Annotated in this window: 54 protein-coding genes (1 of these 54 running past the window's edge); 19 read left to right on the forward strand and 35 right to left on the reverse strand. The window is 67.9% G+C overall.

What is annotated here, in order from left to right; translation table 11 throughout:
- Positions 1-351: 351 nt before the first annotated feature.
- The 3 genes from ACIBW9_RS29995 to thyX form a co-directional block, all read right to left on the reverse strand.
- Positions 352-2037 carry a ribonuclease J gene (locus ACIBW9_RS29995; protein WP_398960169.1) on the reverse strand — a complete coding sequence of 562 codons (1686 nt, stop codon included), beginning with the start codon at positions 2035-2037 and terminating at the stop codon, positions 352-354.
- Between the two features lie 143 nt (positions 2038-2180).
- Positions 2181-3080, reverse strand: coding sequence for a 4-hydroxy-tetrahydrodipicolinate synthase (gene dapA, locus ACIBW9_RS30000; protein WP_398960170.1), 900 nt, complete (start codon positions 3078-3080; stop codon positions 2181-2183).
- A 210-nt stretch (positions 3081-3290) separates the two neighbouring features.
- Positions 3291-4031 carry an FAD-dependent thymidylate synthase gene (gene thyX, locus ACIBW9_RS30005; protein ID WP_398960171.1) on the reverse strand — a complete coding sequence of 247 codons (741 nt, stop codon included), beginning with the start codon at positions 4029-4031 and terminating at the stop codon, positions 3291-3293.
- A 175-nt stretch (positions 4032-4206) separates the two neighbouring features.
- Here thyX and ACIBW9_RS30010 point away from each other — a divergent pair, with 175 nt between their 5' ends.
- On the forward strand, positions 4207-4443 hold the full coding sequence (locus ACIBW9_RS30010; RefSeq protein WP_398960172.1) for a hypothetical protein: 237 nt from the start codon (positions 4207-4209) through the stop codon (positions 4441-4443).
- A 90-nt stretch (positions 4444-4533) separates the two neighbouring features.
- Positions 4534-5085: a PH domain-containing protein gene (locus tag ACIBW9_RS30015; protein ID WP_398960173.1), complete on the forward strand. Its 552-nt coding sequence runs from the start codon at positions 4534-4536 to the stop codon at positions 5083-5085.
- A gap of 107 nt (positions 5086-5192) precedes the next feature.
- On the opposite strand, the gene ACIBW9_RS30020 is transcribed toward ACIBW9_RS30015, so the two are convergent.
- The 7 genes from ACIBW9_RS30020 to eccD all read right to left on the reverse strand — a co-directional run bounded on the left by ACIBW9_RS30020 (position 5193) and on the right by eccD (position 13930).
- Positions 5193-5645, reverse strand: coding sequence for a hypothetical protein (locus ACIBW9_RS30020; protein WP_398960174.1), 453 nt, complete (start codon positions 5643-5645; stop codon positions 5193-5195).
- Positions 5646-5652: 7 nt separating this feature from the next.
- Positions 5653-6405 (reverse strand): 4-hydroxy-tetrahydrodipicolinate reductase, encoded by a 753-nt coding sequence (gene dapB / locus ACIBW9_RS30025; RefSeq protein WP_398960175.1) that lies wholly within the window; start codon positions 6403-6405, stop codon positions 5653-5655.
- A 25-nt stretch (positions 6406-6430) separates the two neighbouring features.
- Complete coding sequence (locus ACIBW9_RS30030) at positions 6431-7810, reverse strand: M16 family metallopeptidase (protein WP_398960176.1); 1380 nt, start codon at positions 7808-7810, stop codon at positions 6431-6433.
- Complete coding sequence (locus ACIBW9_RS30035; protein WP_398960177.1) at positions 7807-10026, reverse strand: polyribonucleotide nucleotidyltransferase; 2220 nt, start codon at positions 10024-10026, stop codon at positions 7807-7809. Before ACIBW9_RS30035 ends, ACIBW9_RS30030 begins: the two co-directional genes overlap by 4 nt.
- Before the next feature lie 313 nt (positions 10027-10339).
- Entirely contained in the window at positions 10340-10627 is a 288-nt protein-coding gene (gene rpsO, locus ACIBW9_RS30040; protein ID WP_351323622.1) for a 30S ribosomal protein S15, read from the reverse strand.
- A gap of 190 nt (positions 10628-10817) precedes the next feature.
- Complete coding sequence (locus tag ACIBW9_RS30045) at positions 10818-12341, reverse strand: PQQ-binding-like beta-propeller repeat protein (RefSeq protein ID WP_398960178.1); 1524 nt, start codon at positions 12339-12341, stop codon at positions 10818-10820.
- 125 nt (positions 12342-12466) lie between these two features.
- Positions 12467-13930 carry a type VII secretion integral membrane protein EccD gene (gene eccD, locus ACIBW9_RS30050; protein ID WP_398960179.1) on the reverse strand — a complete coding sequence of 488 codons (1464 nt, stop codon included), beginning with the start codon at positions 13928-13930 and terminating at the stop codon, positions 12467-12469.
- 269 nt (positions 13931-14199) lie between these two features.
- Between eccD and eccCa the strand changes: the two genes are divergently transcribed.
- The 3 genes from eccCa to ACIBW9_RS30065 all read left to right on the forward strand — a co-directional run bounded on the left by eccCa (position 14200) and on the right by ACIBW9_RS30065 (position 19093).
- A complete protein-coding gene (gene eccCa, locus ACIBW9_RS30055) occupies positions 14200-18144 on the forward strand; it encodes a type VII secretion protein EccCa (RefSeq protein ID WP_398960180.1) in 3945 nt (1314 codons plus the stop codon).
- A 141-nt stretch (positions 18145-18285) separates the two neighbouring features.
- Positions 18286-18672: a hypothetical protein gene (locus ACIBW9_RS30060; protein WP_398960181.1), complete on the forward strand. Its 387-nt coding sequence runs from the start codon at positions 18286-18288 to the stop codon at positions 18670-18672.
- Positions 18673-18769: 97 nt separating this feature from the next.
- Complete coding sequence (locus ACIBW9_RS30065; protein WP_398960182.1) at positions 18770-19093, forward strand: DUF397 domain-containing protein; 324 nt, start codon at positions 18770-18772, stop codon at positions 19091-19093.
- 88 nt (positions 19094-19181) lie between these two features.
- Here ACIBW9_RS30065 and ACIBW9_RS30070 read toward each other — a convergent pair whose 3' ends face one another.
- Entirely contained in the window at positions 19182-19616 is a 435-nt protein-coding gene (locus ACIBW9_RS30070; protein ID WP_398960183.1) for a hypothetical protein, read from the reverse strand.
- A 239-nt stretch (positions 19617-19855) separates the two neighbouring features.
- On the opposite strand from ACIBW9_RS30070, the gene ACIBW9_RS30075 reads away from it, so the two are divergent.
- From ACIBW9_RS30075 to ACIBW9_RS30100, 6 genes are all read left to right on the forward strand, one after another.
- Positions 19856-25195, forward strand: coding sequence for a toxin glutamine deamidase domain-containing protein (locus ACIBW9_RS30075; protein WP_398960184.1), 5340 nt, complete (start codon positions 19856-19858; stop codon positions 25193-25195).
- Positions 25196-25293: 98 nt separating this feature from the next.
- Entirely contained in the window at positions 25294-26049 is a 756-nt protein-coding gene (locus tag ACIBW9_RS30080) for an immunity 49 family protein (protein WP_398960185.1), read from the forward strand.
- Between the two features lie 41 nt (positions 26050-26090).
- Positions 26091-26417: a hypothetical protein gene (locus ACIBW9_RS30085; RefSeq protein WP_398960186.1), complete on the forward strand. Its 327-nt coding sequence runs from the start codon at positions 26091-26093 to the stop codon at positions 26415-26417.
- Positions 26418-26457: 40 nt separating this feature from the next.
- Positions 26458-28344, forward strand: coding sequence for an ATP-binding protein (locus ACIBW9_RS30090; RefSeq protein WP_398960187.1), 1887 nt, complete (start codon positions 26458-26460; stop codon positions 28342-28344).
- 130 nt (positions 28345-28474) lie between these two features.
- Entirely contained in the window at positions 28475-29179 is a 705-nt protein-coding gene (locus ACIBW9_RS30095) for a hypothetical protein (RefSeq protein WP_398960188.1), read from the forward strand.
- The gene (locus ACIBW9_RS30100) at positions 29176-29823 is read left to right on the forward strand and encodes a hypothetical protein (protein WP_398960189.1); all 648 of its coding nucleotides are present in this window, start codon (positions 29176-29178) and stop codon (positions 29821-29823) included. The genes ACIBW9_RS30095 and ACIBW9_RS30100 overlap by 4 nt, the downstream gene beginning before the upstream one ends.
- An 87-nt stretch (positions 29824-29910) precedes the next feature.
- Here the strand turns inward: ACIBW9_RS30100 and ACIBW9_RS30105 are convergent, their stop codons facing one another.
- The 3 genes from ACIBW9_RS30105 to ACIBW9_RS30115 all read right to left on the reverse strand — a co-directional run bounded on the left by ACIBW9_RS30105 (position 29911) and on the right by ACIBW9_RS30115 (position 31866).
- On the reverse strand, positions 29911-30303 hold the full coding sequence (locus tag ACIBW9_RS30105; protein WP_398960190.1) for a hypothetical protein: 393 nt from the start codon (positions 30301-30303) through the stop codon (positions 29911-29913).
- An 85-nt stretch (positions 30304-30388) separates the two neighbouring features.
- Positions 30389-31519 carry a PE-PGRS family protein gene (locus ACIBW9_RS30110; RefSeq protein WP_398960191.1) on the reverse strand — a complete coding sequence of 377 codons (1131 nt, stop codon included), beginning with the start codon at positions 31517-31519 and terminating at the stop codon, positions 30389-30391.
- A 20-nt stretch (positions 31520-31539) separates the two neighbouring features.
- Entirely contained in the window at positions 31540-31866 is a 327-nt protein-coding gene (locus ACIBW9_RS30115) for a hypothetical protein (protein WP_398960192.1), read from the reverse strand.
- 168 nt (positions 31867-32034) lie between these two features.
- Here ACIBW9_RS30115 and ACIBW9_RS30120 point away from each other — a divergent pair, with 168 nt between their 5' ends.
- From ACIBW9_RS30120 to ACIBW9_RS30140, 5 genes are all read left to right on the forward strand, one after another.
- A complete protein-coding gene (locus ACIBW9_RS30120) occupies positions 32035-32571 on the forward strand; it encodes a hypothetical protein (protein ID WP_398960193.1) in 537 nt (178 codons plus the stop codon).
- A 31-nt stretch (positions 32572-32602) separates the two neighbouring features.
- Entirely contained in the window at positions 32603-33190 is a 588-nt protein-coding gene (locus ACIBW9_RS30125) for a hypothetical protein (protein ID WP_398960194.1), read from the forward strand.
- A 130-nt stretch (positions 33191-33320) separates the two neighbouring features.
- Positions 33321-33803 (forward strand): hypothetical protein, encoded by a 483-nt coding sequence (locus ACIBW9_RS30130; protein ID WP_398960195.1) that lies wholly within the window; start codon positions 33321-33323, stop codon positions 33801-33803.
- Positions 33804-33821: 18 nt separating this feature from the next.
- Positions 33822-34940 carry a hypothetical protein gene (locus ACIBW9_RS30135; RefSeq protein ID WP_398960196.1) on the forward strand — a complete coding sequence of 373 codons (1119 nt, stop codon included), beginning with the start codon at positions 33822-33824 and terminating at the stop codon, positions 34938-34940.
- Positions 34937-35206, forward strand: a complete 270-nt coding sequence (locus ACIBW9_RS30140; protein ID WP_398960197.1) for a hypothetical protein — start codon at positions 34937-34939, stop codon at positions 35204-35206. The genes ACIBW9_RS30135 and ACIBW9_RS30140 overlap by 4 nt, the downstream gene beginning before the upstream one ends.
- Positions 35207-35332: 126 nt before the next feature.
- On the opposite strand, the gene ACIBW9_RS30145 is transcribed toward ACIBW9_RS30140, so the two are convergent.
- From ACIBW9_RS30145 to ACIBW9_RS30175, 7 genes are all read right to left on the reverse strand, one after another.
- Positions 35333-35824, reverse strand: coding sequence for a protease inhibitor I42 family protein (locus ACIBW9_RS30145; RefSeq protein WP_398960198.1), 492 nt, complete (start codon positions 35822-35824; stop codon positions 35333-35335).
- Positions 35825-35844: 20 nt separating this feature from the next.
- Positions 35845-36489, reverse strand: coding sequence for a hypothetical protein (locus ACIBW9_RS30150; protein ID WP_398960199.1), 645 nt, complete (start codon positions 36487-36489; stop codon positions 35845-35847).
- 23 nt (positions 36490-36512) lie between these two features.
- On the reverse strand, positions 36513-37217 hold the full coding sequence (locus ACIBW9_RS30155; RefSeq protein WP_398960200.1) for a hypothetical protein: 705 nt from the start codon (positions 37215-37217) through the stop codon (positions 36513-36515).
- 570 nt (positions 37218-37787) lie between these two features.
- A complete protein-coding gene (locus ACIBW9_RS30160; RefSeq protein WP_398960201.1) occupies positions 37788-38813 on the reverse strand; it encodes a WXG100 family type VII secretion target in 1026 nt (341 codons plus the stop codon).
- Complete coding sequence (locus tag ACIBW9_RS30165; protein ID WP_398960202.1) at positions 38810-39280, reverse strand: hypothetical protein; 471 nt, start codon at positions 39278-39280, stop codon at positions 38810-38812. Before ACIBW9_RS30165 ends, ACIBW9_RS30160 begins: the two co-directional genes overlap by 4 nt.
- 445 nt (positions 39281-39725) lie before the next feature.
- A complete protein-coding gene (locus tag ACIBW9_RS30170; protein WP_398960203.1) occupies positions 39726-39935 on the reverse strand; it encodes a DUF397 domain-containing protein in 210 nt (69 codons plus the stop codon).
- 8 nt (positions 39936-39943) lie between these two features.
- Complete coding sequence (locus ACIBW9_RS30175; protein WP_398960204.1) at positions 39944-40795, reverse strand: helix-turn-helix domain-containing protein; 852 nt, start codon at positions 40793-40795, stop codon at positions 39944-39946.
- Positions 40796-41026: 231 nt separating this feature from the next.
- On the opposite strand from ACIBW9_RS30175, the gene ACIBW9_RS30180 reads away from it, so the two are divergent.
- On the forward strand, positions 41027-41434 hold the full coding sequence (locus ACIBW9_RS30180; protein WP_398960205.1) for an ATP-binding protein: 408 nt from the start codon (positions 41027-41029) through the stop codon (positions 41432-41434).
- A 68-nt stretch (positions 41435-41502) separates the two neighbouring features.
- Here the strand turns inward: ACIBW9_RS30180 and ACIBW9_RS30185 are convergent, their stop codons facing one another.
- The 14 genes from ACIBW9_RS30185 to eccB form a co-directional block, all read right to left on the reverse strand.
- Positions 41503-42054: a hypothetical protein gene (locus tag ACIBW9_RS30185; RefSeq protein WP_398960206.1), complete on the reverse strand. Its 552-nt coding sequence runs from the start codon at positions 42052-42054 to the stop codon at positions 41503-41505.
- Positions 42051-42677 (reverse strand): hypothetical protein, encoded by a 627-nt coding sequence (locus ACIBW9_RS30190; RefSeq protein WP_398960207.1) that lies wholly within the window; start codon positions 42675-42677, stop codon positions 42051-42053. Before ACIBW9_RS30190 ends, ACIBW9_RS30185 begins: the two co-directional genes overlap by 4 nt.
- A 253-nt stretch (positions 42678-42930) precedes the next feature.
- Positions 42931-43545, reverse strand: coding sequence for a hypothetical protein (locus tag ACIBW9_RS30195; RefSeq protein ID WP_398960208.1), 615 nt, complete (start codon positions 43543-43545; stop codon positions 42931-42933).
- 11 nt (positions 43546-43556) lie between these two features.
- On the reverse strand, positions 43557-44057 hold the full coding sequence (locus ACIBW9_RS30200) for a hypothetical protein (RefSeq protein WP_398960209.1): 501 nt from the start codon (positions 44055-44057) through the stop codon (positions 43557-43559).
- A gap of 221 nt (positions 44058-44278) precedes the next feature.
- Positions 44279-45478, reverse strand: a complete 1200-nt coding sequence (locus ACIBW9_RS30205) for a putative T7SS-secreted protein (RefSeq protein ID WP_398960210.1) — start codon at positions 45476-45478, stop codon at positions 44279-44281.
- Between the two features lie 80 nt (positions 45479-45558).
- Positions 45559-45885 (reverse strand): hypothetical protein, encoded by a 327-nt coding sequence (locus tag ACIBW9_RS30210; RefSeq protein WP_398960211.1) that lies wholly within the window; start codon positions 45883-45885, stop codon positions 45559-45561.
- A gap of 150 nt (positions 45886-46035) precedes the next feature.
- Entirely contained in the window at positions 46036-47397 is a 1362-nt protein-coding gene (gene mycP, locus ACIBW9_RS30215; RefSeq protein ID WP_398960212.1) for a type VII secretion-associated serine protease mycosin, read from the reverse strand.
- Between the two features lie 452 nt (positions 47398-47849).
- Positions 47850-49199 carry a type VII secretion-associated serine protease mycosin gene (gene mycP, locus ACIBW9_RS30220; RefSeq protein WP_398960213.1) on the reverse strand — a complete coding sequence of 450 codons (1350 nt, stop codon included), beginning with the start codon at positions 49197-49199 and terminating at the stop codon, positions 47850-47852.
- 86 nt (positions 49200-49285) lie between these two features.
- Positions 49286-50830: a hypothetical protein gene (locus tag ACIBW9_RS30225; protein WP_398960214.1), complete on the reverse strand. Its 1545-nt coding sequence runs from the start codon at positions 50828-50830 to the stop codon at positions 49286-49288.
- A gap of 37 nt (positions 50831-50867) precedes the next feature.
- The gene (locus tag ACIBW9_RS30230) at positions 50868-51221 is read right to left on the reverse strand and encodes a hypothetical protein (RefSeq protein WP_398960215.1); all 354 of its coding nucleotides are present in this window, start codon (positions 51219-51221) and stop codon (positions 50868-50870) included.
- 93 nt (positions 51222-51314) lie between these two features.
- Positions 51315-52616, reverse strand: a complete 1302-nt coding sequence (mycP, locus tag ACIBW9_RS30235) for a type VII secretion-associated serine protease mycosin (RefSeq protein WP_398960216.1) — start codon at positions 52614-52616, stop codon at positions 51315-51317.
- 241 nt (positions 52617-52857) lie between these two features.
- Positions 52858-53148: a WXG100 family type VII secretion target gene (locus tag ACIBW9_RS30240; protein ID WP_398960217.1), complete on the reverse strand. Its 291-nt coding sequence runs from the start codon at positions 53146-53148 to the stop codon at positions 52858-52860.
- A gap of 94 nt (positions 53149-53242) precedes the next feature.
- Positions 53243-53554, reverse strand: coding sequence for a WXG100 family type VII secretion target (locus tag ACIBW9_RS30245; protein ID WP_115905532.1), 312 nt, complete (start codon positions 53552-53554; stop codon positions 53243-53245).
- A gap of 264 nt (positions 53555-53818) precedes the next feature.
- The gene (gene eccB, locus ACIBW9_RS30250) at positions 53819-55396 is read right to left on the reverse strand and encodes a type VII secretion protein EccB (RefSeq protein ID WP_398960218.1); all 1578 of its coding nucleotides are present in this window, start codon (positions 55394-55396) and stop codon (positions 53819-53821) included.
- Positions 55397-55804: 408 nt separating this feature from the next.
- Here eccB and eccE point away from each other — a divergent pair, with 408 nt between their 5' ends.
- Both eccE and ACIBW9_RS30260 read left to right on the forward strand, forming a co-directional pair.
- Positions 55805-57130 (forward strand): type VII secretion protein EccE, encoded by a 1326-nt coding sequence (gene eccE, locus ACIBW9_RS30255; RefSeq protein ID WP_398960219.1) that lies wholly within the window; start codon positions 55805-55807, stop codon positions 57128-57130.
- Positions 57130-57671 carry the 5' portion of a hypothetical protein gene (locus ACIBW9_RS30260; RefSeq protein ID WP_398960220.1) on the forward strand. 304 nt of this gene lie beyond the right edge of the window, so only the first 542 of its 846 coding nucleotides appear in the window; it begins with the start codon at positions 57130-57132; its stop codon lies off the right edge, out of view. The genes eccE and ACIBW9_RS30260 overlap by 1 nt, the downstream gene beginning before the upstream one ends.

Genomic DNA, 57671 nt, shown 5'->3' on the forward strand with positions numbered 1-57671 from the left:
TTGGCACGCTGTTGAGTTCTCAAGGAACGGACGCTTCCTTTGTACTCACCCTCTCGGGCTTTCCTCCGGGCGCTTCCCTTCGGTCTTGCGTTTCCAACTCTATCAGACCGTTTCCCGATCCGATTTCCTCGGCGCTTTCCAGGTTCCCGCTCTCGCGTTTCCCTTTCCGGCGGTTCCGACTTTATCAGAGATTCTGAGTCGGATTTCCCGCCCCGATCGGGGACTGGTTCCGGCGCACGAGGCGGCCGGGTTCCCGTTCTGGCGGAGCCGTAAACGTACTGGAGCGGGGCGCCCCGATGCAAATCGAGGTGCCCCGCTCCGGGTTCACACGTACGAGGGGTCGTACGCCCGTCAGACCTCCACCACGACCGGGAGGATCATTGGCCTGCGCCGATACGTGTCGGAGACCCACTTGCCGAGGGTGCGGCGGATGAGTTGCTGCAGCTGGTGCGGCTCCACCACCCCGTCCTGGGCCGAGCGTTCGAGCACCTCGGTGATCTTCGGGATCACGTCGCCGAAGGCCGTGTCCTCGATACCCGAGCCGCGGGCCTGGATGTGCGGGCCGCCCGTGATCTTGCCGGTGGACGAGTCCACCACGAGGAAGACCGAGATGATGCCCTCGTCACCGAGGATCTTGCGGTCCTTGAGCGCCGGCTCGCCCACGTCGCCGACCGATAGCCCGTCGACGTAGACGTAACCCGCCTGGACCTTGCCCGCGATCTTGGCCTTGCCCTCGACGAGGTCGACGACCACGCCGTCCTCGGCGATGACGATGCGGTCGTGCGGGACGCCGGTCATGGCGCCCAGTTCGGCGTTGGCGCGCAGGTGGCGCCATTCGCCGTGGACCGGCATCAGGTTCTTCGGGCGGCAGATGTTGTAGAAGTACAGGAGCTCACCCGCGGACGCGTGGCCCGAGACGTGGACCTTCGCGTTGCCCTTGTGGACCACGTTCGCGCCCCAGCGGGTCAGGCCGTTGATCACGCGGTAGACCGCGTTCTCGTTGCCGGGGATCAGCGACGACGCCAGGATCACCGTGTCGCCGTCGACGATGCGGATCTGGTGGTCACGGTTGGCCATGCGGGACAGGGCTGCCATGGGCTCACCCTGCGAGCCCGTGCAGACCAGCACGACCTCGCTGTCGGGGAGGTCGTCGAGTGTCTTCACATCGACGACCAGACCCGGTGGGACCTTCAGGTAGCCGAGATCCCGGGCGATGCCCATGTTGCGGACCATCGAGCGGCCGACGAAGGCGACCCGGCGGCCGTACTCGTGGGCCGCGTCCAGGATCTGCTGGATGCGGTGGACGTGGCTGGCGAAGCTCGCCACGATGATCCGCTTGCGTGCGCTCGCGAAGACCTGGCGCAGGACGTTCGAGATGTCGCGCTCGGGCGGGACGAACCCGGGGACCTCCGCGTTCGTCGAGTCGGCGAGGAGGAGATCGATGCCCTCCTCGCTCAGTCGTGCGAAAGCGTGGAGGTCCGTCAGGCGGCCGTCCAGCGGGAGCTGGTCCATCTTGAAGTCGCCGGTGTGGACCACCATGCCCGCGGGCGTGCGGACGGCCACGGCGAGGGCGTCCGGGATGGAGTGGTTGACCGCGACGAACTCGCAGTCGAAGGGGCCGACACGTTCGCGGTTCCCCTCCGCCACCTCGAGGGTGTACGGGCGGATGCGGTGCTCCTGGAGCTTCGCCTCGATGAGGGCGAGGGTCAGCTTGGAGCCGATCAGCGGGATGTCCGGCTTCTCGCGCAGGAGGTAGGGGACGCCGCCGATGTGGTCCTCGTGGCCGTGCGTGAGCACGATGCCCTCGATGTCGTCGAGGCGGTCCCGTACGGACGAGAAGTCCGGCAGGATCAGGTCGATCCCGGGCTGCTCCTCCTCGGGGAAGAGCACGCCGCAGTCGACGATCAGAAGACGGCCGCCGTACTCGAAGACCGTCATGTTTCGGCCGATCTCGCCGAGACCGCCGAGCGGGGTGACCCGCAGACCGCCTTCGGGAAGCGGCGGGGGCGGGCCGAGTTCAGGATGCGGATGACTCAAAAGACTCTCCTCACCACACGCGCCACGTACCGGTGGGCACGTGGCGCGCATGACGTTCGTGCATGAGCAGTTGTCGTTGTGGGGTGCGGGCACCGGTGGCCCGCTATTCAGTTGTGAAGCCTGTGGTGGTGCCAAGTCTGGTGTTAGAGCTGTACCCCGCCCGCAGCAAGATCGATCTTGAGCTGGGCGATCTCTTCGGGCGTGCACCCCACCATGGGTGCGCGCAGGGGACCCGCGGGCAGGCCCTGGAGGGCGAGGGCGGCCTTCGTCGTCATGACGCCCTGAGTGCGGAACATGCCCGTGTAGACCGGGAGCAGCTTCTGGTGGATCTCGGTGGCCTTCTGGACGTCGCCGGAGACGAACGCCTCGACCAGGGCGCGCAGGTCCGGAGTGACCACGTGACCCACGACCGAGACGAAGCCGACCGCGCCCACGGAGAGCAGCGGCAGGTTCAGCATGTCGTCGCCGGAGTACCAGGCGAGCCCGGAACGGGCGATGGCCCAGCTCGCGCGGCCGAGGTCGCCCTTGGCGTCCTTGTTGGCGACGATGCGCGGGTGCTCCGCGAGCCGGACCAGCGTCTCGGTGTTGATCGGGACGCCGCTGCGGCCGGGGATGTCGTAGAGCATGACCGGCAGCTCGGCGGCGTCGGCGACGGCCGTGAAGTGCCGGTACAGGCCTTCCTGCGGGGGCTTGTTGTAGTACGGCGTCACGACCAGGAGGCCGTGCGCGCCCACCTTCTCGGCGGCCCGGGCCAGCTCGATGCTGTGGTGGGTGTCGTTGGTGCCGACGCCGGCCACGACGTGGGCGCGGTCACCGACCGCCTCCAGTACGGCTCGTACGAGCTCCGATTTCTCCGCGTCACTCGTGGTGGGGGACTCGCCGGTGGTGCCGTTGACGATCAGGCCGTCGTTGCCTGCGTCCACCAGGTGGGCGGCGAGCCGCTGCGCGCCGTCGAGGTCGAGTGCGCCGTCCGCCGTGAAGGGCGTGACCATGGCGGTGAGGACCCGCCCGAAGGGGGTCTGCGGAGTCGAGGTCGGAGCCATGGGTAACACGCTACTCGGTGCTCAATGCCTGGTCTGCCCTTGGGGTGCGGGATAAGTCCGGACAAATGCGGAGCCCGGTACTGCCTGCTCGGGGGTTCAAGCAGTACCGGGTCCGTTTGATCAGGCTAGATGAACTTCTCCAAATGCCGCAATACGGACACCTCACGAGGCTGACCGTCCAGCGCTGCCCGACCGGGGAACGGCGGTGCGCTACGGCGCCACACGGCCGTTCGCGTTGAAGGCTGCGTAGGTGAGCGGCATGAGCCTGGCCCACTCGGCCTCCATCTTCTCGCCGACCATCTCGATCTCCCGCTGCGGGAAGGACGGGACCTTCGCCAGCTCGTGCTGGGTGCGCAGGCCGAGGAAGTGCATCAGCGAGCGGGCGTTGCAGGTGGCGTACATGGAGGAGAACAGGCCGACCGGGAGGACCGCCCGGGCGACCTCGCGGGCGACGCCCTGCGCGAGCATCTGCTGGTAGGTCCGGTACGCCTGCCGGTAGGACTCCTCCATGGCCTGCCCCACGAGCTGGTGCTGCTCGGGGGTTCCCTCGACGAACACGTACTTGCCGGGGCGGCCCTGCTGGACCAGCTTCCGAGAGCTGTCCGGGACATAGAAGACGGGCTGCAGCTCCCGGTAGCGGCCGGACTCCTCGTTGTACGACCAGCCGACGCGGTGCCGCATGAACTCGCGGAAGACGAAGATCGGGGCGCTGATGAAGAAGGTCATCGAGTTGTGCTCGAACGGACTGCCGTGCCGGTCCCGCATGAGGTAGTTGATCAAGCCCTTGGAGCGCTCCGGGTCCTTGTTCAACTCGTCCAGGGACTGTTCCCCGACGGTCGACACCCGGGCCGCGAACAGCACATCGGAGTCAGCCGCGCTGTGTTTGACCAGTTCGACGGTGACATCACTGCGCAAGTCGATCTTGAAATCGTCGTCTGGGGTGGAGGTCACGGTTCGGGGGGTCCTTCCCATCTTGTCTCTTGGCGACGCCACTCTACGGCCCACCAAACAGGACGTTCACTGCCGTGACCGAAGGAAGTTGGCGAAACCGGGCACCTTTTGGGGCACTCGACCGTCTGTGTAGATGACAGTCACTCGTTCGATCCCGAGAGGAGAAGCTCACCTCATGTTCCGTCGGCGTGAACCCGTCCCGTTCGCCTTCGTCGCCGAAGCCGACAGGTTCCGCAGCAATGTCGCTCCCCCGCCCCGTGAGCGGGCGTCCGCCGGTCAGATAGCCGGACGCTGGCTGCTCGGGCTCACCATCGTCGCCGGACTGGTCGGCTCGCTGGTTCTCGGTATGCCCGCGCTGTCCAGTCCCGCTGCCACACCGGCGCAGCAGTCACAGGCCTCCCAGGGGCACTGACTCCATCCGGACCCCACAAGTGGTGGGCAGGAACACAGGCGGATAACCTCACCGGGCACAGCCCATGCATGGATTGAGTGAGGACCAGCCGTGCCCCTGCCCTTCCTGACGGCCGACCGTGCCTATGAGCCAGCGGACGACGCGCTGCCCTTCGACGACCGCGACCGCTGGCGGCGGCCCTACCGCCCCGGGCCGTGGCGTGTGGGGGTGGCGGCCCTTTGGCTGCTGCTCGCCTCCTTCGTGCTGTTCGCCGCGGTCATCATCGCGTTCACCGCTTCGGCCTCCGAGGCCGGTGTGGTCTTCGGTGTCGCGCTGGCCGTCATCGCGGGTTCCCTCAGGCTGCTGCGCGCGGGCGTGTGGGTGAGTGCGCGCGGGCTGCGCCAGGTGGGCTTCTTCGGTACGCGTACGACGCCGTGGGAGCGGGTCGCCGCCCTGCGGACGGTGCAGCAGCCGGTGCGCTGGCTCGGGCTGCCGCGGACGGTGCAGGGGCAGGCGCTGGTCCTCGTACGCCGTGACCGCCCGGAGCAGGACGGGCCGGTGCTGCTGACCACGCACGGCGTCGACTTCCTCGCCCGGGCCGGGTCCTTCGACCGGGCCGCGGACACGATCGAGGCGTGGGCGGCGGAGAACAGGCGGAGCTGACCGAACGGCGCTGGGTGCCGGTGCGGCCGGGAGTTGGGTCGGGTGCTGCTCGCTGAAAGGTGCCGCTGCGCCCACCCGTGTCGCCCCAGCGGCACGACTGCCCGCAGCTACGCCTCGATGGGCCTTCCATCGTGCAGGGCGATGGCGCGTTGCATCGCCTTGCGGGCGCGTGGGGTGTCGCGGGCGTCGTGGTAGGCGACGGCGAGGCGGAACCAGCTGCGCCAGTCGTCGGGGGCCGCTTCCGTCTCGGCCTTGCGCTTGGCGAAGACCTCGTCGGCCGAGTCGCGGTCGATACGGCCGCCGGGGGTGCGCTTGAGCTCGTCGACGGGCAGGCCGCCCTCGGCGTCGAGTTCGGCGGCGAGGGCGTTGGCCTTGCGGACGAACTGGGTGTTCTTCCACAGGAACCACAGGCCGATCACCGGCAGGATCAGCACCGCCACGCCGAAGGTGACGGTGAGGACCGTGCCGGACTGGATGAGCATGACGCCGCGGCTGCCGACCAGGACGAAGTAGAAGACCAGGACGGCGGCCGTTATGGCGTAGGACAGCTTGGCGCGCATGACGGTGTCAGCCCAGGTCCAGGAAGTGTTCCAGGCCGAAGGTCAGGCCCGGGGTGGTCACCACGCGGCGGGCGCCGAGCAGGATGCCCGGCATGAAGCTGATGTGGTGGAGCGAGTCGTGCCGGACGGTCAGCGTCTCGCCCTCGCCGCCGAGCAGGACTTCCTGGTGGGCGAGCAGACCGCGCAGGCGGACGGCGTGGACGGGGATTCCGTCGACGGTGGCGCCGCGGGCGCCGTCCAGGGCCGTCTCCGTGGCGTCCGGCGCCGGGGCCGTACCGGCGGCGCGGCGCGCCTCGGCGATGAGCTGGGCCGTGCGCGTGGCGGTCCCGGAGGGGGCGTCGACCTTCTTCGGGTGGTGCAGCTCGATGACCTCGACGGACTCGAAGTAGGGCGCCGCGATCTGCGCGAACTTCATCGTCAGTACGGCGCCGATGGAGAAGTTCGGCGCGATCAGCACGCCCGTCTCCGGGGAGGCGGCCAGCCAGCCGCCCAGCTGCGCGAGGCGCTCCTCGGTCCAGCCCGTCGTACCGACGACCGCGTGGATGCCGTGGCTCACGCAGTACTCGAGGTTGTCCATCACCGAGGCCGGCGTGGTCAGTTCGACGGCGACCTGGGCGCCGGTCTCCGCCAGTGTCTCCAGCTTGTCGCCGCGGCCGAGGGCGGCCACCAGCTCCATGTCCTCGGCCGCCTCGACGGCCCGTACCGCCTCCGAGCCGATGCGGCCCTTGGCACCGAGGACCGCCACGCGCAGCTTGCTCATCTTCTTGCTTCCTTCGGGAGAGGACTTACGCGACCGCTTCGTTCAGGCGGGACGCCTGCTTGTCCTTCAGCGGGCCGATGACCGACAGCGAGGGCCGCTGTCCCAGGATGTCGCGCGCCACCGAGCGGACGTCGTCCGGGGTGACCGAGGCTATCCGGGCCAGCATGTCGTCCACGGACATCTGCTCGCCCCAGCACAGCTCGCTCTTGCCGATACGGTTCATCAGCGCGCCCGTGTCCTCCAGGCCCAGGACCGTCGAACCCCGGAGCTGGCCGATGGCGCGGCCGATCTCGTCGTCGGACAGGCCGTGCTCGGCGACGTGGTCGAGTTCGTCGCGGCAGATCTTCAGCACGTCGTGGACCTGCGAGGGTCGGCAGCCGGCGTACACGCCGAACAGGCCGCAGTCGGCGAAGCCCGAGGTGTACGAGTACACGCTGTAGGCCAGACCGCGCTTCTCGCGGACTTCCTGGAACAGGCGGGACGACATGCCGCCGCCGAGGGCCGTGTTGAGCACGCCGAGGGCCCAGCGGCGCTCGTCGGTGCGGGCGAGGCCCGGCATGCCGAGGACGACATGTGCCTGTTCGGTCTTGCGGCCGAGCAGTTCCACGCGGCCGGCGGTGCGGATCGTGCGGCTGCCGTCGCGCGGGGCGATGGGGGCCGCCGCGTCGTTCTTGAAGGCGCCCGCCTTCTCGAAGGCCGCGCGGACCTGTCGTACGACCTTGTTGTGGTCGATGTTGCCGGCGGCCGCCACGACCAGGTGGGTCGGGTCGTAGTGCTTCTTGTAGAAGCGGCGGATGCGGTCCGCGGTGAGGGCGTTGACGGTGTCGACCGTGCCGAGGACGGGGCGGCCGAGGGGGTTGTCGCCGAACATCGTGTGCGCGAACAGGTCGTGCACGCAGTCGCCCGGGTCGTCCTCGGTCATGGCGATCTCTTCGAGGATCGCGCCGCGCTCGACGTTGACGTCCTCCTCGAGTATCAGGGAGCCCGTGAGCATGTCGCAGACGACGTCGATGGCGAGCGGCAGGTCGGTGTCGAGCACGCGTGCGTAGTAGCACGTGTACTCCTTCGCCGTGAACGCGTTCATCTCGCCGCCGACCGCGTCGATGGCTGAGGAGATGTCCAGCGCACTGCGGCGGGAGGTGCCCTTGAAGAGCAGGTGCTCCAGGTAGTGCGTGGCGCCGTTCAGGGCCGGGGTCTCGTCGCGGGAGCCGACGTGCGCCCAGATGCCGAAGGTCGCGGAGCGGACCGAGGGCAGGGTCTCGGTGACGATGCGCAGGCCGCCCGGGAGGGTGGTCTTGCGGACCGTGCCGATGCCGTTCTCGCCCTTGATCAGGGTTTGGGTACGGGCGACGGCCCGCGCCTCCGAGGAGGTGCGGGCCGTCGCCTCGAAGCCACGGGGCGTCACTTGTCGCCGTCGTCCTTCTTGTCGTCGTCGCCTTCTTCGCCCTCGATGACCGGGATCAGGGAGAGCTTGCCGCGGGAGTCGATCTCGGCGATCTCGACCTGGACCTTCTGGCCCACGCCGACGACGTCCTCGACGTTCTCCACGCGCTTGCCGCCCGCGAGCTTGCGGATCTGCGAGATGTGCAGCAGACCGTCCTTGCCCGGGAGCAGCGACACGAACGCACCGAAGGTCGTCGTCTTCACGACGGTGCCCAGGTAGCGCTCGCCGACCTCCGGCATGGTCGGGTTCGCGATGCCGTTGATCGTGGCGCGGGCGGCCTCGGCGGCCGGGCCGTCGGAGGCACCGATGTAGATGGTGCCGTCGTCCTCGATCGTGATCTCGGCGCCGGTGTCCTCCTGGATCTGGTTGATCATCTTGCCCTTGGGGCCGATGACCTCACCGATCTTGTCCACGGGGATCTTGACGGTGATGATCCGCGGGGCGTTCGGGGACATCTCGTCCGGCGTGTCGATCGCTTCCATCATCACGTCGAGGATGTGGAGGCGGGCGTCACGGGCCTGCTTGAGGGCCGCGGCCAGGACGGAGGCCGGGATGCCGTCCAGCTTGGTGTCCAGCTGGAGCGCGGTCACGAACTCCTTGGTTCCGGCGACCTTGAAGTCCATGTCGCCGAAGGCGTCCTCCGCACCGAGGATGTCGGTGAGGGTGACGTAGTGCGTCTCGCCCTCGATCTCCTGGGAGATGAGACCCATGGCGATACCGGCGACGGGGGCCTTCAGCGGCACACCGGCGTTCAGCAGCGACATGGTGGAGGCGCAGACCGAGCCCATGGACGTCGAGCCGTTGGAGCCGAGGGCCTCGGAGACCTGACGGATCGCGTACGGGAACTCCTCGCGCGTCGGCAGGACCGGCACGAGGGCGCGTTCGGCGAGGGCGCCGTGGCCGATCTCGCGGCGCTTCGGGGAGCCGACGCGGCCGGTCTCACCGGTGGAGTACGGCGGGAAGTTGTAGTTGTGCATGTAGCGCTTGCGGGTCACCGGGGAGAGGGTGTCCAGCTGCTGCTCCATGCGGAGCATGTTGAGGGTGGTGACGCCCAGGATCTGGGTCTCGCCACGCTCGAACAGCGCCGAGCCGTGCACCCGCGGGATGGCCTCGACCTCGGCGGCCAGCGTGCGGATGTCGGTGACACCGCGGCCGTCGATGCGCTTCTTCTCCTTGATGACGCGCTCACGGACCAGGGTCTTGGTCAGCGAGCGGTACGCGGCGGAGATCTCCTTCTCGCGGCCCTCGAACTCCGGCAGGAGCTTCTCGGCGGCGAGCGCCTTGACGCGGTCCAGCTCGGCCTCACGCTCCTGCTTGCCGGCGATGGTCAGCGCGGAGGCGAGCTCCGGCTTGACGGCGGCGGTGAGGGCCTCGAGGACGTCGTCCTGGTAGTCCAGGAAGATCGGGAACTCGGCGGTCGGCTTGGCGGCCTTCGCGGCGAGGTCGGCCTGGGCCTTGCAGAGCACCTTGATGAAGGGCTTCGCGGCGTCCAGACCGGCGGCGACGACCTCCTCGGTCGGCGCCTCGGCGCCGCCCTTGACCAGCTGGATGGTCTTCTCGGTGGCCTCGGCCTCGACCATCATGATCGCGACGTCGCCGTCCTCCAGGGTGCGGCCCGCGACGACCATGTCGAAGACGGCGTCCTCGAGCTCGGAGTGCGTCGGGAAGGCCACCCACTGGTTGTTGATCAGCGCGACGCGGACGCCGCCGATCGGGCCGGAGAAGGGCAGACCGGCCAGCTGCGTGGACGCGGACGCGGCGTTGATCGCCACGACGTCGTACAGGTGGTCGGGGTTGAGCGCCATGATCGTGGCGACGACCTGGATCTCGTTGCGCAGGCCCTTCTTGAAGGACGGGCGCAGCGGGCGGTCGATGAGGCGGCAGGTGAGGATCGCGTCCTCGGAGGGGCGGCCCTCACGGCGGAAGAAGCTGCCGGGGATCTTGCCGGCGGCGTACATCCGCTCCTCGACGTCCACCGTCAGGGGGAAGAAGTCGAGCTGGTCCTTGGGGTTCTTGGAGGCGGTGGTGGCCGACAGCACCATGGTGTCGTCGTCCAGGTACGCCACGGCGGAGCCGGCGGCCTGCTTGGCCAGGCGGCCCGTCTCGAAGCGGATGGTGCGGGTGCCGAAGGAGCCGTTGTCGATAACGGCCTCGGCGTAGTGGGTCTCGTTCTCCACTAGCGTTTTCTCCGATACTTTTCGTCTTTTGTCCTTGTCTGCCCGTGTGGCAGGAGGACCGTCACGGAGAAGCGCTCCACTGGTGCGGGCCGGTCTTCGATCGAAGCACCCGGGGCTCACTTCCCCGGGGGCCACTACCGAGGACCGGCGGCGGCGAGGTGCGCTTCTCGCTGTGTCGTACGTCTTGCGTTGTGCTACCACACTACAAAGGGGCAGTGACACTCCGCATGTTTCCGTGCGTACGGACGTTTCCGCACGTACGGCAAAGGGAGCGGTCCCGACCCTTCGGGAACCGCTCCCCCTGCACGGCGTCTTACTTGGCGCCCGCCGCACCACGGCGGATGCCGAGGCGGTCGACCAGCGCACGGAAGCGCTGGATGTCCTTCTTGGCGAGGTACTGCAGCAGGCGGCGGCGCTGACCGACCAGGATCAGCAGACCACGACGGGAGTGGTGGTCGTGCTTGTGGGTCTTGAGGTGCTCGGTCAGGTCGGAGATCCGACGGGACAGCAGAGCGACCTGGACCTCGGGGGAGCCGGTGTCACCGTCCTTGGTACCGAACTCGGAGATGATCTGCTTCTTCACTGCGGCGTCGAGCGACACTCGTACTCCTCGTAGTCTTCATGGATGCCACCGAGTGCCCCCGGTCTTTGTCTCGGGGGAGCTTCCGTTACTCGGGAGGCGGGGATCCGCTGGGCGCGGCCTCCAGGTCCTGCAGGTGAACCTGCGGGGGTTCCGGGGGTGCGTACACAAACGGCCGTCACACAGGGTACCAGCCGGTGGGGTGCCTGTTTCACGGCCACTGCTTCACGGCCATGCTCTCGATGCCCAGGACGAGATACACCCACCTGGGCTGCCCCTTGGCGGGTCCGTCGACCTTCTTGACGCCGAAGAAGATGCGGCCGTCCTGGACGACGATGTCGTGGTAGTCCGTCATCGTCATCAGATCGGCCTCCTGGGGGAGGTCGAAGTAGAGGTACGGGTTCTCCGTGCCCTTGTGCGGATCGAGGCCGACCAGTCCCGACGGCATGACGTGCTGGTCGGTCACACGCACGGCCAGGAGCTCGGCACCGCTCATCCGTACCGGGTACAGCAGGGAGCCGGGGCCGGAGTCGAACTTCTTGGTGGTCTTCCCGGTCGCCAGGTCGAAGCCGATGATCCAGTTGGAGTTGATCAGCTCGCCCGAGTCCTTGCTGCGCAGGAAGACCTGGCCGGCGCCGACGGCGATGGTCGGGCAGTCCTCGGTGTTCAGGAAGTCGTCGTACGAGCACTCGCCGACGTAGGTGCCGTTCTGGAGGCGGATCACGGCGCGGGGCCTGCCCGAGGTGTCGAGGGAGAGCATCTCGGAGATGCCGATCCCGCCGGCCTGGACGGCGAGGACGGGCGGCTCGGCGGAGGGGATGTTCAGGTCGCGGATGCCCTTCGCCGCGGAGTACGTCCACAGGACCTTGCCGGTCGCCGGGTCCACCTTGCGTGCCTTGTAGGTGGTGGCGTCCGTGGAGTCGGCGGGGGCCTTGTCGTTCCAGCACTGCTGGCGCACCAGCAGGGCGCCGCCGCCCGCCGCGCCCATGTCCTGGCAGACGCCGGCGGAAATCGTCTCCCACGCGCGCGTGCCGTCCTTCATGCGGTACGCGTCCGTGCCGCCTCCCCAGGTGACCACGACCGTGCCGTGCACCAGGGTCACGCTCGGGGTGTCCTGGGAGTCGCCGCCCGTGGCCATGCCGTGGCCGTCGCCCAGTTCGGAGACGGGGAAGTCGGCGTCCCAGATCTCACGGCCGTCGTCGAGGTCGAAGAAGGCCACGTGGTTGCAGAAGGCGTTGCCGCGGTCGTTGGCGCGGAACAGGACAGCGGTGCGGTGGTCGTTGGTCACGTGCCGGGTGTAGCCGCAGATCGGGCCGTCGAGGGGGAGCTTCCACCTCTCGTCGCCGGGGGCGGCGTCGGTGCCTATGCGCAGCCCGATGACGGTCTTGTTGATGCCCTTGGCGAGGATCTTGTCCGTGGCCCACATGCCGGGCATCTGGTAGTGCTCGCCCGGACTCAGGTCGTCCACGGAGAAGCGGAAGGCCATCTTTCCGGTGGGACTCGCGGGCTTCTTCTCGACGGTCTCCCGGATGTCGAGGGGGCCTTGGCGGGTGGCCGACGGCTTGTGCGACGTCTTGGTGCCGGCGCCCCACAGCAGCCAGCCGCCGGTGCCGAGCGCCGCGACCAGCACGAGTGCGAGCAGCGCCAGGGGCCACTTCGGGCGGTGCTCGGGCCGTGGCGGCTGCACGGGCGGGGCGGGCTGGGCGTACATGGGAGGGGGCGGGCCGAAGCTCACGCGTGGGTCCCTTTCCTGTGGGTTCAGCCATGACCGGGGGCGCGGATTCCGTTGCCGTGCTCACGCCGACGCCCCACGCCCTGCGTGCAGGGTGTGGGGCGTCGAGGTCTGTCGCCGGGCGGGTCTCAGTTCCCGATGCCGCCGCGGACCTTGCCGTAGACGTCGAGGACCGCCAGGCAGACGGGGACCAGGGAGAGCAGGACCAGCGAGTCCGCGAGGTCGAGCATGCGGCCCCAGAACGGGGAGAGGCCCTTCTGCGGCACGATCAGGGCGATCGCGATCAGGAGCAGCACTCCGGCCGCGACCGAGGCGCCGAGCCACAGGGTCCGTACGTTGACCGGGCCGTGGTTGTTCTGGAGCAGCTGGATGATGATGTCGGCGGGCGGGGAGATCGCAAGGCCGAGGACCAGCAGGCCGAGCGTGATGACACCGGCCACGAACAGGCAGGTGACCTGGGCGGTGTAGCGGAACAGACGCGCCCGCAGCATCGCGGCGAGGCCGGTGCACAGGGCCAGCAGCTGGGCCCAGCCGCTGTCGCTGAAGCCGAGCACCGCGCCGCCCGCGCCGACGATGACGGCGGCGCAGCCGCCCACCAGGCCGAGCAGCAGTTCGTGGCCGCGGCTGGTCTGGGCGACGATGCGCTGGACGTCGACGGCCTCGAGGTCGCCCTCGCGGCCCTCGCGGCGGGCCCGGGCGAGGTCCTCGGGGTTGCGGAAGCCGATCGGCAGCTTGGCGAACCGGGCGGACCAGCCGGGCAGGAAGCCGACGACCGCCAGGGCGACCACCGAGGTGCCCGCGGCGATCTCCCGCGGTGCCGCATCGGTGAGCACACCGCAGAACACGGCGAGCGTGCCGATCGCGGAGGCCAGCGCGGCGGCCACGAACGGGGCGTCGCCCTGTGGCAGCAGCATGATCAGCACCACGGAGAACAGCAGTACGGCGACGCAGCCGACGAGGAACTGGAGCCTTCCGGGGCCTTCGTGCACGCCCTGCGCGAGGACGCCGGAGCCCGCGATGAGCGCGTGCGGCAGCGCCGAGATGCCGAGCGCCACGGCGGAACCCCGGTCGTCGTACACGCGGGCCCTTACACCGGCGAGCGCCGTCAGGGCGAGGGCGGTCACGCCCGCCAGGATGCCCTGCAGGCCGTGCATGTCGTGCCGGACCGGGTCCGCGAACCAGAAGACGAAGCCGAGCATGACCAGCAGCAGCGAACCGGCGACCAGACCGGCCACCCGCATCAGGTTGTCGTTCCAGCTGCGGATGTCCTGCTTGACCGCGGCGGCGATGGCGTCCACGACGTCGTCGTGGACGGCCGGCGGGAGGGAGTCGGCGAAGGTCCGCAGCAACAGCACCTCGCCGTCCCTGACCCGGTGCTCCAGCAACGAACGGCTCGCGTCGAGCACCTGACCCTCGCGGGTCACCAGGTGATAACCGGCAAGACTGGTGTCCGACTGGACCAGGCCCGAGAGCCTGATGATCTCAGGAAAGAGGTCCTGGATCGGCAGGTCCTCCGGCAGCGCGACATCGACTCGGCTGTCCGGCGCTGCGATGGTGATTCGGCAGAAACCTGTCGAAGTCCCCGTGCTCACCTGGTGTTCCCCCTGTTGGACAAGGCTGCTTCATGCAGTTCGTACGACGCGAAGCGCCACCCTATCCCTTGCCCTACGGGGTGTTGGGGCTGCCTCCCTCAATTCTCCCCGTACCCCCTCCGCATCTCCATCCTCCTGGCTCTCCTGCTGACCGGGGGCATCAGTAGGATCGACGCCAACGCGAACGACGCCTACGCGAACGGGAACACGTCGCGGTACACGGGGGCGTCGATGCCAGGACGTTTCAATCACGAAGGATGAGTGCATCGGTGAGCGTCGTCATCATCAAACGGCCACCGCGGATACCACCCCCGGTGGTGCCGGACGGCGAGGTCAAACTGGAGACGCCCCCCGAGATCCCTCGTGAGGGCGACGAGAGCATGCTGATGAACCTGCTGCCCATGATGGGCATGCTGGGTTCCGTCGGCTTCTTCTTCATGCCCAACCTCCCCCCTTATATGAGGGTGGTCGGCGGGCTGATGCTCGCCTCGACGCTGGCCATGGCCATCGCGCAGTTCGCCAAGTCCCGGCAGGGCGGCGGCGCGGGGATGGCGCAGGACCGCCGTGACTACTTCCGCTATCTGGAGCAGGTCCGCAAGGACGTGCACAAGACGGCCGAACTGCAGCGGCGCAGCCAGCTCTTCCAGCACCCGGACCCGGAGCAGCTGTGGGCGGTGGCGGCCGACGGCAAGCGGCTGTGGGAGCGGCGCCCGACGGACGCGGACTTCGCCTCGGTGCGGATCGGCCGCGGGGTCCAGCAGCTGAACACGCCGCTGGTGGCCCCGGACACGGCGCCCAAGGAGGAGCTGGAGCCGCTGACCGCGGCGGCCATGAAGGCGTTCCTCGACGCCCACGGCAGCCTGCACGACCTGCCGGTCTCGATCTCGCTGCGCGCCTTCTACCACGTGACGATCTGCGGGGACACGGACACGGTCTACGGCAACGCCCGTGCGGCCATTTCCCAGTTGGCGACGCTGCACTCGCCGGAAGACCTGATGGTCGCCGTGGTGGCACACCCGTCCGCGGCGGCGGACTGGGACTGGATCAAGTGGCTGCCGCACAGCCAGCACCCGAAGGCCAAGGACGGAGCGGGCTCGGCCCGGCTCCTCTTCGACGACCTCGGGGAGCTGGAGGAGGCGCTGGCGGGCCAGTTGGACGACCGGCCCCGCTGGAACCGTGAGGCGACCCCCGTCTACGACCAGCCGCATCTGATCGTGGTCCTCGACGGCGGAACCGTGCCGCCGGACTCCGAACTCGCCAGTTCCGAAGGGCTCCAGGGCGTCACCTTCCTGGAGATCGCTCCGGGGGAGCTGGAGGAGGAGCTGCGCGCCGGTCTGACGGCGTATGTGAAGCCGGAGCGGATGCAGCTGTTCGTCGGCCACGAGTCGGCGTACACCGGCAAGGCCGACGTGCTCAGCCCGGAGCAGGCCGAGTCCCTGGCCCGGCAGTTGGCGCCCTTCCGGGTCGGTTCCGCGGAGGAGGGCGAACCCCTGCTCTCCAACCTGGACTTCACCGACCTGATGGGCATCGGCGACGCGGGCACCGTCGACGTCTCCCGCACCTGGCGGCCGCGCACACTGCACGAACGGCTGCGGGTGCCGATCGGTGTCGGCGAGAACGGCGAGCCGGTCATGCTGGACCTCAAGGAGGCCTCGCAGGAAGGCATGGGCCCGCACGGCCTGTGCGTCGGCGCGACCGGTTCCGGAAAGTCCGAGGTGCTGCGCACGCTGGTGCTCGGTCTCGCGGTGACGCACTCCTCGGAGACGCTGAACTTCATCCTCGCGGACTTCAAGGGCGGCGCGACCTTCGCGGGCATGGCGGACATGCCGCACACCGCGGCCGTCATCACCAACCTCGCCGACGACCTCACCCTCGTCGACCGCATGCGCGACTCGATCATGGGTGAGACGCAGCGCCGCCAGGAGCTGCTGCGCTCGGCGGGCAACTACGCCAACCTGCACGACTACGAGAAGGCCCGGGCCGCCGGCGCCGCCCTCGAACCGATGGCGTCGCTGGTGATCGTGCTCGACGAGTTCTCCGAACTCCTCACCGCCAAGCCCGACTTCATCGACATGTTCATCCAGATCGGCCGGATCGGCCGTTCGCTGGGCATCCATCTGCTCCTCGCCTCGCAGCGCCTCGAGGAGGGCAAGCTGCGCGGCCTGGACACCTACCTCTCGTACCGGATCGGTCTGCGGACCTTCTCCGCCGCCGAGTCGCGTACGGCGATCGGTGTCCCCGACGCCTACCACCTGCCGTCGATCCCCGGTTCCGGTTATCTGCGCTACGACACCGACACCATGGTCCGCTTCAAGGCGGCGTACGTGTCGGGGCCGTACCACGGCGAGGGGCCCTCCCGGGTGCACCGCTCGACGCAGCTGCGGCCCGCGCTGTTCACGGCGGAGCACGTGGCGCTGCCCCCGCAGCCGGTGGTCGAGGAGCCGGAGCCCGACAACCGGGTGGACGACGCGCTCGCCGACACCGTCCTGGACGTCCTCGTCAGCCGGATGGTCAACCAGGGACCGCCCGCCCACCAGGTGTGGCTGCCCCCGCTGGAGGAGGCGCCCTCGCTGGAGCAGCTCCTCCCCCAGCTCGCCGTCCACCCGGAGCGCGGTCTGACCGCGCCCGACTACACGGCGCTGGGCCGGCTCAATGTGCCGGTCGGCCTGGTGGACAAGCCGTTCGAACAGCGGCGCGACGTGCTGTACCGGGACTTCTCCGGCGGCGCGGGTCACGGTCTGTTCGTCGGCGGCCCGCAGTCCGGCAAGTCGACGCTGCTGCGTTCGCTGATCTCCTCGTTCGCCCTCACCCACACTCCGGCCGAAGTGCAGTTCTACTGCCTGGACTTCGGCGGTGGCACGCTGATCGCGATGGAGGAGCTGGCGCACGTCGGCGGGGTCGCGAACCGTCTCGACGCCGAGAAGGTGCGCCGTACCGTCAGCGAGGTCGAGGGGATCCTCAACGCGCGCGAGGAGTACTTCCGCGCGAACAACGTCGACTCGATCCAGACCTACCGGCAGCGCCGGGCCGCGGGCCATCTGCCCGACCAGATCTGGGGCGACGTCTTCCTCGTCATCGACGGCTGGGCCACCTTCAAGACGGACTACGAGCTGCTGGAGTCCACCGTCACGGAGATCGCGACGCGCGGTCTCGGCTTCGGTGTGCATGTGATCCTGACCGCGAGCCGGTACACCGAGGTGCGGCCCGCACTCAAGGACATGCTGCAGAACCGCATCGAGCTCAGGCTCGGCGACCCGACGGAGTCCGAGGTCGACCGCAAGATCGCGCAGAACGTCCCGGCCGCGGTGCCCGGCCGTGGTCTGACGCAGGAAAAGCTGCACTTCATGACCGCGCTGCCGCGGGTCGACGGCTCCTCAACGACCGAGGACCTCTCCGAGGCCACGTCGATCCTCATCCGCGGCATCAACGACAACTGGCAGGGCAACCACGCTCCGGCCGTACGGCTGCTGCCCACCATGCTGCCGTCGGACCGGCTGCCCAAGGGGTTCGAGCACCCGGACCGCGGTGTCGCCATCGGCATCGACGAGTCGTCGCTGTCGCCGGTCTTCGTCGACTTCGAGTCGGACCCGCTGTTCATCGTGTTCGGTGAGAGCGAGTCCGGCAAGTCCGCGATCCTGCGGCTGCTCGTCAAGCAGATCACCGAGCGCTACACGCCGGACCAGGCGAAGATCGTCATGGGTGACTACCGGCGTGCGCACCTGGAGGGTGTGCCCGACTCGCACCTGTCGCGGTACTGCGCCTCGGCGCCGGCCCTGACCGAGACGCTGGAGGGCCTCGCCGGCTCGATGCACCGGCGTATGCCCGGCCCGGACGTGACGCCCGAGCAGTTGCGCAACCGCTCCTGGTACAGCAGCCCGGACGCGTTCGTCATCGTCGACGACTACGACCTGGTGGCGACCGGCGTGAATCCGCTGGCCCCGCTCCTGGAGTACCTGCCGTTCGCCCGTGACATCGGTCTGCGCATCATCATCGCGCGCTCCTCGGGCGGCGCCAGCCGGTCGCTGTACGAGCCCGTGATGCAGCGGATGCGTGAACTCGGCGCCCAGGGTCTGGTGCTCTCCGGCGACCGCTCCGAGGGTGCGCTGCTCGGCAACATCACGGCATCCCAACTGCCGCCCGGCCGCGGGTACTTCCACACGCGGCGACGCGGTGGACAGCTGATCCAGACGGGCTGGCTGCCGGCCCGGTTCTGAGTGGCGACTGCTGTGACACTGGGGGGCGGTACCCGCGCGGGTGCCGCCCCCCTTGTGTCAGTGGGGGCCGCTATGGTGGCGTTGCAAGAGAAGAGACGGGAAAAGACAGACCACGGGGGGGCAGTTGTGTCGTCTGACTTCATGGACTCCGATCCCAAGGTCCTCAAGACCGAGGGCTTCAACATGTACACGGTCGGCCAGGACTTCTCGAAGGCCGTGAAGGCCCTGCAGGACGGACTGACCGCGCTGGAGGGCACCGGCACCCCGCCGTGGGGTGACGACGACATCGGCGAGAAGTTCGGCGTCGCCTACACGGGCCTGCGCGACGGCATGTACCAGTCGATGGGCAGCCTGGCGGAGCGGCTCGCGGGGATGGGCATCGCCTTCACCAAGATGGGCGTGGCGCACGAGCAGAACGAGGCCGACCAGCTGGACATGTGGAAGGCGACGACCGCCGAGTACGACGGCCAGGTGAAGGTCCCGCCCGGTGTAGCACAGGGGACGTTCACCAAGGTGCACAACACCTGATCCGCACCCGATCTGCGGCAGTCGGCGGCAGCGGCAGCACCCGCGCAAGTAGGGTGAGTCGAGTTCGTCGTCACATGTCAGGAAGAGGCCCCGCAGCATGACCGAGGTACGGAACAACGAGATCGAGACTCCGGCCGAGATCAAGGCGCGCAAGGAGCGGGAGCGGGACGAGCTGTACGCGCTCGACATCTCGGGGGTCGAGTGGCACTGCGCCCCCGGCACCGAGCAGGACGAGGAGCGCGTCGAGATCGCCTACCTGCCCGAGGGCGCGGTGGCCATGCGCTCCTCCCTCGACCCCGACACCGTGCTGCGGTACACCGAGGCGGAGTGGCGGGCGTTCGTACTCGGGGCGCGGGACGGGGAGTTCGACCTGGAGCCGGCGCCGCACAACGGCGGGGTGCCGGCCGAGCAGAGGGACTAGACCCCCGCGGCCGAGCGGCGCTGCCATCGGTCCTTACCGCGGGCAGCGCCGGTGATCAGCCGTTGATGACCCGGTGACGAGCCGGTGCTCAGTACAGCGAGAATCCGCCGCTGTGCCGCCCCTGGCTCTTCTTCCCGGACTGCGCGGACCGGTCCTCGGAGGCCCTCTCCTCGAACCGTCCCGAAGGCGAGGAAGGGGCACCGCCGTTAAGCGGCTCCCCGTGCCTGACCTGGTCGCGCTCCTCCTCGGAGAGCGACTCCCACTGGCCGCGCAGCGACGCCATGCCGCCGCCCAGGGCGCGCGCCACCCCCGGGTCGTCCAGGGCGTCGCGGAGGGCCAGGCGGCCGGAGAGCAGCTTCTTGGCGGCGTCCTGCAGGTCCTTGCCGACGCCGTCGTTCTCGGACAGCCCCCGCAGGGCGGAGTTCAGGGAACGGATCTGCTCCGGTTCGAGCGCCTCGTCCAGCACCCCGCGCTCCGGCGAAGTGCCCTGCGGGTTCGGTGAGTTCTCGGATCCCCTCGTCATGCCACTTCTCCTCGTTGCCCTCGTCTCTCGGACCCCCGAAGTATCTCCCGTCCCGTCAAGCCCCTGTCTGGGCCCCGCTCCGACGGGGGACCTGCAACGGTTTTGTGACAGCAACGGCCTGAAGTTGCGGACGGGTGATCCGTAAACTTTACGAACGGCTGTACTTCTGTGTGACATCCCTTGACCGTGAGGGAGTTGTACGGCCGTGTTGTTTGACGGGGGTGCTTTCTGCTGTGTCGATGATGCTGCCGGACGAGCTCGAGTGGGTTCTCGAGATGCTCGGCTACCGCTGGCCGACCGCGGACGAGGACAAGCTCAAGGACTCGGCCAAGCTGTGGCGGAAGTTCGGCGACGACGTCACGGAACTGCACACCACGGCGAACCTGAGCGCCGGGCAGGTGGTCGCCCACAACGCCGGCGAATCGATCGACGCATTCACCAAGACCTACAAGAAGTTCGACGGCGGACAGGGCGACGGCTACCTCACCAACGCCGCCCAGGCCGCCTACCTCATCGCGAACGTGATGGAGGCCTGCGCCTACATCGTCGAGCTCGCGAAGTGGGCGGTGATCGCCCAGCTGATCGCCCTGGCCATCGAGATCGCCGCCGCCCAGGCCGCGGCGCCCTTCACCTTCGGCCTCTCCGAAGTCGGCGCGCTGGGGGCGACCCAGCTCACCCGGCTGATCGTGCGCCGCCTCCTCGACGAACTCAAGGAGGCGCTGCTCAACGCGGTCGTCGAGGCGATGAAGGAGCCCGCGATCTCGATGATCGAGGCGATCATCACCGACCTGATCCGCCAGACGGTGAACGTCGGCTTCGGCGCCCAGGAGGGCTACGACCTCGGCGCGACCGCCAAGGCCGGCGCGGACGGCGCCTGGGACGCCATCAAGCAGACCCCGCAGACCCTCGCCGAGGGCGTCCGCGACAGCCTGGGCGAGAAGGCCGGGCACCGGGCCCACCATGCCGTCGACAGCAGGATCGACGGGCACGGCGGGGGGTCCGAGGGCGGGCACGGGGACGGTGACTCCAACTCATCGGGCGACGAGGGGAGTTCGAGCGAGGCCAACTCGTCGGACGGTGAGGGCGGTTCGAACGCGTCCTCCGACTCGTCCTCGTCCGGCTCCGACTCCGACGGCTCGCACTCCTCGGGCTCGGACTCCTCGACATCGACACGTGCGGGCGGCGACGTCGGAGTCGGCACGAACATCGGTGGCGGGATATCCGCCGACACCGGCGGCAGCAGCATCGGCGGACTGGATCTGGGAGCGGGGCCGGGATCCGACTCGGGGGCGGGCTCCGGATCCGGCACCGACTCGGGGGCCGGGGCCGACGCCGGGGCCCCGAGGCCGACGCTCTCCCACTCGGGTCCGACGCTCTCCGACTTCGACGATCCCTCGCCGGGCGGAGCGTCGCCGGGTCACTCCGACTCCGGGGGTGCGTCCGACGGCCCGGGCACCTCCGGCCCGTCCCACTCCGGCGGCGGCTCGCCCGTGTCCGGCCTCTCGTCGCCGACGGTGCATTCCGTGTCGGCCTCCGCACCGTCAGGCGGGATGTCTGCGTCGACGTCGGCGGGCGGCCACGGCGGCATCAGCACCAACATCGACAGCCTGGCCGCCAGCACCCCCACCCACACCACCGCGGCGCCCACGGCTGCTCCGACGACCAGTGATCCTTCCCCGGGCGGTGCGGGCGGAGGCCGCGCGGACGGCGGCTCCGGCCTACCGACGTCGCCCGTCGCGCCTTCCACGGCGGCTGGGGTCGGCGGCGGCTCGCAGCACGGCGTTGCGGCCGGCAGCAGCACGCCCTCCGGCGCGAGCCCGAGCAGCCCTGCCCCCAACTCCGGTACGGCGAAGACCACTTCGGCCTCAGGATCCGGTACGACCGCGTCGGCATCGGCGTCAGCGACGACGGACGGTCGCGTCGGCGGTGGTGCGGGTCTTCGTGTCTCCGGTACGGGAGACGGCCGCAGCCCCGGTACGCCGGACGGCCGCACTCCCGGCACCCCGGACGGGCGGACACCGCCCCAGCGCACCCCCGGCAGCACGACACCGGGGGACGGCACGACGCCGAGGAACACGCCTGGTACGAGGCCGGGGGACGGCAGCACCCCACGCAACTCCACGGACACGAGGCCGGGCGACGGCACCACGCCCCGCACCAGCCCCGGCACAAGGCCGAGCGACGGCACCACGCCCCGCAACCCCGCGGACCCGAGCGGCAGCACTCGTACCAACACGACGGACCCGACGAGCAACCCTCGCAGCAGCACCACCGGCCCGACCGGCAACACCTCGGGCCAGAACTCGAACCCGAGCACCGCGCCCCAGAACCCGGCCCAGTCGTCGTCCTCCAGGACCACATCGCCGTCCACCGGCAGCTCCACGACGACGCCCTCCACCGGCTCCGGTCCGGATCGCACCTCGACGCCGGGCAGCGGCACCTCGGACTCGTCGGCGCCGAGCGGCCGTACGCCCGACTCCTCGAGCCGGTCCGGCCCCGCCGGCACCCCCGGCACTCCCGGGTCCCAGAACCGGCCGGGCACCGCCGACCCCACCCCCGGCAGGCCGCCGCAACAGCCTGCGGGCAGCCCGCCCGGCTCCCCGCCGCAGCCCGCCGCGCAGCCCAACAACCCGCAACAACAGCACCAGCAGCAGGTGACGCCGGTCCCGATCCACACCGTCGTCCGCACCCCGGGCGCCCCGGCGGCACCGTCGCACGCGGGCCCCGCCACACCCTCGGCACCGGGCTCGCCCCAGGCCACCCCGGGCGACGCCGGCAACCAGCAGCACCCGCAGCAGGACAGCCTCCAGGACATCCGTGCCGACCTGGACCACCACCCCGGAGGCCTGACGGGGCCCGACCCCGCCGATCAGCAGGCGCTGGTCGACGCGGTGCCGCACAACGAGGACGGCACCCCGCAGCGCTTCCCCGACCCCTTCGAGGGCAACTGGTCCCAGCTCCAGAACGACGGCGGCGTCAGCGTCCCCGGACGCAGCAACAACTGTGCCGACTGCTCCCGTTCGTTCCTGGAGACCTGGTACGGCAACCCGCAGGTCTCGGCGCCGCGCACCCTGGACACCGACGCGAACGGCAAGCCGGACTACTGGTCCCCCGAGGACAACGCGAACGACAACCAGATCCGCTGGACCGGCGCCGCCCACACCTACGCCGGTCCCGGCGGCGACCCCGGCACCGCCGACAACATCGCGAACACCCTCCGGCAGGCGGGCCCCGGCTCGGCCGCCATCGTCCAGGTCGACTGGCCCGGCGGGGGCGGCCACGCCTTCAACGTGGTCAACCACAACGGCAACATCGTCTGGGTCGACACCCAGAGCGGCCAGGTCAGCAGCCAGCCCCTGCACATCGACCAGGCGGCGCACGTGTGGCACATCCCGCTGGACGCCGACCGCACCCCGATCGACACCAGCCAGCCGCAGACGAACGGCTCGGAGAGCCAGAGCGGCGATGCGCAGAACGAGAACGGCGACGGCTCCCAGCCGGGCGACGCACAGAGCGACGGGCAGCCGGAAAACGGCCAGACCCCGCAGAACGAGGTCTCGGCCGACCCCCCGAAGCAGGAGGACGACACCGACACGGGAACCGACGCTCCCGTGCCGGCGGACCAGGACTCCTCGACCGACGCCGACCCCGCCCAGCCGTCGACGGCCGAGCCGAACACCTCGTCGACGGCCCCGCCGAACAGCGAGCACGGCGACCAGAACGGCCGCCCCCGGAGCGAGACACCGAGCACCCCGGACCAGCAGGCGCACCCGGGCGAGGCGACGCGTCCCCACGAGCAGGACCACACTCCCCGCAAGGACGCAGAGCAGCCGACCGCGACGACCGAAGCTCCGTCCCGGCCCGACTCCTCTGCTGAGCAGCGGCCATCCGCGCACACCACGTCCGACGCCACCGACAACGGCACGCCGGACAAGACCGCCACCCCCGCCCGGACCGAGACGCACCCCCCGAACGACCCCACCACGGGCCGGCACACACCTCAGCAGACCACCGTGCCTGCGGACCCGCGCACCACCGACCCGCGCGCCGCGGATCCCAGAACCCAGGACCCGCGGGCGTCCGGCCCCCACAACCCGGATCCTCGCGCGCGGGATCCACGCGCGCAGGATCCGCGTACGTCCGATCCCCGCGTCCAGGACCGTCACGCCTCGGACCCGCAGAGAGGCACCCCGCCGCGGAAGAGCCCGGAGACCGACCGGCGGCCCGGCGACCGGTCCGACGCACGGCGCCCGGACAACGATCCGACGCCGGACCGGAAGCACCCCGATCACGCCGAAGACCAGCGGCCGGCGGCACGCGACGCGGACCGGCCCGACGACTCGGACCACCTTCGTCCCGAGGGCACGGACCGGTCCCCTGCCGACGGCCACCGCGACCGCCCCGGCGACATGACCAAGGACTCCGCGGTTCCCGCGCGCGAGAGCACGCCGGACGGCAGGAACGCCGATGCGGCCCGCTACGTCAAGGACTCCGTCGACGGGAAGAAGCCGCTGTACGGCGACATCGCTGATGAGCGGGCCGCTGCGGACACCACCCGATCCGGTGCGGATGACGCCTCCCCGCCACACGGGCCCGCCGAACCCGCAGCTCACAACAGTGAGGACAAGAAGGCGTTCATCCGCAGGATGGTCGACTTCGCCAATGAGAGCAGGGAGAACCGCCGGAAGTACTGGCGCAAGGACGGCCAGCGTCTGCGCCTTGACGACAGGATCGACGGCCGGGAGCTTCCGCAGCTCAAGCGGGACCCCGATTACCCCGACGACCCCGACAAATTCATAGCGGCCAGCGACGTCCCGCCGCCGGTACAGCCCGACTACATGCCTGAGGAAACTCATCCACCCGTCAGCCTGGGCCGCCACGAGGGCACCATCACGCCCGAGAATCTTGCCGCCCTCGACACGGAGACCAACAACCGGGAATGGACGCTCCAGGCCGACCGGATCAGCGAGGCCGAAAAGCTGCGGGCAAAAGAGGACCACGGCGAGGATTCAGAGGAATACAAGGCCGCCAAGCGGGTTTACGCGGATACGCATTCCGCGGTGCGGGACATCGGTGAGAGCCATGGCGAGATGGCAGCGCTTCATCATGCGATGGCCACCCAGCACCCCGAGTACGTGCTGGTCGACGTACCGCGGACAGGTAACGGCAGCGACCAGTTCGACCAGATCTACGAAGACCCGAACCATCCCGGTCATTACATCGTGGTGGAAGCCAAGGCTCCCACCGGCCAGCTCGGTCCGCGTACCGGCCATACCGGCCAGAAGGTGATGCAGGGCACCAGGGAGTACTTCGAAACCATTACCATGGTCATGCAGGAAGGAACCCCGGAACAAAAGGCAATTGCCGACAAGTTGGAGGCGGCTTACGAGCTGGGGAACGTTCAGTACGTTTTGGTGCAATCCAAGGTCGAGACCGATCCCGAAGCGAACGAGGCAGCCAACAACGGGAACATCGAGGGTGGTTACGTCGGTGCGGAAGGACCTCGCGAACGCAAGAGGTACGGTGGGGTCACGATGGAGTACTTCGACATTCGGAATCCGGAGGACAGGCAGGAATGACTACGCAAGTGACGCGTCACGAAGTGCCTGCCGACCGCCTGTCCAGCGTCCAATCACTCGCCGACGACACCGAGGCGCGGGTCCGGAAGCTGGAAACCATGCCCAGCACTTTCAACACCGGTCTGAACAGGGCTCTGTCGAACGCCAAGAGTCATTGCGCCCTTGATCCCCGCGCCGCCCGGATCGAGACCTGGGAAGCCTGGGTCGCGGCGATGCAGATCGGCTCCGCCCTGTTCCGGTCCGCCACCTCACCGGAACCCACCGTGGAGTGCCTGATCTCGGGCAAGCCGCGCACGATCCGCTCCACGGGCCCACAGCCGCACGCCAACGCGGGCAACTGGCTCACCGCCTTCTACCTGGCGCTCGTCTGCCGCGAACGCGATCGGCTCACAGAGCTGAGCAACGTCCCCCTCTCGCTGCTGCGCGATTCCGGAGCGGTGTTCGACGAGTACATCTACGACTGGGTCGACACGCTTCAGACGTACTGGAAACAGGGCCCCGGCCTCGGCGACAAGCTGGTGGCCGCGATCAACGGCACGGATCCGGAGGCCCTCCAGGTCGCCGACCGCAGCCTGATGCTGCGCATCCTGTATCCCCCGCTCAACCTGTTCTACCGCCTGGTCAGGGGCGACAGCGAGCGCTTCGGCGTCGAACTGGTCAAGGCCCTGGAGTGGCACAAGGAGTACTGGACCGCGGACGAGTCCACAGCCGCCCAGGTCAGCGGTCTCGTCGCACTGGGACCACTGGCCATGGCCTGCCTCGCCTACGACGCGGGGGTCCCCATCGACGTGGAGTCCGGCTACATCCCCAAGTACCTGCTGGAACGCGGCCGGGTCGGCGACTTCCCGACCTGACCGCAGCCGCCCCGCCCCCAGGGGCCAGACGAAGGAAGCCCATGACCTCGGACACCCCGTCCCCGGCGCCACAGACCCCGCCCACCACCCCGGACGAGGCCCTCGACATCGTCCGCGCCCGCTACGCGCAGCCCACGCTGCCCGACGGCACCCCCGCCGAGCTCCGGGTCGACGAGTTCGACATCGGCTACCTGGTGTACGCGGTCTTCCCGCCCACCACCGACGCGGCCGGCCGGCCCCGGCCCGCCCCGCCCGGCGGAGCCAAGATCGTGGTGTCGAAGGAGACCGGCGAGAGCGTGACCGTCCCCAACTTCCCGACCGAGCAGGCGATCGCACTGTACCGGCAGAACCTCGGTCGCAACTCCTAGCCTTCGTCCACCACTCCGGCACCCGCGAGGTCCCCCACCGATGACCGCCCCGACCAACGGTTACGCACCCCATCCCTACCTGGGCGGACGCACCGCCGTGCTGCGTGCGCTCGCCGTCTGGCGGTCGGGCCGGCCAGGTGCACCCCGGGTGATCGTCCTCACCGGCAGCCCGGGCAGCGGGCGTTCGCACCTGCTGACCGGCTTCCTGATGCTGTGCGAACCCGAGTTCCGCGGGCGGCTGCCGCTGGCGGGCATGGACCCGTCGACCGTTCCGCCCGAGCTCCCCGCCCCGGCGGTGCCGAGCGCGGCGGGGCTGACCTCGGCGCAGCTCGGCTGGCTCATCGCGGACCACTACGGCCTCCGGGCCGGCCGCCTCGAAGAGGTCTACGCCGCGCTCGGCGACCTCGGCCGGACCGAGACCGTCGTCGTGCCCGATGTCGACCGGGCGGGTCCGGTGCGTACGGCGGGCGAGCCGGCCCGCGTCGTACGGGAGGTGCTGAGGCCGCTCGCCGACACCGCGAACGTGCGGCTGCTCGCGGACGTACCGCGCGAGCTCGCCACCGAACTCGCCGGTGAACTCCCGCCCGGCACGGTGCAGATCATCGATCTCGACGACCCGCAGTGGGCCGACCCACGCGGTCTGGTGCTGCAGGCGTACGCGCTGCTCAGACCGGAGTCCGGCGCCCCGGAGCCGCCCTTCGCCTCGGATGCCACGGCGAGGCGGACCCTGGCCGAGGCGATCGGACGCCGGGCCGGAACGAGCCCCCTCACCGTGCAGCTCGCCGTCCGGAGCCTCCTGACGAGTCCGGGTCCTGTCGACCCGTACGCCGAAACGCTCTTGCCCTCGTCTGTCGGCCAGGCACTCGACCTGCACGCCCGCCGCCTGGGAGCGGACCCGCAGACCCTGCGCCGGCTCCTGGCGCCGCTGGCCCTCGCGGAGGGCGACGGTCTGCCCGTCGACCTGTGGACACGGCTGGTCAACGCGCTTGCGGGCCAGGACATGAGCGGCGTCCTCGCGGACAGCGGTGCACTGGCCGGCCCGTTCGTCGAGTCGGTCCCGCGGGACGGGGACGGCGGCGCGCGGACGCTGCTACGGCTGCTGCACCCGGCCATCGGCGAGGAGCTCCGCGCCGGCCTGCCGAGCGTCCGCGCCGCCCAGACGCAGATCGCGATGACGCTGCTGGAGGCGGTGCCGGACCAGGACTGGAGCAGGGCCGACCCGTATGTACGGGACCACATCGCGGGCCACACCCTGGAGGCGGGCCTGCTGCCCCAACTCCTCACGGATCCAGGGTTGTTCGTGCACGCCGATCCGTTGACGCTGCGCGCCGCCGTCGCTGCCGTACCGACCGGGGAACTCGGCGCACCGGCCCGTACATACCTGCGTACGGCGCCCCTGCTGACCCGCACGCAGGCCCCCGCGGTGCTGCGTGCCGCGCTGCTGGAGACGGCATTCGTCGAGGACGGCCTGCCCGAGTACGCCGAAGCCGTCCACGGCCGGCTCGGCCTCGAGCTGCCCTGGCGCACCCTGTGGAGCCTGCCCGTGCCCGGCGTCAGCGCGGTGAGCGTCGGCCGTCTGCCCCGTCCGGAAGGGCCGGCCGTTCCCGTCGCCGTGCTCGCCGTCCCGACGGGCACGCTCATCCACAGCCTCGTGGAACCGGACGGTCCGGGCGAGATCGACCCCGCACAGGTCCTGCCCCTGTCCGAGGAGGCGCGGGCCGCCGCTCCGCTGGTGCTGAGCCGCGGCGCCGACTACGTCCGGGTCCGGGACCGGGCGACGGAGGACATCGTGGCCACGCTGGTCTCCGACGCACCCGTCACCGCGGCCGACCTCTCCCCCGAGGGCATCCTCCTCGTCGCAACCGAGCGCGGGGCGAAGGCTCTGCTCATCACCGGACAGCCCGGCGGCCGCACGCCCTCCGTCTGACAGCCGTATCGAGGCTCCCCGAACAGACAACATCCTTCACGCAGCCCGCTCCTGCTCCACCGTCCCCCTCCTGATCTCACTGATAGCTTGCTGCTTCCGCCAGTCACCTCCATTGAGTCCACGGGGAACCATGAGCCAGCCGCCGTTCCAGCCACCGCCACAGCCACCACAGCCACCGCAGAACCATCCGAACCCCTACGCCCAGCCCCTCCCCCCGCAGCAGCCGGGGTTCGGGCCGCCCGCGCCTCCCGGGCAGCACCCGATGTACGCGGGACCGCAGCCCGTGGGGCAGCCGCCCGGGCAGCCGATGTACCCGATGCAGCCGACACCGCCGTTCCAGGCGCCGCCCTTCGGGCAGCGGCCCCATGCGGGCGGTCATGCCGTCGGCGCGGTGTTCCTCAGGTTGTTGGTCTCCTTCGTCGTGTCGGCGCTCTACACCGGCCTCATCCTGGCGACCTACAAGGACATCACGTCCGCCACCGTGGCCAACGCCCTGTCCTTGGGCCATGCACTTCTCAACGGCGCGATTGTCGGCGCACTGGTCGGCAAGGTGGGGCGCGGCAGCAACGGTGCCCGGATCGGCGGAGCCGTCATCGCCGCGCTCGGCGCCTTCTTCGGCGACGCCAACGCCCTCCCGCTCATCATCGCCAAGGAACAGTCGTTCATGGCACTCAAGGACATGCTGGAGTACAACCCGTTCCTCCCGGCCAAGGCCTGGTGGCACAGCGATGCCACCGGTGGAGTCGACTGGTTCTCCCTGCTCAGCCTCGTACTCGCCGCAGGCGCCGCCTGGGGCGTCGCGTACCTCGTCGGCAGCAGGCGCCGTCCCGCATGAGTCCCTCCTCCCCTTCCCCCACCGCCACCGTCGTGCCCACCGGCCGGCGTTCCGCCCGGCGCATGGTGCCCCTCGGCATGGTGCTCACGGCGATCAGTGCCCTCGTTCTGTTCGGCGGCGTGGTGATGACCGCCGGCCTCGGGGACGGTGCGCCGAACCCCAAGGGAATCGCGGGGATCGCGATGGGGCTGTTCCTGGGCGTCATCGGCGTCGCCAACCTGGTCACCGCCTGGTCGGGCCGGCACTCCAGCGTGAGCGTCGACCATCAGGGGCTGTGGGTGAACAACGGCAGGGCACAGAACGTCATCCCCTGGCAGAGCCTCGCCGGAGTCGGTCTCCACTGGAGCAGGACGGGCAGGCGCGGGGTGAAGGTGTACTCGATCGAGCTGTGCCCCAACGCTCCCGTCGACCGCGACGACCCGGTGCTGTGGCCCCTGGTCCGCGAGGAGGAGCCGATGCATCCGACTCTCCCTCGGCTGCGTTACCGCCTCCCCGTCCCGGCGAGTTCCCGGGAGCCGCTGGCCGCCGCGATCCAGCGGCAGGTCCCCCAGTTGTGGCTCGGCGAGACCGAGCGTGAGGCCGGCTACCTGGGTGTTCCGGACCGCAAGGGGCACCGGGAGCGCACGCGCGGATTCCCGCACTGACCTCCGGCGATGCGCTGTCGTCGCCGCCATCGGACCTGGCGTGCCGTGCACCGCTAGCGCGCACGGCACGCCGTCCCCGCCCGCGGCTCAGCGTTGACCTGCCCGCTTTCCCCCGCTGACGGAACCGTGCACGGGCGCGTCCCGCTCGGCGCGTTCGCGGTCGAGTTCGGCCTGCTGCCGTGCGTCCCATTCCGCGAACTGGCCCTCGGTCTGCCGGCGTTCGGCATACGTCTGGTCGTCGGCCGCCCGGCGCATCTCGTGGAGCCGCTGGTAGACGGCCTCGGTGTAACGGGGGTCCTGGAAGGCGTCCTTGACGTCGACGCGGCCGCTCAGCACCTCAGTCGCCATCTCGCGCAGGGCCGGGTCGAGCGAGCTCGCGCCGGCGATGGTGCGCAGGGAACGGCGCAGCCGCAGGGCCTGTTCGGGGTCCTGGGCGATCCCCATGAGTTCCTCGTCCTGGATCTCCCGGTCCGCGGTCATGGGTCCGGCCGTCCTTCCTGTCGTGCTGGTGCTTGTCGTGACTGGCATTTCCGTCGGTGGCCAGGCGGTGGGGACGCGTCGCGCGTCACCCGAACTCGCTTCGGGCCCAGTCCTGCGCGCCTCCCGAGCCGTGCGAGGAGCCCGAGCGCGCCGTACCCGCGGAGACCGGGGTCCTGTTGCGGGCGGCCGAACTCGCGCCTGTCCCGGAGGAGTTGTCCGCAGACTCCTCGGACGACTCCCCACTGCCGCCCCCGTGTCCGGACAGCGTGTCGACACCGTGCTGTACGCGGGTCCCGACCGCCCCGGTGGCCTTCTCGGTCGCCTGGTCCACGGCGTTGTCCACGTGTCCCTGCACGTCCGTGTAGCCCGCGAGGGTCGATCCCTCGCCGCCCTTGACCTCGTTCTTGAGGCCGTCCAGGTATTCGCCGCCCGCCTTCTCGGCGACGTCCGTGGTCTCTTCGAGGTTGATTCCGGACCGCTCGTCGAAGTGGGTCTCGATGCTCTGCTGGGCGATGTTCTGCGCCATTCCGACGGCGGCTTCCCTGGCCTTCTCCTTGGCCGCGTCCACCACCTTCTCCTGGACGAACTGCTTCGCCTCTTCCTTGATCTTGTCCTTGGCGAACTGCTTGACCTTCTCCTTGGTGATCTTCTCGAGCTGCTCCTTGGCGATCTTCTTGAGGGCGTCCATGGTGGCGTGCTCCATGGCCTTGGTGATCGCCTGCATGACCTCCGTCCTGAGCTTGTTGAGCAGCTCACGGACGATCACCCGCGCGGCCTGCGTCGCACCCAGTGCGCCGACCTCGGACAGCCCGAAGGTGAAGGGGGCCGCCGCCTGCGCCGCGATGATCTCCACGGCCAGGGCGATGAGTTGCGCGATCACGGCCAGCTTCGCCGTGAGGACGGCGATCGCGGCCCCGTCGAAGGCGAGGGCGATCACCTCGCATGCGGTCCTCGCGTCGGGGATGTAGCTGTCCTGGCCGCCCGCGCCGGTATAGGCGCCCCAGCCCTTGGTGAATTCGTCGACGGCGGTACCGGCATTGCTCGCCAGGATGGTGCGGGCGAACCCGTCGCCGTCCGTCTGGATCGTTTCGAGGTCCTTGCCGAAGGCCCGCCAGGCCTCGGCGACATCGTGCAGTGCTTGTTCGTCGGCCTCGGGCCAGCTGTAGCCGAGGAGATCGAGCACCCAGACAAGCTCGCTGGGCAGTGTGAGCGACATGCCAATATCCCCGAATTCAATTAGAGTCGGCCCGAGATCCCGTCCATCAGAACATGGTTCGACGTTTCCGATTCGTCGTAGTTACGTGCCATGTCCTGCAGGTTGTGCCCGATCTTCTCCAGCCGCTTCCCCAGGCTGTCCATCGATGTGAAGATTCCGTCACGAACCGGCGCGTAGACCTGCCCGAAGATCTCCCCGAAATCCGCGTCCGCCCACGGTTCCCCCAGTCCTTCAAGGGCGTCCTGGAGCCGCTTGGAGGCCTTTGTGAAATCGCCTCCGAGTTCGGCGAAGTTCACTCCCTGCTTGCGGAGTACATCGGTGTCCACATCAAAGGCGTCGAACGCCATAACTCTCCCCCGTACCGCTTGGCGCATTCATATAGGACGACAGGCGGATACCTTAGACTCCTCGCGCACGGCCCGGCAAACCGTCGGTCAAGATCGCAAAGTTTCCCAGGGGGACGACCAACAGTGGTGACAACACAGGCGCGTTACGGCAGTACAGGCAGCCTTTGGGTGGGAAGACTCGTCGGTGCGGGGCTGCTCCTCGTGGCCGTGGTCGTCGCCGCGGTGACCATTCCGGAACTGCGCAGCGAACTCGCAGGGGACGGCACCGAGGGAACCCTCACGGTTTCTTCATGCGAAACACACACCAGGACCCACTACGGCACGCACAGGCGTACGACTCAGCTCGAGTTCAGCTGCACGGGAAACTGGACCGCGCAGGACGGCAAGGCGAGTTACCAGGACGTCGTGGTGAACACGTCCTCGCGTTTCGAGACCGGCGCGAAAATCCCCGTCGTACAGGCGGACGAAACCTTCGAACTGCCCGAGGACCGGGCGCCGGGAAAGGACGCCGCAATTCTCGCGTTCTGCCTCTCCCTGGTGGCTTTCGGCATTTTCTGCCTCCTCACCGGTTTCGGCGCCCGCAACGGCCCCGCCCTCTCGGAGTCCTGGCGGCGCCTGCCGGCCTCACACGTCACCGGGCCCGTCCTGGGCGGCGCGTTCGCCCTGGGCGCCCTGGCGGCACTCGTCTGCGCACTCGCCCTGTAACGCCCGCCCGTACCCCTCCTGAGGAACCCCCATGACACAAGTACACGGGAACGCCGCGACGAACGCCGCCGCAACGGGAGACCGGGCGGGCCGCGGCCGCCTCATCGGCGCAGGCCTGATCCTGGCAAGCCTCGTCCTTCTGGCCCTCGGCTCCTACCTCGGCCCCTACAAGTACGCCACGTCCACACCGGGCGAACTCACGGTCCAGACCTGCACCGTCGACTACAAGTACCGGAGCTCGTCGAGCAGTTCGAGTTCGCGGAAGAAGACCAAGAGCAGGTGGTGCTACGGCACCTTCACCTCCGACGACGGCAAGGTCAAGGACCTCAACGCCGAGCTCAAGAGCGACGCCCTGTACCAGCGCGGCCATGTCATCGAGGCCCGCAGGATCAGTGACGTCTCCTATATGCAGGACCAGGGCTGGGCCCACGCCATCGCCCTCGGCTGCGCATGGTGGTTCGGCGCCCTGATCGCCCTGGCCGTCGGCCTCTTCTGCGCCGTCACCGGCTTCCCCTACGGCGAGAGGGAGAGCCAGGGCCTGTTCCGCACCACACTGGTGACGGTCGGAGTGGGCGTACTCGGCCTCGTGGTCAGTCTGTTGGTGGTGTTCTTCACGTGACGGAGGGCCCGGCAGGGGTGGGCGCAGGGGGATGACGGTGGCACATCAACTGGCCGCTGCCCTACGCTGATCAAGAACGTTCCTTCTGTACGGGGAGAGAGCCGGGCGACCGGTTCTGAAGGAGACGGCGATGAGCCAAGCAGTCGATCCAAGACTGGCGTATGCCCAGGTCTCGGCACCAGCCACCACCGCTGCGCCCACGGTGACCACCACCGCGCAACCCGAGCCGACACCCTCGCCGTCGCCGGGCCCCGCGCCCACGCCGCCGTCGCCCGCGCCGCCGGTCTGGGGCGGTGACCCGGACGTAGGTGTCAGCTCGTCGTTCCTGCGGGCCAGGGCCAACGACTGCGACACCACTTCCGAGTTGCTCCGCAAGACCGGCGGTCCGGCCGAGGACTCCTTCCGCGATCTGGCGAAGGGGGCGCCCGGCTGGTCGTTCGTCGACAGCATCGGCGAGATGCAGAACCGCTGGGAGCTCCTGCTCACCCTCGTCACGGGCCGCCTGGACACGGCCGCGCAGAACTTCCGGGACAGCGCGGACGCGTACGACCGCAACGAGGTCGCAACCGCCTCGCAGTTCGCCGACCCGCACGCCCCGAACCCGTTCCGCTGAGCCGGAGGACGCAGCATCGTGGTCACCTTCCACCAGCTCATGGAGCTCGACGTGAACGCGCTGGAGACCTTCAGCGACAGCTGGAACGCCATCCACCGCAAGATCAAGGACGCCCGTACGGAGTTCCACGACGGCGTCGTCAAGCAGCTGCACCAGGACCACTGGCAGGGCAAGGCGGGCGAGCGCGCACAGGCGTACTGCGACCTCGTCCAGACGGACATCGACGCCCTGGACAAGGAGGTCAGGGCGCTGCGCGACTACGTCGACACGGAGGCCGACGGCGCCAAGGGCACCGGCGGGGCCAAGGGCCTGCGGGAGCACCAGCTCAAGGCCCAGGACATCCAGCGGCAGGCGCTGGAGAACGGCATGACGATCAGCGCCGACGGCCAGATCGAGATGTGCGTCGTCGACGACCCCGACGACCCGGACGTGCACAAGAACTACGAAGAGCACCAGCACATCGCCGACGACCTCCAGAAGCAGCTCAGGACGGTTCTCGACCAGGCGACCGAGGACGACGAGTGGCTGGCACGGCGGCTGCGCATCGCCTTCGGCACGATCCACAACTTCGAGAGCGAGAACCGCAGGTTCAACATCGCGGAACCGGACCCCAGGGACCACGAGATCCGCAACAAGCTCAACAACGTCGGCGCGGCCTTCGCCAGCCCCTACTACGACTACCCGAACGCCGCCGGCCTGATCCAGCACTACCTGGACGCCAGCGGCACGGACGTCGAGGTCGACCCGCAGACCCTGTTGGACCAGGTCCCCGCCTTCCAGAAGGACCTGGACAAGACCATGCGGACCGACGTCCACGGCCGCCCGGACGGCCCCTTCACCACGGAGTGGCAGAGCACCGCGCCCAACCCCAAGGACGGCCACAGCAGTTCGGACTGGTACTACGCGCTGAACCACTTCCAGTACCGGGTCACGGGCTACGTCCACAACGGCGAGGTCACCTACCGCGTCGAGGTCCAGAAGCGTTACGACTGGGGCATCCCCAGCGAGCACCGCTCCGACGTCGGAGGAGGCGGGCAGGAGATGGAACAGGCCGACATCGCACACCTCAACACGGTGGGCCTGGCACAGGACTTCAACGTCCGTGGCACTTCCGACGAGATGACGTCCTGCGCATGACCGGGCAACACGCGCCCAACAGCGGCAGTCGCCGGGCCCGGGAGCAGGTCGGGGACCGGGAGCGGGCGGCCGAGGAGGGCCCTGGCCACCGCCGGGGAATGAGGTCGGCGTTGCGGATCGTCCTTGTCCTCGTAGGACTGGTAGCCGTCGTGCTCACCTTCGTCGTCGTCCGCAGCTTCCTCGACTTCGACCATGCCGTCCGCCACCCCGAGGACGGCTTCTCGGACTGGCAGTGCGCCGCCGAGTCGGGGACTTGCGGGCCCTGAGCCCCCCCCGGCAAGGGGCCCCGAGAAAATTCGGCCCGACGGGCAACTGTCCGCCGGGCCGTCGACTCCGTAACCGGAATTACTCCTTCGACGCCTCTGCGACCGGACCGGAGGGCGCCTGCGCACCTATCGGCTTGCCGAAGTCGGCGTACACCATGTCCGGCATGTCGTCACGACGATGGTGGCCCGGTACTTCTTTTGGGGCGTGGGGCTGCCACTCGGGACCGGGGACGGGGTGACGGGACCGCCTGCGCCACCGCCGCCTGCGCAGGCACCGCGCGGGCACTGGATGAGCCGGATCTCCGTCGTGCCCGGGCCGACGGCCTTGAAACCGAACAGGTCCGTTCCGCTCCCGCTGCCGACGGCCTCGTCGTCGGCCTCGATGTCCTCCCGCTTGTCCGTCCTCCGGACGACGTCACGGTTCGGCTCCGGCGATGTCAGGTACCACCACTCCCCCATCGCGGTGTCGACCGGAACCGACAGCCGGAACTCCTCCCCCGCATCCACCTCTATGTGCTTCTCACCCAGCTCGTAGGTGTCCGGGCCGGTGCTGCCGCAGCCCGTGAGCACGGTCATCAGCAGGGCGGGGAGGGCGAGTCGGCGCAGGGCGCTGGTCATGACGCTCACTTGTCGGTCGGCTATCGGTCGGCGGGCAGGTGGACGGCGTACGCGTCGGGCATGCGGGAGTCGGAGGCCTTTTCCATGTGGCCGTTGACGAAGTCGTCCTCGCTGACCCAGGTCGTCTGGCCCCACGGGTTGTAGATCTGCAGCATGTCGCCCTCCTGGCCGATCACCATCATCTGGTGTCCGACCCGGTCGCCGTTCTTCTCGTGCCCCTCCACTTCGAAGGGGACGGGTTTGCCCTCTGCGACGGACTTCTCGATGTCCGGCAGTACGTCACGGCGCTCGTCCGCGCCGCGGACCTGCTGGTACTCGTACTTGCTGCCGGTGTGCGGGCTGACCTCGTCGTCGGCGATCTCGTTCTGCCCGTCGCCGTCCATGCCGTCCGGGACGTCCGACCACCAGTGCAGGTAGTCGCCGTCGCCCTCCTCGTGCAGGCGCAGCTGTTCGTCGTGGAGACGGTGGCGGAAGGCGTCGGGCTCGTTCTCCTGACCGGACGGTCCGCCGGTCAACTGCAGTGCGTAGAGGGGATCGACCATGGCGCGGGCGGTCACGGTGCTCGACGGCACACAGGTGTTGCCCTCCTGGGACCACTTCTCGTCGCCGAACCACTGGTAGTCGGTGTTCCGGTTCGACCCGTCAGGATTGAGCCCCTCGTCCACGGGGGCAGCTCCCGCCCCCCCGCTCAGTTCGTCGGACGCGACAGCAACTCGGCGAAACGCGTGCCCGCGATGGCGTCCGGGGCCGCGGTGACTGACGATCCATCGTGGAAGACCAGTTCGACGTGCGGCTCCGCCATACCCTTTGCGCTTTTCGCGGTGGGGACGATCTCCACGGACGCGATCTCACCGGGGGCGTACTGGAGCAGCGGATACAGCGGATCACTGCCCTTGTAGGCATGGCCGAGGACCAGGAGCCTGCGGTCTGTCGCCGCTACCACGAAATTGCCGCTGTAGCCGTCCAGTTGCTCCACCGCGAGGGTCAGCAGGACCAGCCGCGCGGCGGTGGTCGACCAGTCGGCGCGCCGGTCTACGGCCAGGTGACCGATGACCTTGTCGGGCACGTACCACAGGGCGTCGGAGAGTGCGTCCCCGAGGACCTCTCCGGCTGCCTGGAACGGGTGCGCGGCCACGTACGCCCAACCCGCGGTGCGGGCGAGGCCCGATGCCCTGGCTTGCTCGACCGGCGCGGATGCGGGCGGCGGCAGGCGGGGGATGAGCCGGTCCGGGGGGGTGGGGGCGCCGATCAGGTGGGCCTGGGCGGTGCCGACGAGGGTTTCGCCGGCTGCGAGGAACGCCGAGACGCGGCCTGCGTGCTCGGCGAGACGCTGCCTACGCAGCCGTTCGATGTCGTCGGTCGTCACGCCCAGCAGCCTGCGGATCATGCCCATGACCCAAGCCTATCCGTCGAGGCCGCCGTCGAAGTGCGGGGCCGCGCCTTGCTCCCACCGCCGTGGGCCTAGCCCTCCGCGGTGACTTCTTTATCCGAGGCAGCAAGGAACACCTGCCGAAGCTCCATACGGCGCGCACAGCCCGCTGGGGCCGCTACGCGGCAGGTACCGCAACTGGCCGTGTGCCATCGCGGCCGTGCAGTCGTCGCCGACACCGCCCGTCACCATCCTGCCCGACCGCGATGTCGGCGCCATGAGCTTCAAAGAGCAGATGACCCCCTGCAGGAGCACCGACTGCAGCGGCGGGTACCCGCGCCGCCCTGGTGGGTGACCCCGCCTACGACTGTTGCAGCCGGCCGTGTCCCGCGCCGTGGTGTAGGGGATCAACTGGCGGGAGTGTTCGAGGTGTTGGGGACGACGGCGCGCTTTCGAGGAGCTCGGCACAGCGCTTGTCCATGCTGCCTTCGGGGAGGTGGCGGCGGGGGAGGCAATCCATTCGGACCTGGTCCTTGAAGAGGTTCGGGTGCGCGGCGCGTGCACGCGCCCGACCAGGACGCGGTCGGGGCCCGCTCATCCGAAGTCCTCCTCGATCCGTGTCTTCGGGACACGGTACGGGGTTTCGTTCCTGCGACCGTCGAGCTGACCGGCCACGGCATCGATGGCGGGGTCCTTGCTCAGCCCGTCCGTGACCGCGCTCATCGGGCCGTCGGCACCGATCACCGCTCCGACGCCGCCTGCGATGACGCCCTTCTCGGCGCCGATGACGGCCTTGACGACCTTGGCGGCAGCGAATTCCCCGAGGTTCTCCATCGACGGGGATCTGAGCAGGTTTCCGCCTCTCTCCAGCCTGTTGCTCATGCCGCCGATCTTCCGCACGGCCTTGGCCGCCGTCCGGGCTTCCTTGAGGCCTTTCTTGATCTCACTGAAAGACTTGCTGGCCTTCTTGAGCTCGCGGACCTTGTCCATCAGCTCCTTCAGCGTCCGCTCCAGGTCGGCGGAGACCTTTCCTACCCGCTCGATGAACGCGGCGATCTCGGCATCCGCCACGAGAGCGTCGGCAACGGTCGCAAGGCCGACGGTCAGGATGTCGACCACGACCATCGCGGCGAGCGAGGCGATCAGCGCCTCGATCGCCTCCCGGATGATCTCGATGATCATGCTCTCGGCGAGCTGGCACGCGGCAGCAGCCTGGCTGATGATCTGCGCGATCTCGTCCATGTCCTTGGCGGTGCCGTCGATCGCCTCGACCACCTGGCCCATGTGCCGGCCGAACGCGTTCGACGCGACGCCTTCCCACTGCCCGGCGAGTGTGCCGCCGCCCTCACGCAGCGCGGTGCTGACCGCCCGCATCGCCTTCGCCTGGGCCTGCCACTCATGGGCGGCCGCAGTGAGTCCGGAGAGGTTGCCGGTGACCTCCTCCAGCATGCCCATCAGCCCACTGGAGTCCAGCGCCCACTTGACGGCGCTGTCCAGACCTGCGTCCAAGCCGTCTGCAACGGGATTGTTGATCTCCGGCAGTGGGACCAACGGCTCGTTGACGAAGTCCCGCGTCCACTTGTACGCGTCGCCGACCTGTTGGAAGGTGCCGCCGCTCACTGTCCGCCCCCGAACGAAGCGTCGATGTGATGGTCCTGGCTCTCGTAGTTCGTCGCCGAATTCTGAAGACCGTCACCGGTATGGCGAAGGATCTCGAGCAAGTCGGCGAAATTGTGCTGCTCGGCCTCCACATGCTCGTGATACGCCTCGTAAAGGTTGTGCGCGTTCGGCAGCTTGCCGAAGTCGTCCGACGAGAGCGGCACCGCCGCCAGCTTCGGCCAGATCCGCGCGATCTGCTCAATCTGGTCCTCGATGACCTTGTCGTACGCCTTCAGCGCGTCCGGATGGACGCGGAATCCCTCATCCCCCACAGCTTCTCCCTGATCACGGAACCAGCACGTCATCGTACTGATGATCGCTGCGGCCTCCGTCGGCATCGGGCCCTGGCCATCCTGCCCAGAAGGGGCAAACAAGCTGCTCGCCGCCGCGGGAGCGACCGTAAACACGCCTTTACGCACCTGAACCATTGGCGGATCTTTACCAAGCTCCGGTCTGTCGGTCCACTACGCAACCACGATTCGAGCCCGGCTCGTGCGGACCAACAGCGAAGTCGCGTCATGACAGACGATCTCGAGCTGCGACACCGCCTGCGTAAGACTCGAGCCCACAATCAACAGCTCACACCAGCCCGATAACTTGCACGTTCGACGATGCACAACCGCTCACTGCACGCGGCATGAACCACAGCGTGCGGCCTCCAGCGGTGCAGGGGCCAGCCCACGCTCGGGCTCGGGCTCGGGCTCGGGCTCGGGCTCGGGCAGCGGAGACGAGCGTAGGATTACCGTCGCCAATCACATCAGGGCCGACTACAGGCAGCAGACGAGATCGGTCAGCCAGCCAGGGAACTCAAAGCCGGCGGGACAACTTCGGCTCGCCGACCGGCGGCCATTGGGCTACACGGCTATCAACACGCTACGCGTCTTCGATATCCCAACCGGTGTCGGCTTTGAGGTCGCTGATGAACGCCGTGAAGGTTCCGGCAGGGAATGTGAGCGGGCCCTGGGCCGGGACCTTCGAGTCGCGTATCGCGACTCGGCTGTGGAGGTTTGCTATCTCTACGCAGTCGTTGCCCTCACCGCCACCAGAGAAGGACGACTTCTTCCACTGGGCGGGGGCGGTCATGGCTGTCCTCACAGTTCCTTGGCCATCTGATTGATGAGGTCGCGTGACTGCTCGGGCGTGAGCGACACTTCCTTCACCCTATGGAAAAGCCCTCGAAAGTGCTTTAGTTGAGCTTCGGAGTCGATGAAGCCCGTGCTGTGCGGGGCGTCGCGCACGACAGTGTCCAAGGAGGGCACCGCTCCGCCGACATACACCATCGCGCTCCCGGCTCCCGCGAAGTCGTCGAGACCAAACGGGATGACGCGCACAGTCACGTGATCCGCATCGGACAGCTCCAGGATGCGGGCCAGTTGAGCCCGGGACGCAGCTCGGCCGGCGACCTGGATACGGAGCGCCGCTTCGTGGATCACAGTTTCGTAGGGAATGGGGGCAGGGCCTTCGATGATGACCTTCCGCCTCATCCTGTGGTGCACCCGATGCTCCACCTCACTCTCCGGGAACTCCGGGTTCATGTAGGAGAAGAGAGCACGTGCGTAGGCGTCCGTCTGGAAGAGCCCGGGCACATGGACGATCGCCACGTCGTGACGGAACGTCGCGTAGTGATCCAGTTCGGAAAGGTCCAGGTAGGCGGCAGGAAGAATACCCCGGTACTCCTCCCACCAGCCGCGGGTCCGATCCGTGACCATGGCCACCAGGGCATCGATCAACTCACCGTCCGAGCAGGCATAGTTGGCCGCGAGACGACGTACGCGTTCCTCACTGACGCCAGCGACGCCGGACTCGATCTGACTCATCTGGACCGAGCTCACCCCCAGTAGCGTCGCCGCCTCGGTGGCCTTGAGACCCGCGGCATCACGAAGCTTGCGCAGCTCGGCACCCAGACGCGCCTGTCGTGCCGTGGGATGTCGCCGTGTGGCCATGTACAGCTCCGTGATTCAACTCGTTCGCCAGAGTGCCCCGTTCGGGTGTCAGATTACGCGAATGACTTGCACTGTACTAAGTTTCATACCTACCGTCAGTGACGCAACGCACGCTGCGGACTTCGGGGCTCCGGAAGCGCACTGCTCCGTCCTGCCATGACGGCTGCGGAATGCCACCGCCCGCACTCCCGCAGCAACCGCCAATTCCCTTCCTTCGACAGGAGTTTCGCCATGCCCGAAACCGAACCCTGGGAGTACTCCCTATGCATCCCGAACGACCCACGCGCGGTCACCATCTGCCGCCGCACCGTCCGCCTGATCCTCACGATGCACGGCCTCATCCGCCACGTGGACACGGCCGAACTCCTCGCGACGGAGCTGACCGCCAACGCCGTACTCCACTCCAAAGGACCGGCTGCCCTGCGCCTACGGTGGCACAACGGCGTGCTGCGCATCGGCGCCTGGGACGCAGACCCCAAACCGCCCGAACCCCCTTCGAACCTGGCCGACTTGGTCGATGCGGAGCGAGGCCGCGGCCTCGCTCTGGTCCGCGCCTGCGCCGACGCATGGGGCTGGCAGCCGCTGTCCAGAAATGGCAACCGAGGAAAATACGTATGGTGCGAGGTCGCTGCCGCGTAAGTCGCATGGCCAGACCGGCGGGAGGCAACCATCCGGCCGTGGCAGACGATCAATGGGGCCGGCCCTTCCTATGGGGTCGGCTCCGCGAGCATGGCGATCCAGCTCAGGCTGCCCATGGGGATCGCGACCAAGACGACATAGATCATCCAGTCGGCCACCCTCTGGCGCCGCGAGCGCTCTCGGGTTTGGGATTCCCGGCGCCGGGACGCTCCGCGTGGCTTGATCGCTCGGTACGCGAGGCACCCAAGGATGGCCACGCAGACCGAGACCTGCCACAGCTCGCCCACGACGCCCCAGAACCCGACCCGCTGAATCGTGTCAGGCTCCACTCCCTGCCGTGCGTCGAACTTGGTGCCGTCCGGGTAGTCGTGCCCGGTGTCTTTGAGGTGCACGTAGACAGCGTCGTCGGCAGAGCCGCCGTCCGGCGTGAAGTGCCCGTAGCACTCGTAGTTGGAGTGCTTACGGGTGTGGCTGGTGTTGACGCAGTCGTCCACCTTGTACGTGCCTGGGGTGCCGTAGGCGCCTGCGGACAGGGCAAGATCGGCGGTCGCGTTGACACACCAGAACGCGGTCACCAGGGCGAGGACGGCACCGCACACCCAGCCGAATATCCGCATCATCCGTGCACCAAGATCCTCGGCTCCTTCTCCAACAGCCTGGAGATACCGGCCTGTTCGGCAAGGGCCCTGCGCTGCGGGTCGGCTTGGGCGCGCTCCTGCTCGCACTTCTCCCAGTCCGCGGGCTGCACGAAGAGCATGTCGTTGCTGCCCGGCAAGATCATGACGCCGCCAAAGGCCAGGTCACCGGCGAACCAGGCACCACCCTCCTCGGCCTCTTTCGGCCAGCGGCGCACCGTCGAGGCGTTGATCGCCCGCAGAGAAGGGGCGCCGTGCTGCCCGCGCACTGACAGCCGGACGGTGTGCACATCTCCGAGGTACTTCCATTCAGAGTCCTTCTTGGACACACGCGTGCGGTACTCCAAGGGGTAGGTGTGCAGCACCTTCTCGCACACCGTGAAGCGCGACCCATGACGCAGTCGGAGGACGAGATAGATCAACACGAGCAGAGCGGCAGGGGCACAGAAAGCGGGCAGGGCAGCATCCCAACCGGCCAGACGCGCCACGATCGGCACAGCGAAAAGGATCACAGCGAGCGCTAGGCGCGTGGCAATGTGCCGGTACAGGAGGGTCCGGTTGTGCTTAAGTACCTGCGCAATGTCGGGCGTCTCGGGTGTTTCGTCCATGAGGAGGGTTCAGTCCTTGTCCGAGGTGGTTGCCCATGGCCGCATGGTCCGCGCACGCTCGCTGCCCAGCGTCGAAGCCGACTTCGCCGAATAAGGGGTGCCCGCGTACAAGCCACCCCGAGACGGATGTCCCGGATGTGCGTCCGAGAGATGGAGAGCGGACGGAAGGGCGGCGCCGTGTTCATCGTGAGGGCGTTGTTGTCATACAGTCTGCCACTGCGCTCGCCAGCCACGCCGGCCACGCAACTGTCTCCTACCACTTCTTCCGGTCGATCCCGGCGCGCTGGGCGCGGTCCAAGGCGTCAGCGTCAGCCTTTGCCCTGCGGGACGCCAACTGTTCCCATTGTCGGGGCTTGCTGAACATCGGGGCTTGACCGCCGGGAATCGCGACAATTCCGCCGAAGCGTTCGTCGCCCGCGAACCAGATGCCCGAGGCCATGTCTTCCTCCCATGTGCGGTGACGTATCACCGGGCTCATGACCAGCTCTGGGGACCAACGCCCGGAGCCATGGGAAATCTTGACGACATGGGGACTCCGGGGTCGTCGTTCGTTTACGTCGAGGCGATGCACGCCCGGTCGCTTTTCCCACGGATAGACACGAAGGACCCGCTCGATACGCCGCAACCAGCGGAAATTAGCGATGACGACTTGAAGCATCACCAAGCAGATAATCCACACGAGGACGGGTGCGAACCCGACCGGGCCGACGCCGAGGGCGATGAGCAGCCCGGCAGCGACAGCGATGAGGACTATCAGCGCCAGACGTATCCACAGTCGCACGCGAAGCGATCGGCAGATTTCCTGCATTCGTGGATCATCCAGGGCGTTTCCGGAGGGCAGAGGCGTCTGCAGGCCGTCGGCCGACAAGTAATTCCCACTCATCCGAATGTCTTTCGCATGTCATCCTCGAGTGCTCGTTGTCGAGCGGCCAGGCCCGGACTCGGCCCTTCTGGGTCATCGAACGTTACGGTGTGGGCCATGGCCAGCAAGATCTCCCGGTACTCGGCCTCGTAGGCCAGCGCGGCCGTGGTGAGCTGCATGAGGTAGACCGATGAGCCCGTGCGGTTGGGGATCAGTACGGTGCCGCGCCAGACCCGATCCTCGGCATCGTCGGGGTCCGCACCCTCACGGGCGGGCGACGCCGGAGCTCGCTCTATCTCATCGGTGAACAGGGCCGGCCCACAGGGCAGGTCGACCATGGTGGCCTCGGTGGCACCTCCTGCGCCCAGCGCGTCGAGCGCCCCGGCGAGCGCGAGCGCAGGCTTGATCCCCTCAAGCGGCTGTTCGGCAACCGTCAGCACGGACACCATGAACGCGGAGCCGTCCTCCTCGGGATGGGCACCGATGGAGACATGGATGACTCCCTGCTTCTCCAGCATGCCCAGGATGCCTCCGAGCAGGTCCAGGAGTTGCTTAGGAGAGGGATCGGTCTGTGCTGCCCTGGGGATGTCCCGGAGCGCCTCCCAAGCTCTTCCGAGTGATTGCTGCCAGTTCTCCAGGGGTACGGGGAAGTACCCATCGGGCGGCCAGAACCACATGCTCTCAGCGGGCTCCCGCGGCGGGGCGGACGCCGGTGCCGGACCGCGCGGATCGTTCGCTGTCATCTGAACACCGCCGTAGCAAGGCCCTTGACGTCGCTGACGACGTCCACCACACCGTCGTAGGCGGGCTTATTGAAGGTGGAGGCGGAATTACCGACCTGGTTGACGTTGTCCCGGGTCTTGTCCTCCCCGATCGCCCCGTGGTCCACGAGGTCGGAGTACAGGGTGGTGCCCGCGCCAAGGCCCGCCAGCCCTCGCTCCATACCGCTCGCTCCAGCGGCGCCGCTGTTGGCTACACGGCCGGTGACCTTCACAAGGTTTTGGCCGAACTGGGCCGCCTTGTCCGCGGCTGACAGCGCCGTCCCTGCCCGGGCGGCAGCGGCGGCGCCCTTGATGGTGCCGCTGGCGGCCCGAGCAGCCACACCGACGCCGGGCAACATGCCGAGGACGTCACCGCCGATCGAGGTGGCAGCACCCAGTGTGTCCATGTTGGGTGGCCAGTGCGCCAGGTCCTGCAGGGCGCCGTCCCCGATGTCATTGCCCAACTGGACCGCACTGCACAGGACGGAGACCGCCAGCAGAGCAGGCGACCAGGGGCCAGGAATGAGGGCCAGGAGGCCGGCGATGGCACCGATGGTTCCGGCGTGTTCCAGCAGAAAGTCGCCAGTGGCCTTGATGCCGTCCCAAATGGCATCCACGGCTTTGCTCAGCCAGCCAGGTTCCCGCGGTGCCAGTTTGTCTGTGGCATCGTCGAGTGACTTGGCGACTGTCTCGGCGCTGTCCGTGTGCGAGTGCTCCAGCGCCTCCGCCTTGGCGATGATGTCGTTGTACTCGCCATTGGCCTTGTTCAACGCGATGGTCGCTTCGTTGAGGCTGTGCTCAGCCGCCCGCAACCGCGCAGTCGCTGCGTCAGCTTCCTCCTGTGTGGGGAACTGTTGGCCCGCGAGCCTCAGGTCCGGATGCTTCCCGGCCTGTGCGTGACGTTCCTTGGCCGACGCGACCGCAGACTTCTTCTCGGCGGCGGCAGCGTCGTACTTCTGCGCCAAATCGCGGTTGGACGTCAGATCGCCGTCCCATATCCCCAGTTGGGCCGCAGCCTTCTCCAATGAGCGGGCTGCATTCTTGATGTACGTCGGCAACTCACCATCGATGGCGTCCCGGAACGCCTTCGCCGCATCGCCCTGCCAATAGCTACTTTCACTGATCAGTTTGTTGAGCTGCGTGTGACAGTTGCGGAGTGAAGTGGCGGCCGAAGCCACCTTCTGCCTCAGGGCGTTGACCTCACTCGGGCTACCCGGCACGGGATTCCAACCGAGGTGGGGGTAGGGGTTCGCCACCATTACTTTGCGCCCTTCTGCCCCGAGGTTCCCTGTGCTTCAATGTTTTTGAAGGCCTTTTCCAGGGTCTCTTCGACTTCCTCGTACGCCTTCTTGTTGGACTTCACGCCCTCGCTAACGGCCTCGATCATCTTCTTGGTCTGCTCCGATCCGTACTTCCAGCGCTCCTGGAAACCGTCACAGGCCTCGTCGAGACGCTGAGTCCCAATCTGGTCAGCACGGACGTGAGCCAAAGCTGCCCGGGCCTCGTCCAGATCCCTGATGCAGCCCTCTAGGGTCTTGAGGAACTGCCCCAGCTGATCTGTATCCGTCTTGAAGTAGTCCCCCATAAAATGGCTCCTTGAGCGATGTGCAGTTGCAAGAGCGAGGTCACGAGAGCAGACGATGCGCCGCGGATTCAGCGTTCATGTCGGAGAGAGAGGAAGCCGGCTGCGCAGCCGCGATCCATAATCATCACCTCATCCGAAGAAAATGAAGAGCTACTGGCCCTGATACGGGGGCTGTTGGGAGTAAGGATTGGCGTGCTGCGGAGGCTGAGCAGGAGGAGTGGGGTACCCGTAGCCCTGGTTGGGGGGTGGCGCGGGATACTGGTGTTGACCGGCCGGAGGGATCACTTGCTGGGGCGGGTAGCCCAGGCTCTGCGGGTAAGTCCCGCCGGGAGGGCCGCCATTCATCGAATTACGACGACTGCGAGTTACGACGACGACGGTAACGGCAGCGATGACTACCACGAAGCCGATAATGCCGACGAGAAGGACAATTGCACCCATTGAGGAAGATCCGTTCTGGTTCTCCGGTTGGTTCGCCGCGGTGTCGTTGCCCCCGGACACCTCTCTAGCCAATTGAATGTGCCCGAGCGGATTCCCTCTAGTACCCTTGGGGATGCTCATTGTGAGGGCTTTGTAGGGGCGTACGATGCCGTAGCCATATTCTTCATCCGGAGCCTTCAGGCCCTTGTGATGAAGGAACGAGGCCGACTTGATCAAACGATTAATGACCTGACCGGCACTGAGGTTGGGGTATTTGGCACGCACCAGGGCAGCAGCAGCGGATACATAAGCAGTTGCGTCCGAGGTCCCATCAGACATGCCGTATTTCGGCGATCGATTACTGTTCGCAGAGACAATGTCAGCACCGGGAGCCATGAGGGTCAACCCCTTCCCGCTATTGGAACCATCCCAGCGATTCGCATTCTTATCGACGGCACCAACGGCTACAACCCCGGGCAGTGCTGCGGGCTCGGTTACGGCAATAGACCCATCGTTTCCCGCAGCTGCAACGACCACAACATCGTGCGCTTGCGCGTATGCAATCGCTTGACGACCATCGAGCAGCGTCTTGCCGCCATCGTTGCCGAACGAGAGATTGACGACCTTTGCGCCATGGTCAACGGCATATCTAACGGCAGCGCCCCATGTCTCGTCCAGATTTCTGTCAGCTCTCGTTTGAAGAGTGCGCAGCGGCAAAATCTTTGCCTTAGGGGCCAGCCCCTTCACACCGGACTCGTTTCCCACACCGTGGCCGTGCCCAGCGATAAGGCTGGCCATTCCAGTGCCATGACCCACGATGTCCTCATGGGCGTTCCCACCGCCCGTGAAGTCCTTCCCCTTGAGTACCTGCCCCGTCAGATCTGGGTGATTGGCATCCACACCGCTGTCTACAACAGCGACGGTGACACCCTCACCCTGAGACTCAGCCCATATGTCTCTCACTGAGAAAACGTTTAGGGCCCACTGTTGGTCTCTGACGTAGTCTGCTGAGGCAGTGGGGGCCGAGTTCAGGAGAAAGGCTCCCGCCAATGCCGTGATCCATGCAGCCGCCCAGATCCGCTTGATTCCCAACTACTCTCCCCAGATAAGTTACGATCCGTCATCGTGCTGATATGCACTGACAAACGGCCACCACGCGAATCACCCGACGAATTTCCCCACGCAATTAGGCTCCGCTGCGCGCGTCACACTTCCTGCCTGGCACATCGGACGTCAACTGCGCAGTGCAGGCAATAACCACTGAGCAGGTCCGCAACACCAGCGGACCGAGAGGCCGCTGTGGGCGAGGACCGAGTGGCCCGAAGCGGCCGCCGATGCTTTCACGGAGCCGGCCAACGGCCACCGCTCTCTTGATGCCGTTGTCTCAGCGCGATCACTACCGATGAGTACGCGGCAGACGGAGGTCAAAATAGCTAGTGGCTTAGATCAGAGGGACTGACGAACACCCACAGCACGAGCGCAGACGTGAGTGGTCATCGACGCCACTGCGTATATCTTGAGCTGATCCTGGAGCGCACGTACTGCTACTGCCCTTGTTGTGGGGGCTGTTGGGCATAGGGGTTGGGGTGTTGCTCGGATTGGCCTGGAGGTGTGGGGTAGCCCTCGTAGGGAGCCGTGTTGGGGTACTGCTGGTAGCCCGCTGGGGGCTGGGGCGGGTAGCCCGTGCCATGCGGGGGCGTGCCACCGCCGGGGCCGGGACCACCATTGCCGCGGTTTCGGCGGCTGCGGATTACTGCGAAGACGATGCCGATGACGACTGCGGCAGCTGCGATGCCGACGATGAGAAGGATGTTGCCCGAGGATGAATTGTTCTTCTCTTTGGCTTGATTCGTGCTGTCGTTGCCTGCGGAGGCAGCGCCGGACTCCGTGGATGTGGGCGGCGACGCCTGGGCGAGGGGGCCCTCCTTGGAGCCCTTGGGGATGTTCATCGTCAACGCCATGTACGGGCGGATGATGCCGTAGCCGTACTGTTCGTCAGGCGTCTTCTTAATGTCATGTTTGAGGAAAGTAGCCGATTTGATCAGGCGGTTGATGACTTGTCCAGCCGTGAGGTTGGGGTATTTGGCGCGAATGAGAGCAGCGGTAGCCGAGACATAAGCAGTGGCATCAGACGTACCCGTTCCCTTCGAATACCCACTGGGTTGGCTGGGGTCAGCCTCGATGATATTGACACCGGGAGCCGTGAGAGTCACTCCCTTACCATAATTGGAGCCATCCCAGACGTTCAGTGACTCGTCAACTGCACCTACAGCTACCACTCCTGGAAGCTTCGCAGGGTAGGACAATTCAGCGATTCCGTCGTTTCCAGTGCCAGCCACAACAACAACGTTGTGCTGCTCCGCATACGCAATTGCTTTAGCACCCTCAGAACCAGGAGTGGCGAGAGAATCGGTGAACGAGAGGTTGATTACACCCGCACCCTGATCAACCGCATACCGGATTCCGTCAGCCCATTTATCGTCATTAAAATCGTCGGAATGAGCAGCCTTGATTGGGAGAATCTTGGCCTTCGGTGCCAGGCCAATCACACCGTTGGAATTGTTCGCCCCGTGTCCTTGCCCTGCGATAATGCTAGCCATACCGGTACCGTGACCGCTGGTGTCATTGTGAGCGTTGTTGCCCCCTGTGACGTCTTTACCCTCCAGCACCCGGCCAGCCAGGTCAGGACGGCTTGCGTCTACGCCAGTGTCGACAACGGCAACCGTCACCCCTTGCCCCTGTGACTCCGACCAAACCTTTTTGAAGTTCATGACGTCTATCACCCACTGCTTATCGCGGATGTAATCCGCTGAGGCAATGGGTGCTGAAGTGAGGAGCAAGGCGCCTGTCAACGCCACAACTCCTGTCGTGGACGAGACTCGCTTGAAACCCAATTCCTTGCTCCTCACTCACAGCTACGGCTGGGGTGCCAGCCTATACATGGGCAGACGACGGCTTTTCGTCCAGTCCGCTTGTATGCTTACTCGATGGTCCGCGGAACGTTCCGGTTGCGGTCCTCTTCCGAGATCCAGGTCTCTTCATCCTCGACCAAGTAGTCGGGGCGGTCGCCCTGGCTGTTCTCCTTCTTACGGCGGTCCTTGCCGCCTGCTCCAGCTGCACCGGCCTGGGTTCCACCCCGGCTGCCGTGCAAGCCTGCTCCGCCGCCGGCGCCCTTGCCGACCCCCTTGGCCGCACCGACCACACCGCCACGGGCCCTTGCGAGGGCCCCACGACCTCCAGCGCTGGCACCACCTCGACCAGCTGCACCGAGGCCTCCGCCACCCATGCCGCCCATACCGGCTCGCCCTCCAGCACCACGGCCCGCTGCCGCGCCGCCAGCCAAACCACCGCGACCAGCTAGGGCACCGAGTCCGCCAGCAGACCCCTCCGCAAGGCCAGCAGCTCCGCCAGGCACCCCAAGACCTGCGCCCCGTGCTCCACCGATACCGAGGCCGCCGCCACCACCGACGCCAGCTTCGCCAACGCCCGTGCCGGAACCAGTCCCAGAGAGGCCAGGAGAGATGCTGTCCACATTTGTCTTAGCCGTCGGAAGCTGCGAGCTGGCCGTCGGAAGCTGCGCGCCTCCCGTAATGCCCGGGTCACGCGGCACCGTAGGGGCCGGCTTGATGCTGCTTGTCGAACCAGCGCTCCACGGCTTGTTTGCCGCACGTCCTGCGCTCGGTCCCCCCGCGGAACCACTCGGTACTGTGACCGGAGGAGGCATCGTCACATTGTTTTCTGGAGGGTTGACACCCTCTCTGTGGTTAATTGCCCCAGCACTGTTGAGGTTTTTCGTATAGACCTGGTAATTGGCCGCCAGGTCCTCCATAACCGCCACGGCTTGCAGCCTCCGCTCCATCTGGAGCGACAAGTTCTTCTCATCCGCCTTGGCGACCGTATCGGCCCTGACGCCTGCAGCCAGGTCTTTCTTCATCTGGGAGTCATCCCGGCCATCGTCGTTCAGCTTGTCGCTCGCGCGCTCGGCCAACGAGGGTTCCTTGATGTCCTCCATTTTGGCCTTGGAAGCATCGAGATCCTTACTGACCGCGAAGAGCTGCTCAGCCGTGAAGTTGGCGTGCGCAGCACCATTCCGAAGCTGGACTCCGATGTCGGCGGCCTTCTTTCGAAAAGCTTCAGCTGCTTGGCCTTCCCAGTGCTGCAGGACGTTGTCGACAGCACTCTGCAGCATGCCCGCAACGCTGTCCTTCGCCGAAACCTGGTCCACACCGCCGGTCTTGCCATCGCCATCGCCACCGGACAGGATGTTGTGGACGTTCTTCCAGTGGCTCCCAGCCTCGGCAATCTTGCCAGGTTGGGAATCCAGGATCATCGAGCGCAAGCCGTTGATCGAGTAGGAGATGAAGTCCGTCTTGAGCCCTGTGGGACGACCACCCTGTCCATTGTGTGCGACCTTGTCGGACTCGATGAGGCGGTCATGTTCCTTCTGGTGCTCTGCCTTCCTTTCCCTTTCTTGGTTTTCCGCGTACTTCTGGCTGTCCCTGTAGTCCCCTGCCGCATCGGCCATGGCCCACACTCCCCTCGTCAGTGCTTTTCCGGAACGGCTACTGCGCCAACTGATTGTTCGTGGAGCCGCCCGAGTCGCCCCCCACGCTCGTCTTGATCTCGTGTTCCTTGTCGTTGTACTTGTCCCGGACCTGCGAGGTCTTCGTACTGAAGTCGTCGATCAACTCGTGGAGCTGCTTGATGATTTTCTCGATCTTCGCCTTCATATCGCCGTGAGCCCCGTGCAGGTCCGCGGCCTCTGCGAAGTAGCAGCTCTGGCCGAAGGCGTCGAACGGGATTTCCGTCTCGTACTTCGACGTGGTGCCGGCCTTCTCCATATCGTCCAGCAACCTCCAGAGCCTACGGATGACCTCATCCAGCGCGCTCAGATCAACCCGCATCCCGTCGCTCATACCCCGTTGTCCTCTCCCCTGTACTTCAAGTTGTCAGCACCTCTCGGTGCCCAAGTCATCGCCCACATCGGCCGATTCGGCCGGCGAGGCCGCCTACCCGACCCGCCCAGCCCCTCCAACCCGCCGACTCCGCCAGTCCCGCACAGCCACCCCGCTCCCCGCAATAACCAACACCGCCGCGAGCCCCGCGCCCACCACATAAATGGCTGTCCGGCGCTCTCGTTCCGCCTCGCTTTCGCCCATGGTCACCGCCATGGGTACGACCCCGCCGGAGCCGGCCTTCACTGCCGGATCGGGGGTCGGGGAGGAGGCTGGTTTCGAGTCGTCCGACAACGCCGCTACCGGGTCGATGACGCCCCAGCCGATGTAGCGGTTGGGGCCACGCCCCGGGCGTTGGGCCGTTTCCTCGATCCGGGTGGCGATCTGGTCCGCCGTCCAGCCCGGGTGCTTCTGCTTCAGGAGGGCTGCGACGCCCGCGACATATGGCGCCGCGAAGCTTGTGCCGTCGGCTGTGCACTGGCCCTTCTTGGGGACCGTCGAGACCATGTCGACGCCCGGTGCCGCGACGTCCACGAAGTCGCCCGCCTGTGAGAAGTAGGCGCGTTCGTCGTTGCGGTCGGAGGCCGCCACCGCCAGGACGCCCGGGTACGACGCGGGATAGGTGTTCGCTGACTTGCCGTCGGCTCCGTCGTTGCCGGCGGCCGCCACGATCAGGGCGCCCCGCTTCACGGCCGCCGCCACGCTGTCCCTGAGCAGCTGGTTGTCCTGCTTGTCCGCGGTGTCCGAGGAGATGTTGATGATCTTCGCGCCCGAGACGGACGCGTCATGGATCGCCTGGGCCATGGTCTTCGAGTTGCCCTGTTTGTTCTCGCCGCCCGTGTAGCGGTAGGAGACGATCTTGGCGTCCGGCGCGATGCCCTCGAAGCCGGTGCCGTCGATCGGGCGGGCGGCGATGATGCCCGCCACCCGGGTGCCGTGGCCCTCGATGTCCTTGTTGGCGGGGCCGTCGACATAGGTCTTGCCGGCGCCGGCCATGGCATCGCGAAGCTGCGGGTTCGAGCTGTCCACGCCCGTGTCGATCACCGCGACCGTCACGCCCTTGCCCGTCGCCTGCCCCCACATCTGGTCCAGCAGGATCCGCTGGAGGGACCAGGGGGTGGACTTGATGACGTTGCCGCCGAAGACGCATTCCGTGCTCGCCGCCAGGCCGAACTTCGCGCCGCCGGAGGCAGGGCCGTCGGAAGCGAAGGCCGGCGGTGCCGACACCACGCACAACCCGGTCACCGCAAGCACGCCGAAGACCCGCTGCAGTGCGCGGGTTCCACGGTTGCGGTCGTGGCGGTCGTTGCGGCTACGCGAACGGGCTCTGCGGCCCTCCACGTTCAGGCCCCTCATGTTCAGGCCCCCAGGGCTTCCTGACGTACCGATGCCGGACGTCCCGATGACGAGTGCGGAGTTGATGACGAGTGTGGAGACGGATGACGAGTGCGGAGATGACGAGTGTGAAGAATTACTGGATTTGCTGTGTGCGGTCCCGAAGCAGAGGACGGCCCAGCCGACACCGTGGCGTCGGCTGGGCCGATTCTCTTCATCTCAGGTCCCTCAGGTCCCTCAGCTGCCTCGGGTCGCCGACGGCTCAGCCCCAGGATGCGGCGTTGCTCTTCTCCGTGGCCTGGTAGTTCTCGGCGGCGCTCTGCAGCGCCGTGGAGATCTTCAGGAGGGTGTTGTGCAGATCCTGGGCCGTCTTGTCCCACTCGGTCTGCTTGCGCTGGTAGCCCTCCTGCGCCTCGCCTTCCCAGGTGGCGGCGACGCGCTTGACCGCGGCCTCCAGGTCGTCGAGCTGCTGCTTGATGCGGCCGGCGGTGGTACGCACGTCCGTGGAGGCGTTGGTGATGGTTGCGTAATTGACGAGGATCGACATCGTCATTCCCTTTCAGGAAGAGTCGTTAGGAAGTCGTTCGGGATCGATCAGGATCAGTGGGCCCCACGGGCCCGGTGGATCGGTCGGAGCCGGGTACGGCTCAGCCGAAGTCCGACATGATCTTGCTGATCTCGGAGTTCTGCTGCTCTTCCGACGCGGAGTAGTTGCTCCGCGTGGAGTCCACGGCTTCCTTGATGTCGTTGAGGATGTCGCTCATCTTCTTCGCGTCCTGGTTCCAGCGCTCCTGCAGCTGGTGGTAGGACGTGGCCGCCTGGCCCTTCCAGCCGCCGGCGATCTGCTCGATGACGCCGTTCAGACGGCGGATCTCGCCCTGCAGCTGGCCGTTGACAGTGCTGATGTCACCGGAGAGCTTGGTGAGTTCGTCCTCTGTTACCCGGAACTGGCCGGCCATGATGACCTTCCCCCATGTCGTCGTTCATGTTGACTGATCCGGGAAACCTAGGTGGTGCCCGGAGAAGCTTCGCACCGTTGAGCGCTGCAAACACTCTATCGTCAGCCTGTCTCACATCCACAGGCAAGACCAATCAGTTACACGGCTCACACACTTGGGCGATCATCTTGTGATCAACAACGCCGGTGCACTCAAGTGCCTGCGCTCGCACGGCTGTTGACAGATGTCGACTGCAACCGCTCACCCAACTACGGCAGTTGCACGTCACTGGCTCTGTTCCTGCGACGCGCTGCCCGTGTCCAGCGTCGGGCCCTTGGGGATGAACTCCGCCCAAGTCTGCGGAACCAGCGCGGGGTTGGTGATGTCCTCGTAGCCGAGTCGCGTGCGGGCCTTGTCCGTCTCGCTCGCGTTCTGCGACGACCCGTCGGAGCCGGAGGAAGACGAACCGGCGACCTTGCCCTTCGCCGCACTGTCGTTGTTCGACGGCAGCGAATAGCGCAGACCCGTGTCCGTCAGCAGGTACTGCGCACCGCCGCCGCCCGCGACACCCGTGAGCTCCTTGAAGAGCAGGCCCGAGCCGGAGGAGACGTAGGCGCTCACCGAACCGGAGACGACCTTCTTGGGGTACGCCGTTCCGGCCCAGGCGGCGAGCTGCGGCTTCTTGTCGGCGCCGAAGGTGCCGTCGTAGACACTGCACGAGGTGGTGCGGGCCTGGCCGTTCGCCGTGGACGCGGGGTTGGCCTGGTGCGGGACGTTCTCCGGCCAGCCCTTGTCCCCGTAGAACTTGTCCGGCGCGCCGCCGTTGGCCGCGATGATGACGTTCTGGGGGACTTTGGCGGTCCCGGTCGCCTGGGCCTGGGGTGACTGCTTGAGCAACTCCGCGACGAACGGAGTGACGGAGGCGACCTTGTCCTGGAGGACCACGTAGTACTGCTTGCCCTGCGCGTCCTCCGACTCCAGTACCTGGCCCACCGTGGTCGCCCCGGACGGCAGGCCCTTGGCCGTGGTCGTCCCGCCCGCGCCCGGGACGGTCGGGAAGGTGATGGACCCGCCGTCGTTGAAGGTGGCCAGCCACTCCTGGCTCACCGGCTGCGGCTCGGCGGACGTGCCGATGACGGCCGAGAGCAGCTGCGCCATGGTCGTCTTGTCGAAAGCCGGTCCACCCAGCAGGAAGCGGTTGCCGCCGCGGTCGATCAGGTAGCGCGCACCGGTCTTGCTGTCCTTGACGTACAGCGCCTCACCGGAGTCGACCTTGCCGGAGTTGTCCAGCGTCTTGGCGTCGTCGGCGTTGAGGACGAAGACGGCACGGTCGATGGAGTCGGCCGAGCCTCCCGGCGCCGGACGCTCGCACACGGCCCACGTCTTCGCCTTCTCCGCGTCGTCCTTGGAGGGCAGCCGGTCCGGGGCGTACGGGATGCCGATGGTCGCGCCGTGCGGGAGGTTGCTCTTGTCGATCTCGCTGCCGGAGACCTCGAGGACGCTGCCCTTGCCCTTGTCGAGGAGGAGCTTGGCGGAGGCGTAGTTGAGGACCGGGTGCAGCGTCGCGACCTCCTTGCCGTTCGGCGTCTTGTCGTTGATGACGACGTAACGGGTCGTGGAGTCGCTGTCGACGATGATGTACTCGCCGGGCTTGTCCCAGCCCGCCGGTGCGGCCGGCTTGATCACGCCGTAGGCGATGAAGCCGATCACCAGGACGACGCCGAGCGCCAGGCTGGGCGTCACCGTGCGCATGGGACGCGGTGCGCCTTCCTCCGAGCCGCCCGGCGACGGTGCCAGGAACGCCGCGACGGTGCGCTTGCGAGCGAAGTTGTAGGCGGCGAGCTCGTCCTGACGCTTTGCCATGGTCCCCGTTTCTCCCGTTTTTGTACTGCTCGATCGTGACTGTGCTGCCCGATACCGCTCGATCGCGCCTGTGCCGCCGGATCGCGTTCGCAAGGCAGCTTCGACCGCGCGGGCACCTGCTCGGCCGCGCAGGCACCTACTATGCCCTGCGCCACCGGACGCCGGTTCACCAGGTGTTGGGCCGCCCCCGCATCTTCACAGAGCTTCACCACAGCGCTTCACCATGCGGGCCCGGTCCGTGAAAGGCTGGCCACCTGGGGTTTCGGTGTCCCGTGTGTCGCCTGGTCTTTCGCAGCGGGTACCGTGAGCCGCCCACACGGATGTTGTGGGCCCAGTCATGGCCCAGTTCATGGACCAGTGATGGCCCCGTGAGCGGCCACATAGTTCTCGAAAGGGATGTCCCGGGGGATGAGCAGCGCTACGAGCACTCGGCGCGGTCGCCGCGCACCGCAGCAACAGGGAGGGCCCGGCGACAGACGTCGTACCCCCGCCCCTCCTGCCGCCCCCGCCGCCGCGTCGCCGCGCACGCTGCCCCGCCCCGGCGGTCTGGGCCCGGTGCGCCTGCAGCAGCTGATCCTGGTGGAGCTCGCGGCCGCGGTCATGCTGGCCGCCTGGGCCGCCGACACCTCCTGGTTGCTGGCCCCGGCCGGTGCCGTGGCGGTGCTGCTGCTCCTGCTGGCGGTGCTGCGCCGGGGACACCGGCCGTTGCCCGAGTGGTACGAGACGACGCGCGCGATGCGGCAGCGCCGGCGCGACGCCAAGCTGCCCGTCCCGCCCGGCACCGATGCGATGCTCGCGCCGGTCGTGGAGTGCGACCCGGCCCTGCGGACGTACAACTTCGTGTCGCGTGACAACCGGGCGATCGGCATGATCGGCGACGGGACCTTCCTGACCGCCGTCCTCTTCGTGCAGCCGGCAGATGAGCCGCTGCGGCCCGCCGCCGCCCACCGTCAGCTGCCGCTGCGGCTGGTCCAGGACGCCCTGGAGGTCGACGGCATCCGGCTCGCCTCCGCACAGGTCGTGCAGCACACCCAGCCGGCGCCCGCGCCGCATCTGCCCGCGCAGTCGCTCGCCGCGCGCTCGTACGGCCCCCTGCAGGCGCAGGTCGGTTCGCCCGCGCTGCGGCTGACCTGGGTCGCCCTCAAGCTGGACCCGGAGCTGTGCCCGGAGGCGGTGCAGGCGCGCGGGGACGGTGTCCCCGGGGCGCAGAAGGCGCTGCTGCGGGTGGCGGACCAGCTGTCCAGCCGGCTGGCCGGCGCCGGTTTCAAGGCGACCATCCTCGACGAGAACGAGCTGGTGCAGGCGCTGGCGACGTCCAGTTGCCTGAACCCGCGCGCCAACGCGCAGCACGGCCAGGAGGGACGGGCGCCCCAGCGTCGTACCGTCGAGGCGGTGAAGTCCTGGCGGGTCGACGACCGGTACCACGCGACGTACTGGGTCTCCCGCTGGCCGCAGTTGGGCAACGGCGGTGTGGCGCTGCCCGAGCTGGTCACGCGGCTGACCTCGCTGCCGGTGCTCGCCACGACGTTCAGCATGACCCTCAGCAAGGCCGGCAACCGTGGTGTCTCGCTCACCGGGCACATCCGGGTCACCGCCCGCGGTGACAGCGAACTCGGCCAGGTGGGACGGGAGTTGGAACGGGCCGCCAGTGCCGCGAAGGCCGGTCTGGTCCGTCTCGACCGGGAACAGGTCCCCGGAGCACTCGCCACCCTGCCGCTCGGAGGTACCTACTGATGTCCTACCCCCCGCAGACCATGCCCCCGGGACAGCAGGGCCGCACCCCCGGCCGTACGACGCCGGCCCATGTGGCCTCGCCGACCGACACCGGCATGATCCCGATCATCCGGCAGCCGGAGACCCCGCAGCAGCAACGGCGCATCGTCAGCCCGGGGTTCGGGCTGCGCGGCCCGCGCCGCAACCGCCATGTCGTCACCGCCGACGAACTCGCGGCGATCAGCATGCCCATCGGTGACGACGGTGTGCTCATCGGCACCGATCCGGACTCGCAGCCGGCGGTGCTGGGTCTGTCCCGGCCGACCGCCTTCGACGTCGTCCTCGTGGGTGGTCTGTGGCTCGCCCAGGTGCTGGCGCTGCGTGCCGCGGCGACGGGCGCGCGCGTGGGCGTCGAGACCGGACGTCCGCAGGTCTGGCAGCAGTTGGCGCAGGCGGCGGGCGGCGGCCAGCAGTGCGTGACGGTCTATCCGGTGGGCCGGGTGCCCGCGCAGGGGCCGTCGGTGTCGAGTCCGGTGGTGCTGATCCGGGACTGCGGTGTGCG

Source organism: Streptomyces sp. NPDC049541 (assembly GCF_044465725.1).
Classification (GTDB): domain Bacteria; phylum Actinomycetota; class Actinomycetes; order Streptomycetales; family Streptomycetaceae; genus Streptomyces.

Excerpts from the sequence above, each read along its gene's own strand:
- dapA (WP_398960170.1), bottom strand. The coding sequence starts at position 3,080 with ATGGCTCCGACCTCGACTCCGCAGACCCCCTTCGGGCGGGTCCTCACC.
- ACIBW9_RS30010 (WP_398960172.1), top strand. The coding sequence starts at position 4,207 with ATGTTCCGTCGGCGTGAACCCGTCCCGTTCGCCTTCGTCGCCGAAGCC.
- ACIBW9_RS30020 (WP_398960174.1), bottom strand. The coding sequence starts at position 5,645 with ATGCGCGCCAAGCTGTCCTACGCCATAACGGCCGCCGTCCTGGTCTTC.
- dapB (WP_398960175.1), bottom strand. The coding sequence starts at position 6,405 with ATGAGCAAGCTGCGCGTGGCGGTCCTCGGTGCCAAGGGCCGCATCGGC.
- ACIBW9_RS30060 (WP_398960181.1), top strand. The coding sequence starts at position 18,286 with ATGGACTCCGATCCCAAGGTCCTCAAGACCGAGGGCTTCAACATGTAC.
- ACIBW9_RS30065 (WP_398960182.1), top strand. The coding sequence starts at position 18,770 with ATGACCGAGGTACGGAACAACGAGATCGAGACTCCGGCCGAGATCAAG.
- ACIBW9_RS30070 (WP_398960183.1), bottom strand. The coding sequence starts at position 19,616 with ATGACGAGGGGATCCGAGAACTCACCGAACCCGCAGGGCACTTCGCCG.
- ACIBW9_RS30075 (WP_398960184.1), top strand. The coding sequence starts at position 19,856 with ATGATGCTGCCGGACGAGCTCGAGTGGGTTCTCGAGATGCTCGGCTAC.
- ACIBW9_RS30080 (WP_398960185.1), top strand. The coding sequence starts at position 25,294 with ATGCCCAGCACTTTCAACACCGGTCTGAACAGGGCTCTGTCGAACGCC.
- ACIBW9_RS30085 (WP_398960186.1), top strand. The coding sequence starts at position 26,091 with ATGACCTCGGACACCCCGTCCCCGGCGCCACAGACCCCGCCCACCACC.
- ACIBW9_RS30090 (WP_398960187.1), top strand. The coding sequence starts at position 26,458 with ATGACCGCCCCGACCAACGGTTACGCACCCCATCCCTACCTGGGCGGA.
- ACIBW9_RS30095 (WP_398960188.1), top strand. The coding sequence starts at position 28,475 with ATGAGCCAGCCGCCGTTCCAGCCACCGCCACAGCCACCACAGCCACCG.
- ACIBW9_RS30100 (WP_398960189.1), top strand. The coding sequence starts at position 29,176 with ATGAGTCCCTCCTCCCCTTCCCCCACCGCCACCGTCGTGCCCACCGGC.
- ACIBW9_RS30105 (WP_398960190.1), bottom strand. The coding sequence starts at position 30,303 with ATGACCGCGGACCGGGAGATCCAGGACGAGGAACTCATGGGGATCGCC.
- ACIBW9_RS30110 (WP_398960191.1), bottom strand. The coding sequence starts at position 31,519 with ATGTCGCTCACACTGCCCAGCGAGCTTGTCTGGGTGCTCGATCTCCTC.
- ACIBW9_RS30115 (WP_398960192.1), bottom strand. The coding sequence starts at position 31,866 with ATGGCGTTCGACGCCTTTGATGTGGACACCGATGTACTCCGCAAGCAG.
- ACIBW9_RS30125 (WP_398960194.1), top strand. The coding sequence starts at position 32,603 with ATGACACAAGTACACGGGAACGCCGCGACGAACGCCGCCGCAACGGGA.
- ACIBW9_RS30130 (WP_398960195.1), top strand. The coding sequence starts at position 33,321 with ATGAGCCAAGCAGTCGATCCAAGACTGGCGTATGCCCAGGTCTCGGCA.
- ACIBW9_RS30140 (WP_398960197.1), top strand. The coding sequence starts at position 34,937 with ATGACCGGGCAACACGCGCCCAACAGCGGCAGTCGCCGGGCCCGGGAG.
- ACIBW9_RS30145 (WP_398960198.1), bottom strand. The coding sequence starts at position 35,824 with ATGACCAGCGCCCTGCGCCGACTCGCCCTCCCCGCCCTGCTGATGACC.
- ACIBW9_RS30155 (WP_398960200.1), bottom strand. The coding sequence starts at position 37,217 with ATGGGCATGATCCGCAGGCTGCTGGGCGTGACGACCGACGACATCGAA.
- ACIBW9_RS30165 (WP_398960202.1), bottom strand. The coding sequence starts at position 39,280 with ATGGTTCAGGTGCGTAAAGGCGTGTTTACGGTCGCTCCCGCGGCGGCG.
- ACIBW9_RS30170 (WP_398960203.1), bottom strand. The coding sequence starts at position 39,935 with ATGACCGCCCCCGCCCAGTGGAAGAAGTCGTCCTTCTCTGGTGGCGGT.
- ACIBW9_RS30175 (WP_398960204.1), bottom strand. The coding sequence starts at position 40,795 with ATGGCCACACGGCGACATCCCACGGCACGACAGGCGCGTCTGGGTGCC.
- ACIBW9_RS30180 (WP_398960205.1), top strand. The coding sequence starts at position 41,027 with ATGCCCGAAACCGAACCCTGGGAGTACTCCCTATGCATCCCGAACGAC.
- ACIBW9_RS30185 (WP_398960206.1), bottom strand. The coding sequence starts at position 42,054 with ATGATGCGGATATTCGGCTGGGTGTGCGGTGCCGTCCTCGCCCTGGTG.
- ACIBW9_RS30190 (WP_398960207.1), bottom strand. The coding sequence starts at position 42,677 with ATGGACGAAACACCCGAGACGCCCGACATTGCGCAGGTACTTAAGCAC.
- ACIBW9_RS30200 (WP_398960209.1), bottom strand. The coding sequence starts at position 44,057 with ATGCTGGAGAAGCAGGGAGTCATCCATGTCTCCATCGGTGCCCATCCC.
- ACIBW9_RS30210 (WP_398960211.1), bottom strand. The coding sequence starts at position 45,885 with ATGGGGGACTACTTCAAGACGGATACAGATCAGCTGGGGCAGTTCCTC.
- ACIBW9_RS30225 (WP_398960214.1), bottom strand. The coding sequence starts at position 50,830 with ATGGCCGATGCGGCAGGGGACTACAGGGACAGCCAGAAGTACGCGGAA.
- ACIBW9_RS30230 (WP_398960215.1), bottom strand. The coding sequence starts at position 51,221 with ATGAGCGACGGGATGCGGGTTGATCTGAGCGCGCTGGATGAGGTCATC.
- mycP (WP_398960216.1), bottom strand. The coding sequence starts at position 52,616 with ATGAGGGGCCTGAACGTGGAGGGCCGCAGAGCCCGTTCGCGTAGCCGC.
- ACIBW9_RS30240 (WP_398960217.1), bottom strand. The coding sequence starts at position 53,148 with ATGACGATGTCGATCCTCGTCAATTACGCAACCATCACCAACGCCTCC.
- ACIBW9_RS30245 (WP_115905532.1), bottom strand. The coding sequence starts at position 53,554 with ATGGCCGGCCAGTTCCGGGTAACAGAGGACGAACTCACCAAGCTCTCC.
- eccB (WP_398960218.1), bottom strand. The coding sequence starts at position 55,396 with ATGGCAAAGCGTCAGGACGAGCTCGCCGCCTACAACTTCGCTCGCAAG.
- eccE (WP_398960219.1), top strand. The coding sequence starts at position 55,805 with ATGAGCAGCGCTACGAGCACTCGGCGCGGTCGCCGCGCACCGCAGCAA.